Source organism: Variovorax sp. JS1663, assembly GCF_002157355.1.
Classification (GTDB): domain Bacteria; phylum Pseudomonadota; class Gammaproteobacteria; order Burkholderiales; family Burkholderiaceae_C; genus Variovorax.
Window position 1 is genome coordinate 1 of the sequence record NZ_LYMK01000031.1, and the last position, 55501, is coordinate 55501.

Sequence of the window (55501 nt, forward strand, 5' to 3'; positions counted from 1 at the left end):
CCGATCAATAATGCAACCCTTGTCCTGCCTGGAGGAATTTGACTGTCCACAGGTGGGGGAGTTTGAAGTGTCGATCGGGGGCCAGGCTGAGCAATGCGTCAGCGCCCGACAGGCACTTGAGGTCGTGGGCGTCGAGCTGCGCGCGCATGGCCAGGTCCTCGACGCTCGCGAAAGGTTTCTCGGCGCGCGCCGCGACGATGCGCTTCGTCGCTTCCTCGCGCATGCCGTTGATCCGGCCCAGCCCCAGGCGCACCGCGCGCAGCGGCTGCTCGTGGCTGTTGTCCCAGCGGGCCGACGCCGGGCCATGCGCGGGCTCTTCGAGGGTCGAGTCCCATTCGCTGATCGTCACGTCGACTGGTCGCACCACGACGCCGTGCTCTCGCCCATCGCGGACGAGCTGGGCGGGCGCGTAGAAGCCCATCGGTTGCGAGTTCAGGAGCGCCGCGAGCATGGCGTCCGGATGGTGGCGCTTCAGCCAGCTGCTCACGTACACCAAGTGGGCGAAGCTGGCTGCGTGTCCCTCGGGAAAACCGTAGGCCGAAAACCCCTTGATGGACACAAGAACCTGGCTGATGAAGTCAGCCTGGTAGCCGTTCTTCTGCATGCGCTCCGTGAGCCTGCGTTCGTGCACTTCGATCCCGCCGCGCTTGCGCCATGCGCCCATGGCGCGCCGCAGTTGGTCCGCCTCCCCTGCCGTGTAGTCAGCACACACCACGGCCAGCTTCATGGCCTGTTCTTGGTAGAGGCAGATCCCGAGCGTCCGCTCCGTCACTTGTCGAACCGCATCGTTCGGGAAGTCGAACTTCTCCTCGCCGGCGCGCCGACGCAGGTACGGATGCACCATGCCTCCCTGGATCGGGCCTGGCCTCACGATCGCGACCTGGATCACCAAGTCGTAGAAGCACCGGGGCCGCATGCGCGGGAGCATGCTCATCTGCGCGCGGCTCTCGATCTGGAACACGCCCACGGTGTCGGCCTTGCAGATCATCTCGTAGGTGGCCGGGTCCTCGGCGGGCACGTCCTGCATGCGCATGGGCGGGCCGCCCGCCTTCGCGCCGGCGAGGTCGAGCGCGCGGTGGATTGCCGTGAGCATGCCCAGCGCCAGGACGTCGACCTTGATGAGCCCGGTCGAGTCGAGGTCGTCCTTGTCCCACTGGATGATGGAACGGTTGTCCATCGCGGCGTTCTCGACCGGGACCAGCCGGCTGATCTTGTCGCGGCCGATCACGAAGCCGCCCGGGTGCTGGCTCAGATGCCGGGGGAAGCCGCGGATCGTGTCGGCGAGCGTCAGCCAGTGCACGACCGTCGGGTCGGCGGGATTGATCCCGATCTCGACCAGGCACGCCTCGCTGATCCACTTCTCGTCGGTGCCGTAGGCGGTATTGGCCAAGCGGTCGATCTTGCCCGGATCGATCCCCATGGCCTTGCCCACGTCGCGCAGGGCCGACTTCGTGCGGTACGTCGTGGCCACGGCCGTGAGCGCTGCGCGATCGCGGCCGTACTTCTCGTAGATGTACTGCATCGCTTCCTCGCGCCGCTGGTGCTCGAAGTCGACGTCGATGTCAGGCGGCTCTCTGCGCTCCACGGAGATGAACCGCTCGAAGAGCACGCTCATGCGATCAGGATCCACGTTCGTGACCTCGAGGCAGTAGCAGACTGCGCTGTTGGCCGCCGAGCCGCGCCCCTGGCAGAGGATGTCGCGGTCGCGCGCCCAGTGCACGATGTCAGCAACTGTCAGGAAGTAGCTCTCGTATTCGAGCTGGGCAATGATCTTGAGCTCGTGCTCGATCTGCTTGCGCACCTTGTCGGGCAGGCCGTTCGGGTACCGGCGCTGTGCGCCCTCATACGTGAGCTTGCGCAGGTGCGACGCCGGCGTCGCACCCTCGGGCACGACCTCGCGCGGGTATTCGTACTTCAGCTCCTCCAGCGAGAACGTGCACAAGCTTGCCACGCGCACGGTCTCCTCCATCCACTCGGCCGGCACCTGGTGCATCAGCGCCGCGCGGCCGCGCAGGTACGCCTCGGCGTTGGCCCGCAGGGCATATCCGGCGGTGGCCACGGTCTTGCCGACTCGCACCGCCGTGAGCACGTCCTGGACCTTCTTGCGCTTGCTCGTGTGCATGACCGGGCTGGAGCTAGCCAGGATCCGAAGGCCGGTTCTTTCGGCGACCTGCTCGACGATCCAGAGGCGCAGATCGTCGTCCATCAGGAGCGGGCGCGGCGCCACAAGCCAGGCGCGGCCCGGGAACCAGGTCTTCAGCCACATGGCCTGGGCGAAGAGCGACTCGGTGGTGGCGTCCTGCTCGGGCAGCAGGAGCGCCAGGCAGCCGGGCATCCCGGCCAGGTGCGGCGCCTGAATGTTCTTGCCCTCCACGTCCGTCACCAGGGCGCTATAGCGGCCCTTGGCGGCCCGTCGGCGCGCAAGGGTGATGCATTCGCAGAGGTTGCCCCAGCCGAGCTTGTTCTGCGCCAGGAACACGATCCTGGCGTGCGGGTGCCCTCTCTGGGTGGTCAGCAGGATCTCGCTGCCGCAGATGAAGTGCAGGCTGGCCTCCCGGGCCGCCAGGTGCGCGCGCACGACGCCCGAGACCGAGCATTCATCGGTGAGGGCAAGGGCAGAGTAAAGTTTGGCAGCGGCGCGCTCCACCAGTTCCTCGGGCTGCGATGCCCCGACGAGGAAGGTGAAGTTCGAGCGGCAGTGCAGCTCGGCAAATGGGGGCGGTTCGTGCATACACTGGATAAAAAACCAGTATCGCACCGGCCGAATGCCTCGGCTCCTGACCCGGATGAGGGGTCGCCTTTTGAACAGTCCGGTTTTCGGCATTTGGGCCTGTTTTGTGGCGAAAATGCGCCTCGCCTAGCGCTACGAACGCAACGGACTTTACGACGCTAACGAGCAGAGATATCCTCCGGTTGTGTTTGCGGCGGCCTGCTGTCGGCGCACCATGGAGAACGAAGATGCTCACTTGGACAGACGAATTCAACTCCGGGTATGGCAGGAGCACCCTCGATGCCTACGCGGTGATTCGCCGACTGCATCTGGAGCCAAACTTCTCGCTGCTGCCCACCACGCCGCAGGAAGTCGAAGCTGTCATTCGCGACCTTTGGCCACGGTATATCGATCCCTATGATTGGATCGATGACTCCTGCGCGTGGTTTTCCACCGCTTTGGCGGCCGGACTGGAGCGGGCGTTCAAGCGCGAGCAGCGCGCAATCGCAAGAACCCGATGCACTTTTAGTCGCGCCCATACTCGCAAGCCGAAGTGTGGTTTCGGTGGTTTTTTTTCGGCCGAGAAGGTCAATCTGCGCAACGCGCCCTGAGCGCCGAGCTGGGATTTCACATGAACACCTTCACCCTTATCTCATCCGTTGCTTCCGAGAGCCCGCGAGAACTACATGACGATCAGAGTCCGTATGCGCCAGCTTCCCAGACCGCCGCACTGCTGCGGTCGGGCGCGCAATATCGGCGCGATCGCATCGCGGCGGCCGACATGATCTCTACCGACGACGCCTCCGAGCTGACCGGCACCAACCGCGTGACCATCAATGCATGGATCAAGCGCGGCCGCGTCATCGGCGTGGAGCATCTTCGTCGCGGCTACAAGCTGCCGCAGTGGCAGTTCGAGCCGGTGATCTTCCCGCTCATCCAGCCCATCGCAGAATGCCTTGGCACGACCGATGGCTGGCAGCTTCTCGACTTCCTGGAGACGCCGTCACCTTCGCTCGATGGACTCACGCCTCGCTCCGCGATCGAGCAAGGCGTTCCTGGCGAGCGCATCCTGGCACTAGCAACGGCTGAGGCACATTGACCTCGGCACATGAATTTCATTGAACTCAACCCTCCGGTAATAGAACTGCCTGAGACCCAGTCGTGGCATCGAGTCCAGAGAACCAAGGCGATCCGTGGAAGCGTGCGCGTGAACGGGCACATCCTTCCCCCCACGGGCCTGCTCACCGGGCGCTTCGACCTCCCCGACGAGCCCGTTTCGTACGTCGCTGACAGCGAAGACACGGCTTTGTACGAGGCGGTGTTTCGCCGCGAGATCCACAGCTACCCTCTCGAGCGCCTCAGGGAACGTTCACTCGTCACATTCCAGGCGACGGGGAGGCTCAGGGTGGCAGGAGTCCGCGGGCTGGAGGAGCAGCACCCGGTCTTGCAGTCCGCCCGGTACGTGATCACACGGGAGTTCGCTCTCGACTGTCGCGATCGCGGTCTGGACGGGATCCTCTACGCCTCCGCGCAGCACGCAAACCACGGATGCGTCTGCCTTTTCGAGGCGGGCATTCGGAAGCTCAGGCGCTCCAAGGCGACGCCGCTGGTGAAGCCCGGGACCGACCAGCTCCATCGTGCCGTTGTGCGCACTTCGCATGGCTCCCGCGTCCCGATCGATGCGACCACGTAGCGTGTGAGCCCGTCCACAACGCTTCAGATCCACCGCGATGGCCACTGGGGTGCCCGCCGCTACTGTGCAGCCGCTTGGCCCCGCCCGCTGCCGCATCGAGTACCTGCCCGAGTACGTCCACGGCGAGGCCTCACCCTGGCCGGTGGCGTTGGGCATGCCGATCGATGTCGAGCCGGACCGCTTCATTGACGGGCCGATGGGGCCGGAGGCCGACCGCCGGCCGCCTGCCTTCCTGTACGACCTGGTGCCCCAAGGCAAGGGGCGCCAGCATCTGCTCGAGCAGCTGCGCCTTGCCGACGGCGAGGGCCTGGTTCTGCCGCTCGCCATGGCCGGCGCCATCGCTCCCATCGGATGCCTGCGCCTCCAAAGTGCCATGGAGTTCTTCGAGGGCCAGGCACGCAGCAGCGGCGCACCCCGTGGCTTCGACCGGGCGGAGGTCCGCGGCAGGGTCGAATCCGTCCTCGAACACCTGGCGAGCCGGGAGATGCTCGCGGCCGGCACCACAGGCGTTCAGGGCGTCGCGCCCAAGTTCCTGCTCAGCACCGATCAAGACGGGCGCTGGTTTCCGGACCTCGCGTTGCCCGACGAGCGTGCGCGCGAGCACTGGCTGGTCAAGCTGCCGCGCGGTAGCGCCGAGCCCGACCGCGCCGTCCTGCGCAACGAGGCAGCCTACTTGCGCCTGGCAGCCGCCTGCGGTCTGAGGACCCTGTCCGCGCCGGAGCTGCACGGCGACGCGCTGTTCGTTCGGCGCTTCGATCGCCAGGTGATCGACGGCCAGGTCCATCGGCTCCATCAGGAGAGCCTGGCCAGCATCTGCGGCCTGCGCGGCTTCGGCATCCCGGTGAGCCAGCAGACGCTGCTCGCGGGGCTGCGCGCCGCAGTTGCCGATCCGCTGCAGGAAACCATCGAATTCATGAAGCGCGACGTGCTGAACCTGGCAATGCGCAACGCCGACAACCATGCGCGGAACACCGCGGTGCAGCGGCTGCTCGACGGCACCATCCAGCTAACGCCTGTATTCGACTTCGCTCCCATGTACCTCGATAGCGAGGTTGTCACTCGGACCTGCCACTGGCGGAGCGAAGAGGGGAAGAGTCAGGATGACTGGACACAAATCGTCGAGACCCTGGAAGTCGGCGACGATGAGCGTGGGATCATCGCCGCGGCCCTTTGCGACTTTGCTTGCGTCGTTGCGGGCATTCCCGCTATCGCATCCGAATGCGGCATCGAGCCTAATGTGATCGAGGCCTGTCGAGGGCCCATCGACAGGCAGGCTGAGCAGCTCCAGAGGCTGTCCGCCCTCGTGCCGCCAACGTCCATCGGCAGCGATGCGGTGGATGAGAGCCGCACGCCGATCTTCCCGGCTGCTGCGTGGGTCGGAAAGCCCCGCGGCGGCTATACGCCAGATGCCGCACGCTTGATCCCGAACTGATCGGCGAAGCCGACAGCCCAGTCTGCGATCGCCTCCAGCTCAGTCGCGAACCAGTGCGCGCGCCATGCGACTTCGTTCGGATCCATCCATGCGGGAGCCACCGCCCATTGATGCCGGGGATGCCCGACGATGCGATCGAAAGACTCGGCTTCGTAGACGGCCATCGCGCGCGCCGCGTCGCGAATCTGCTGCGGGAGCTCTGCCAGGGAATTTTGATCGATAGAGGTTTTCTTCATAGCCTGATGATCGGACAAGGTCCAGGGCCGTCAGGGGGCCGTTTTCCCAATTTGTGAGGCGAGCATCAGGCCCGAATGCTTGGGTTGGACGTCCGACGAGAAAGGTGAAAGAGCGGAAGTGCAGCTCCGATGCGCGGGCCTCTCGAGAAACACCGCCAGGTCGTGGTGGGCAGGGAGGGCGAAGCTGAGCGATGGGTCTTATAGTTCGGCGCGTGGCAGAAACCTCGATCCTCCCCACAATCCTCCCCTCGATCATCAGCGCGGCGTCCGGCCTGGCAGGCGTGGGCATTGGCGCGTGGATCACCCTCTGGAAGGAGCGCGCGAAGGAGGAGCGCGAGCGTCAAGCCGGAGAGGCTCGCCCGCGAGTGTGTAAGGATCGCCTGGGACCGTGGGATCGGCGATGACGGCCACCCAGCCGGCGAGCGCCACGGTGACCGGATTTACGAACCGACCACCAAAGCGCCGAAGTTCGATCCGTTCAGTTTGGACGTGAACTGGAAGGCGCTCGAATCCGACCTCATGGCGCGAATCCTCGATCTGCACGGCGAACTGGCCCACCTGAAGCATCAGGTGGCGGGGATGGTAGACAACGACCCCTTTCCTTACGACGGCGCCTATTTCCCGCATCGGCGTCTCTGGTCCGCCGAGTTTGCCGAGCGCGTCGTCTGCATCTCTAGGGACGTGCGAGAGTCGCTCGGCATCAAGCTCGTCCATCCGACCAGGTTCGCGGACCTTCAAGACGATTGCGTCGAGGCGCTTGACGCTGCGCGCCAAGAGAAGGAGCGATATGAGGAGCGCCGCGCAGAGCAACACCAAAAGGTCATGGCGGTGCAGGAAGCTATCGAGGCAGAGGAAGCTCGAAAGAAAGCAGCCAAGCAGGCGCCTACCGACGCTTGAACCGCTGCGCCGGCACCGCGCGCCTTGCGCTTCACCTTCCCCCAGTCGGCGCTGCGCGCGCGTCGCGCTGGCACCGCGCTAGGACACGATTCCCTAGCGGGCGCTCGCAGAATAATCTAGCGCCGAACGTACCGAAATACCTAGCATTGGAACTACAATGAACCCTAGCAACGACTAGGCAGATAAGATTGGCCACGAACTCGACCGCTCCCGCGCGGCAGGTGCCGACTCCGGCGCAGCGGCGCTTGGCTGTAGCCCTGCAGACGCTCCATACCCTGCAAGAGGGTGGCACCCATGTTTTCCACACGAGCCAGTTCTCGCGCCTGGGGCGTGAGGCTCTGCTTCAGGCCGGCTATCTTCAACCCGTGATTCAGGGCTGGTACATGTCCGCCAGCCCTGCTGCCAAGGCCGGAGACACGACCCCTTGGATCGCCGCGATGAAGGACTTCATTGCGGCGTACTGCGATGCACGCTTTGGAACCGAGTGGTGCGTGTCTGCCGACTACTCCTTGCGGTTGCACGCCGGAACGACGGTGCTCCCCAAACAGGTGGTGGTGCACGCGCCGCAGGGCAAGAACGGAGTGGTCGCTCTGCCAGACGGGTTCTCCCTGATGGACTACCAGGCAAGGGACTTTCCCTCGGCTGACAGACGTGACATCGCCGGCGGGGTCCGCACCATGACGCTGGAACAGGCGCTTCTAAAGGTACCGGAGAACTTCTTCAGGGCATCGCCACAGGATGCCCAGATCGCTTTGCTTTCCATCACCGATGCATCGGAACTCAGCCGCCTACTTGCCGACGGCAATCACGGCACGATCGCCGCGCGGGTTGCGGGGGCCTTTCTTGCGGTTGGCCGGGATGCGATCGCGAACGACATCGTTGGATTCATGAGAGCCCTGGGCAATCAGGTCACGGTAGTCAACCCCTTTTCCGCGCCTCCGCCGATAGTTCTTGGCGGGCGCATCGAGTCACCACATGTCTCCAGGTTGCGCCTGATGTGGAGCGCGATGCGCGGTGACGTTGCCAGCTCATTCCCAGAAGAGCCGGGCCTGCCAAAGGACGTTCCAGCCTTCATGAAGGCTGTCGAGGACGTCTACGTGACAGATGCATATCACTCCCTCTCCATCGAAGGATACCGGGTCACGCCCGAACTCATTCGGCGCGTGGCAAGCGGGGAATGGAACGATGAGCGTCACGACGAAGATCGTCGGTCACGCGACGCGATGGCAGCTCGCGGATATTGGCTTGCACACAACGAGGTCAACCAGTCCATCCTGCAGATCTTCAAAGGGGCCAATCCTGGCGATGTCTTGAAGCGCGACCACGGCGGCTGGTTCCGCGCGATGTTCTCGCCCAGCGTGACAGCGGGTGTTCTGGCGGCAGCCGACTTGGCAGGGTATCGTGGCCATCAGGTCTACATCCGCAACGCGGCGCACGTTCCACCCTCACGCGAAGCCGTGCGAGACATGATGCCGGTGTTCTTCGAGCTGCTTCGCGACGAACCGCTCGCTTCGGTGCGCGCGGTGTTGGGTCACTTCATGTTTGTGTTCATCCATCCGTATATGGACGGGAATGGCCGAATCGGTCGCTTCATCATGAACTCGATGCTCGCCTCCGGCGGGTTTCCTTGGACGGTCCTGCGACTTGAAGATCGCGATAGGTACATGGACGCCCTGAACTCCGCGAGCCGCGATGGCGACATCAGGCCCTTTGCAACGTTTGTGGCTCAGAGCCTTAGCAACGCGACGGATGCAAATACCGACGGGCAAAAGACGAGAGACGTTTCGCGCGAGGAAAGCGAGGAAGAAGACAACGCGGCACGCCCCCGCGGCTGACAGCACCGGCATCTTGGACCGCCGCCTCGCGTTGCTTGGAACGGTGGGGCCATCGCTCGAACACCATGACGAAAATCGAAGAGGCCATCGCTCAGCACCCCTACATGCTCCACATCGAGCGGATCGTGCGTATCGCTCCGTTGATGACCAATGCCGAGCGCGCCGCGTTGACTGCGTGGGCAGAGGAAGCTGTGGAGAGCGCCGTTCCATTCGATGCGAGCATCTGGCCGGGATGGAGCGCCGTGGCCAGGCGGCTCGCTCATTGAGCTAGATGAACCCGGCGAAGGGTCACGCTAGCGTTCCTCGCGCGGATCAGGCCATGCAGGGTAGGTGGGTGCTTTCGCGCCCGGCAACACCCGTGTGAGGGATGACGCGAGGCGGCAATTCGCGGTTCCGGTTCTAGACTCACGCTATCGTCTTGACCTCCAGCGCGAGCAGTGACCCGAGGGCGCGCGCGTTGCCCGCCCAAGCCCCGATCCCGAAACAGCGCCAGCGAACAGCCCCGCGCGAGTTTGCGCCAGCGCCAGCCCGAGCGCGCGAAGCGGGCCTCGTCGGCCTCATGTCCGGGGGTGGTAGCGCGCCGCAGTCAGGAAAAGAATTGGGTCGGAGATCGGGACGCTGCCAGGCTCGAAGACGAATCCCTCGCGCTCCATGACCTGGCGGGCCATGCGCCCGATCATGCGTTTGAGGTGCCTCGTCGTCTCGTCATCGGCCTGAAGCTCCGGCAGGGCCCTCGCCAGGCGGGCTTGGCAAGGCTCCAGGGCCGGCCGCCCGTTCCTGGCAGCCTCTGCCATCTCCTGGAAGAATCCGTCTTCGTTGACAAGCCGCCAGGCGCACTGCGCCGCTGGATCGGTCGCGTACGCGCGCCGGAACATGGGGCCGGGGTTGAACGGGGGGACGGATGTCATGGAGGGTCCTTTTCATGTGGGTGGACACCCATATAGTCAGCAGCCCCGAAAAAAAACAGCTGCGACCGCAAAAGTTCGACCGCAGAAGTTTCGTCCGAAGAAGCTCCGCCTGCGGAAGTTTCGACGGTGAAGGGTCCCGCCGGCGCAGCGCTCCGGCCCCGCGGCGTTCCGTGCTCAGCTCCGCCATCTAAGGGTTTGTGCGCGCAGCGGCTTCGCGATCGCAGTTTCAGCGGGCGCGCCGGCTTGCGCCTGGCACCCGCTGCCGCCGGGCGGCGCGCCGGGCCTGCCAGGCGCACCCCGCCGCCGGACCAGCAGGCAGCCCCGATTTTGGCTGCGCAGTCAGTGAGCGAGGACCTTCTTGGCCTCGCGCAGGTTGAGCAGGTAGTCCTCTGCGAAGCGACGGGAGCCCCAGGGCGGGCAGCCATCGTTGTAGAAAAACCCGGGTCGGGAGCCGTACGGCTTCCATGCCGTGGTTTGCTGCTCGGTGACGGTCAGATGCAGGTGTGGGTGGTCCTCGTAGACGGCCCACTCGTCGCTTGTTTGGCCCACCAGCTTGTAGTGACGGTTCACGAGGATCCGCTGCTCATCGCCAACCTCCAACGCGGAATACGGAAGCCAGTGGCGCATTTCCCAGTAGACGGGGGATGAGCTGCTGACGAGAAACCGGGGAGCGCGCAGCAAGGTCTCCATGTACGAGATCGCGAAATCGATAGCGTTTGCCGCGGAGATGAACTTTTCGTCGATAACCTCGACCATCTCGCGCGCGAGTTCGTAGCGGCGCTTCTTCACCAGCCACCCGGGCTCGGGAACCTTGCGCAGGGCCTTGCGCATCTCTTCGTCGCTACGTGTGAAGAGGAACGGCCTGCGACCGGATGCTTCTGGCGCGTGGACGCCATGCTTGTGCAGCAGCGACCAGTTGGCCCAACCATTGTTCTTGGCAACGCGGTCTTGGGCCTCGTAGAGGGGGATAGCTGCGGAGCGTTTTAGATCCTTGGCCTGGCGGCGAAGGTATTCGATCTCTACGTCAGAGAAATTCTTGGGCACTGGGGCCTCCAAAGTTTGGCCGCCAATCGGCGATGCGCTCACACATCGAGTCAAGGCGGCAAACACAGGAAGCGCCTCGTCAGTACACGGTGCCGATTCGACTTCGCCTTGTGAGCGGGCTGGCCAACGTGGTATGGCCGGACCAGAATGTATCCAAAGGTTCTGCTGAGCGCAAGCCAGGGTCGTCGGGGCAGGCCTCAAAGCTCCCACTTGGCTCCGCCTGCCGCGACTTGGATTTTCTGAAGCTGCCCAGGTGCGCCCGCAGGGGTAGGGCATAGCCGACGATGTCTGCCGCGGTCAACACGTCAGCGATCGTGAGATAGTCCTGGCTGTACTTCTGCTCAAGTTTCTGGCTCCTGTCGACACAACTACTCCGTTTCCGCTTATGTGCTACTCCGCCCTGATCAAGGCCGACTTCACGCGGTTCATCCGGCAATTCGGCGGCGACCTCAAGCTCGAAGAGTTCGCGAAGCTCTACTTCGAGCGGCGCACCAATCCCAGGATCAAGATCCCCAAGGTGATGGATGCGGCGTTCCTCGCGCCGCATTCCGACGCCGAGCGCGAGATCAAGGCGCTTATCGACGAGTTCAGCACCCAGCAGGCGACCAAGCTCGAGCAGGAACTCTTTAAGCAGCGCAAGCGCCTGGCCGACGCCGAGCGCACCCTGCAGACGAAGGTCACCAAGAAGGCGACCGACGATGTCCGCATCGCTACAAACAAGATCGAGCAGGGCAAGGGCAAGCTCGCGGACCTGGGCCGCGTGGAGCTGAAGGAGCGGGATGCCCGCATCTTCCCGGGCGTCTACGCGCCAGTGATCGTCTGGGAGGACGGCAAGCGCGTGGTCAAGCCGATGCGGTACCAGTGCCGGCCGGCGGGCAAGCCGGTCTTCTACGACACGAAGTACCCTGGCACGTACAACGCTAGGCATGACAACCTAGAAGGCTTCTGGAAGGGCTTGTTCGGGTTCTCGCACGGCATCATGGTCGTGAACGCCTTCTACGAGAACGTGGACCGGGGTGGAACAAACGCAGTGCTGGAGTTCCGGCCGCAGCCGCAGCAGGACATGCTCGTCGCATGCCTGTGGTCGCACTGGACGCCACCGGCGGGCTCGGACGAGCCGGACCTGCTCTCCTTCGCTGCGATCACCGACGAGCCGCCGCCCGAGGTTGCAGCTGCTGGCCACGACCGCTGCATCGTCCCGATCAAGCCGGAGAACGTCGACGCGTGGCTGCGGCCGGACCGGAAGGACCTCGCCACGCAGTACGCGATCCTGGAAGACCGGGCCAAGCCGTACTACGAACATCGGCTGGCGGCTTAACGAACTGGATTCAGGCAACCCATTTATTGGACGGTTTGATGCTTCCAAAACACCTTGAGCGAGCAGACTTCGGGCACCGACTTAACGAAATGGTTTCCCCTTCTCGGCCGATCCAGTCCGTAGAGTTTCTGAGAGGGCGATTAAAAGAACTGAGCCGCATAGAGAAAGCCCTGTATGCACCCGGTCGGCACGTCTTCATTTATGGCGATCGAGGCGTTGGGAAGTCTTCCCTTGCCGCTGCCGCTGGCAATATCCACCAGAGTCCGGATTCCGAATATATAGACGTCTCCTGCGCTCCCGATTCAACCCTCCGGAGCGTGGTGGCAAACATTGCCTATAAGGCCGCGGAGATCAGCAGAGTTCGGAAAACTATGTGCGCGCCGAAGTAGAACTGAGCCACCGTACCGCTTGAATCGTGAGCCAGGGGTGGAAGCCGACGCTGAGATGGTCGGCTGTGGATAAGTGTATGTTCTGCCCTGGTCGTTGACCTCCTCGTGGTGTGATGGATGCGCGTGGCAAGGCGCGAAGGGCGTAGCCCGCAGCGCCTTGCCACGCGCGGCGGCCCTCAATCGGTGATGTCCGTCGGGTCGGTCTTGCCGCTGCCCTTGCGAGCCCGCTCCCTCGCCTTGATCCGCTTCTTCGCCGTGGCGCTGCTGTGCAGGAAGCGATGGCTCTCGTTGCCGGTCTCCACGATGTGGCAGTGATGCGTGAGCCGGTCGAGCAAGGCCGTGGTCATCTTCGCGTCGCCGAACACCGTGGACCACTCGGCGAAGTCCAGGTTGGTGGTGATCACCACGCTGGTGTGCTCGTACAGCTTCGAGAGCAGATGGAACAGCAGCGCTCCTCCGGCCTGGCTGAACGGCAGGTAGCCCAGTTCGTCCAAGATGACCAGGTCCATGCGCAGCAGAGCACTGGCAATCCGCCCCGCCTTGCCCTGGGCCTTCTCCTGCTCCAGTGCATTGACCAGATCGACGGTCGAGTAGAAGCGCACGCGCTTGCCATGACGCGTGATGCCGGAGACACCCAGAGCCGTGGCCAGATGGGTCTTGCCCGTACCCGGCCCGCCGACCAGCACGGCGTTGTGTGCGGCGTCGGTGAACTCCAGTGTCGCCAGTTGTTCGATCAGCTTGCGATCCACCACCGAGGCATCGAAGTCGAAGCCAGCGAGGTCCCGGTGCACAGGGAAGCGCGCCGACGTCATCTGGTACTGCACCGAGCGCATCGCGCGGTCCGTGGTCTCGGCCTGCAGCAGGTGTTCGACCAGCCAGCGTGAGCTATCCAGACCCGAGGCCGGGCCCTGCTCCTGCAGATCGCACCACGCACCGGCCATGCCGTGCAGGCGCAATGCCTTGAGCTCGACCATCACATCACGCATGGTCCACCTCCTGGCTGCGCAGGCTGTCGTAGCGCGCCGTGTTGGCCAGCGGCGGCGTGGCGACCTGCAGCGCCGTCTCGGCGCCGAGGGGAACTGCCGGCGCGTTGAGTCGACCAAGCACGTTGATGACGTGCTCTACGCTGACACGTCCGGACGGCGGACAGCTCTCCATCGCCAACTCCACCGCCACGATCACGGCATCCAGGCCGGCCGTCGGCACGATGGCCAACACCTGTGCCATCACGCGGTCGCCGCCGGCCTGGCGCAGCAGGCCGCGGCGCAACTGCTGCAGCGCCTCGGGCATGTCCGCGAAGGGCGCGCCGTTCCTCAGCGCACCGGGTTTGCGTTGCACCAGCGGGATGTAGTGCTGCCAGTCGTAGCGGGTGCCGCCCGAGTCGCTCAGGCGCTCGTGGCGCGCGACCACCGCGTCATCGGCGACGACCACAACGCTGCCCGGATACAGCCGTGTGCTGACCATCTGTCCGGCCAACTCGCACGGCACCGAGTAACGGTTGCGCGCCACCGAGACCAGGCAGGTACTCGACACTCGCGCCGGCTTCTCCACGTAGCCATCGAAGGGCTCGGGCATGGGCATCAGGTGAGGCCGCTCGTGCTCGAGCATCTCGGCCACGCTGAACTGGCTGTGCTCGGGATGCCGCACCTCGCTCCACAACGCCCGGCAGCGCTCGCCCAACCACGCATTGAGCTCGGCGAAGGAACCGAAGCGCCGCCTGGCCGCCTCGATCCAGATGCGCCGACGACTGTCCTGCACGTTCTTCTCCACGCGCCCCTTCTCCCAGCCCGAGGCCACGTTGCAGAAGTCGGGGTCGTACAGGTAGTGCGCGCACATCACCGAGAAGCGCGCGTTGACGGTGCGGCCCTTGCCCTTGTGAACCTTGTCGACGGCTGTGCGCATGTTGTCGTAGATGCCACGGCGCGCGACGCCGCCCAGTGCTGCGAACGATCTGGTGTGCGCGTCGAACAGCATCTCGTGCCCCTGGCTCGGGTAAGCCACCAGCCAGAACGCGCGGCTCGCGCACAGCTTCAAATGGGCCACCTGGACCCGGTAGTAGATGCCGCCGACGACCAGGCCTTCTTCGCTCCAATCGAATTGGAAGGCCTCGCCGAGTTCGAAGTTCAGCGGGACATAGGCCGTGATGTTGACCGCCTGGCCCTCGCCCTGACGCCACGCTCGAACGAAATCGGTGACGGCCGAGTACCCGCCGGTGTAGCCCGCGGCCTTGATCTCGGCATGCAGCGCACGCGCCGTGCGCCTTTCGTGTTTGGGCCGCCTGGCGTCGGCCGTCAGCGCCTGCTTCAGCGTCCCCTCGAACGCGCTGAGCTTGTTCGGGCGCGGCTCGCGCCGGTACTTCGGCGCCTCGGCAACCGGCGCGCGCAGCCACTTCGACACCGTGTTGCGCGACAGCCCCGTCTTGCGCGCTATCTCGCGCTCCGACAGCTTGTCTCTCGCGTGCAGCCGTCGGATCTTGCCAATCATGTCCATGGTGATCACTCCTCAAACCCCGCTGCTTAAAAATGCAGCAGGGTAGGTTGAACACCTGGCTCACTTTTACTTCGGTACTACCCGAAAAACTGGCTCACTTTCCGGTCGGCGCCAACAGGAAAACTAAGACCACCGCTGGCGCCGGCGTGGAGTGGCGGTTCTTCAAGGCAAATGCAAGCAGAGAGTTCTCGTTCCACGACCTGCACGGCGAGATTCACTCATTGATGGACGCGGTGGAGGTCCTGCGGGAGGTTACCGCCGTTCATTCCGCGCAGCCTGTTGTAGTCCTGGATGAGTTCGATCGCATGCTGGACCCGAAGGAGAGAAATCTGTTCGCAGATCTTGTAAAGCAACTCGGAGACAAAAAGGTCCCGGTCACTTTTTTCTTTACGGGAGTGGGCGAAACCTTGAGCGAGCTTCTTGGGGCACATCCGTCGGCAATCCGTCAATTCGAAACTGTCAATCTGGAGAAGCTTGATTGGACTGCGCGATGGGAGATAGCACGCAAGGCCGCCGACGAATTCGGCGTTCACATTGATGACGCAATCTGTGTTCGGCTTGCTGCTGTGAGTGACGGCTACCCCTACTACGTTCATTTGATCACCGAGAAGCTTCTGTGGAGGCTTTGGGAAGAAGATGAAGTAGTTTCCTCGGTCGAATGGCCTCAATATCACGCGGCCATACGAGATGCCATCGAGAGCATTAACGGCGAGCTGCGACGTCCCTATGAGAAGGCGACGAGGCACCGCGGCGAGGAATATGAGGAGGTTTTGTGGGCGGCCGCGGATTCGGACTATCTTGACCGGCATCTGAAGGACATCTACACGAGTTATGGCTATGTGATGCGCCAATTGGCGCATCGAGCGGAGCATCTGTCTTATGAGGACTTCACCGCTGTCGTTCGGAAGCTGCGCTCGCCTTCATGTGACGAAATCCTTGCAGTCTCGAAGGTGCACAACATTCAAAAGAACGGATGGATCACCTATCGTGAGAACCTCCTGCGCGGCTACGTGCGCATGCAGGCGGAATCTAAAGGCGTCGAGTTGCTTGGCGAGAGGGAGGCCCCTAAGCCGACGATCCATGTGAGTGGCGGCCGAGGCAAGTCCGGCACCTACTTCGGTCCGTCCATCCCCAAGGGCGTACATCTCGGCAAGAGCAGGAGGTAGCGCCGGCCGATGCTGGTGTGGAATAGCCCGTTTGCGCCTTTCAGGGCCGGCACGTAGCCGGCCGGGGCTCATCGTCATCGCACGGCCCGATCTGCTCAGCCTCCAGCACGATGAAGCTCTCGCTCCCGGGGTCCTCGACCAGATTCGAGTAGCGCAGCGCGTCGTAGCCGGCCGCTTGGAGCGCGTCCTTGATGAATGCCCAGCCCGCCATGTCGCTGCGATTGTTCGCCTCGTACGCAGCATCCACCTGCGCTGCACTCAGGACGCCCTTGGAGCGAAGTTCTCGCAGGACCGACGGAAACCCCCAGGTACCCAGATCGACGATCTCCAGGGCGTTCTGGAAGGTGATCTCGTACTCGCGCACTTCGCCCTCCCCGCCGGCGATGTCGTGCAGCCGGGCCGCGGCCGCGGCGGCCGTGCCGAAGTGGGCGCCGAGCATGCAGCTCGTGTCGAAGGAATCGAACTGCTCGGTGGTGCCGTGGAACAGGCGGAGGGTCACGTGTGTATTGTGGTCCGGTGGTGCGCCATCAGCGCGGGCGCGGGGCGTCCGAGGCTTCTTCCCCGGCCACGTCATCGTCAATGCCCGCGTCGGCGCCGTCGAGGCGCGCCCGGACGAGCTCGGCCGCCGGTGAGCGGCTTTGCGAATACCTGAAGACCGCCTCGTGCCGCGCTTGCTCCTGGGCGGCCGTGAGGCTAGCCGTGTCGGACCGATCCACGAAGAACTCATTGCCTACTCGCACCAGGCGCGGTTGAGGCATGGCTCGCTCGGGCTCGAGATGGGGACTTCCGCCGAAATTCATGAGATCGTAGGTCGCACGCAACTTCGTCTCGTCGCGCTCGCGAATGATGCCGCGCGAGAAGATCGTGTTCTGGAATCGCCGACGATCGCGCGCATCGACCTCCGACCACAGCGTGAGCCTGCCTTCGCTGTCGGCAACGGCGAGCTGATCGGTGAGGTACATCTCCAGCGCCTTGAGCCGCTGCTGGCCGTCGATCACGCAGTTGGACAGGGGCAGGAACTCGATGCCGCGAAAGCCGCCGACCTCCGGCCGCAGCTTGAACTCGGTGACGACGTAGGTCCCGAGGTGCACACCGGTCCAGGCGCTGTGGATGAAGCGGCGGGCCTGGTCATCGGACCACTTGAACTCGCGCTGCCATGGCGCGAGCGGCAGGCCATCACGAAGCGGTTCGCCCAGGGATACTCCCGCTGAGACTTGTCCGGGTCGAATTGCTTGAGGTCTTTGATCAGCGCGCTGATCGTCATTGGCGCGATGTGCGGCGTTACGCCCGGCCTGGGCATGGTTCGGGTGGTCATAGTGCGGCTACTCTCGAGGGGTTTCGGCAAGTTCTTCGTGACCGTCCGCCACCGCGAGCTCGATCGCTTGGACGTGCAGCGCATCACGGACCTCGTCCGGCAGCGCGGCAGCATCGCGTGCGCCGCCGCACCGGCGGTATAGCCAGTCCGGCGCCCAGGCGAAGTTGAAGCGGCGGTCGGCATCCTGCCGCTGCCACTCGGGCACGATCACGTAGCCGGCCTGCCCCCAGTGGGCAAAGATCTCCCAGTCGTCCATGATCCCATTGCGAACCACGCTCACAGCGAAATCGATGCCCTCATGGTGGAAGGGGCTCAAGGCTCGTTCGCTGTATGCGATGGGGCCGAAGGCAGCCGCGTAGCTCTCATTGTCCTCGCACGCCCACTGCAGCAGGAGGCCGAGGGCGCCTGTCTTCATCGGGTCGGAAAAAAACTCGTCCTGGAACGGGACGAGGGTCTCCCTGGGGCCGTGCCCGCCCAGCTGCAGCGTCTCCTGCGCTTCGCCGGCGCAAAGGGCCAGCCAGGCGCCGCACCGGGCTGCTGTCATGAGTTGATAGGGTCGCATGATAGGGATTCTCTCGATCTATCGTCTTTTCGCGTGCGATTTTCAGTTTGCAGTTCAACGCCTCTATGATTTGTGGCATGACCCGAGACCATGAGGAGCAGCTCCTCGCGTTCAGCGCCGCCCAGAAGAGGCAGTTCCGTGAAGAGGACTGGCTCGAACTCGCGGCGGCCGGGCCTGTGAGCTCTGAGGAGGTCTCGGCCGCCGCTCTTTTCCTTGCTGGCGGCCGGTGGTACGGCCATGACGATGCCCTCTTTCGCGTCGCAGACCGCCTCTCACCCGGCTCGGTTGGGCACTTCTCCAGACTGGCCAAGGCGGTCGAGTTCAATTGCAGCCGGTTCGATCACATGCTGAAGACCAGGATCGCCCATGAATCACGCCACCGCTGAGCTTGCTGCGGCACTATCGACCATGCTCGATAGGATCGATGCCACGCTTCGGGAAAACGGCTATGCGGGAGAGCCGATCATCATGTACCTGGCGGGTGGCCTGGCTGTGAACTTCTACTGCGGAAGTCGCTTCACTGCGGACGTGGACGCGAGCTTTTCTCGCAGGGTGACGCTGGATCCCAATGACCTGATCGTTGATTTTGCAGACGCCTCGGGTAAGCCAATGCAGCTCTACTTCGACGCGACCTACTCGCCCACGCTCGGCCCAATGCATGAGGACTACGAGGATGACGCGCGAGAGTGGGTTGGCATAGGCAACGAGCGGCGTCTCGTCAAGCTGAAGGTGTTGTCGCCGCTGGACCTTGCCGTCTCGAAGCTGGGCCGGTTCGAAGGCAATGATCGAGGTGACATCCTTGAACTCGCCAGGCATGAGTACTTCACCGCGGACGAGTTTCGCGAGCGTGCTGAGTCAGCTGCCAGCTACTTCGTCGGGAATGTTAGGCGACTGCAGACAAACATCAACCTCGTGTGCGAGGACATCGCTGACCTCGAGCCGCCGCCCGCGGCAGGGCCTGGAATCAGGTAGCCCGGCCCCACCGCCCTCTGCGAGAGGCGGGCGTCAGGTGTCCTCGCCCGTTTTCCGGGTGATGGTCCCGAACTCGAACTGGTGCGCCGGGAACGACGCGCGCCAGGCCGCGACCTCCTCTTCCATATCCATGCGAGACGGCGGCGCAGGCTCCCCGCGCTGCGAAGCCATGATCGCGCGGTAGGCGCTCGCGATCGCGACGGTCAGACCCGGGGCGTGACTCGATGCGCCGCCCGAGGTGCACAGCCTCACGCCTTCGGTGGTGCGGCCATGGTGCGGGGCAACCTGGACGTACCAATCGCCGTTGCCGCCTTGGAAGATCACGAGTGTGCGCAGATCGTTCTCGGGCAGATCCCGGTCATCGGTGAGGTAGACGGCAGCTTCGGTTGTCATCGGGTCGGGAACCTCAGGATGTTCCGGGGGCGATCGGGCTCGTCCTGCCCCGTCTCTTCCTCCTCGGCTTCGTGCGCCGCCGTGTCGGCCTGGCCTGGGGCTGCCAGGCGCTCGGCTCGGCGCTGCGCCAGGAAGGCGAGCAGCGCCTCCTCCGCGCCCACGCGCGCCAGGTTGAAAACGGGCACCCCGCGCTGCGAGGCGAGGCGGATCGCCGTCCCGGTGCCGCCGGTCTTTGAGTTCACGTCAGCGGCGCTTTGCGCGCCGTCGGCGGTCCAGCACAAGGTGAACTCCGACGGATTGTCGAGCGTGTGGCCCAGAATCTGGGGGACATTGCGCGCATGAAGGGCGCGCGGTCCTCGGGTGAGCATAGGCCAGCGAGGATGAAGCTGCGCGGCCATGTCGAAGGCGCGAGGATCCGGCAGGAAGGTGCGCCGGGCCGCGTCTGGCCGGCGGTTCTGGAATCCCGGCCACGGCAGCCAGATCGACTTCGCGCTGCCGGCGCGGTCGCACCCTTCCTCGCAGGCCACGTCGGCGCCATCCGCGCCGCCCGAGCGCAACTCGTAGCCTTCGCGGGCGAGCATGGCCGCAAGATCCCGCATGCGCTGCAGCTGGTCGGGAGGCGTCGAGCGTGAGCCGATGCCGGTGTATGTGGGGGCGGTCATTCTCGAGTAATAGAGGAAGGCGGCTTCGTGCGTCAGACTGCGACAGGGCCTTTGATTGCCGGATGAGGGTCGTACCCGACGACCTCGAAGTCGTCGAGCTGATAGTCGAAGATAGAGGCGGGCCGGCGCTTGATCACGAGCGTGGGCGCCGGGCGCGGCTCGCGTACGAGCTGCAGCGCCACTTGCTCGGCGTGGTTGCTGTAGATGTGGCAGTCCCCGCCGGTCCATATGAAGTCCTGCACGTCGAGTTCGCACTGCTGCGCCACCATGTGCGTGAGCAGCGCATAGCTCGCAATGTTGAACGGGACTCCAAGGAAGCTGTCGGCCGATCTCTGATAGAGCTGGCAGCTGAGCTTGCCCCGCCCCCCGGGCTCTTGCGCCGGCGCCACGTAGAACTGGAATAGCGCGTGGCATGGCATGAGCGCCATCTTCGACAAATCGGCCACATTCCAGGCGCTCACGATGATGCGGCGCGAGTCCGGATTGGTCCTGAGGGTATCAATCACTTCCTTGATCTGGTCGACGTGACCGCCCTCCGGTGTTGGCCAGCTGCGCCACTGCACGCCGTACACAGGCCCAAGTTCCCCGTCCTCGCGCGCCCACTCGTCCCAGATCGTGACGCCGCGTTCCTTGAGCCAGTTGTTGCTGCTGGAACCGCTGAGGAACCAGAGCAACTCCTGGATGATGGAGCGCATGTGCACCTTCTTGGTGGTGACAAGCGGAAAGCCCTTTGTCAGGTCGAACCGCATCTGGTAGGCGAACACGCTCCTGGTGCCGGTACCGGTGCGGTCGCTCTTCTGCACGCCATGCGTATTGACGTGGCGCAGGTAGTCTTCGTACTGAGTCCTGATAACGCTCATGCTGCCTCCGCCGATTGCTCGGCACCTTCGGCTTCCGCGTCAGCGTTCGCGTCGCGCACCGCCGTCGTCGCACTGACCAGACGATGGCCCGCGTCCAGGTTCATCAGGATCACTCCCGAGGCAGCGCGGCCGGTTTCGCGGATTTCCTCCACCGCCACGCGATTGCTGACTCCGTTCGACGAAAGCATGATCAGATCCTGCTCTTCGGTGACCGCCATGGCGGTGACGAGCTTCCCGGTCTTGTTGGTCGCCTTGAAAGCAATCACGCCGCTGCCGGCACGCCCTTGGATCGGGAACTCGTCCACCGGGGTCCGCTTGCCGACGCCATGCTCGCCCACGCACAGCAGATGCAGGCTCTTGGAGCCGCCCGCGGGAACGATGGCCGCGCCGACGATGGATTCACCGTCGTCGAGCTTGATGCCGCGGACGCCCCCCGCAGTGCGGCCCATGACGCGGGCGTCGGATGCCGTGAAACGGATTGCCTTGCCCGAGTCCGAGATCAGCATCACGTCGTCACGATCCTTCACGGCAAAGGCGCCCACCAGCAGGTCCCCGTCGTCGAGGCCGACACCTTTAATTCCTCCCTTGCGGGTTGCGCCGTCGTACTCCTCGATGGACGTGCGCTTGACCTGGCCGTTTCGCGTCACGGTCAGCACGGTGGTCTCAGGGTCCTTCTCCGGCAGCGCCAGGACGGCGTTGATCTCTTCGTCCAGACCCTCGATTACGTTGCGGATGTGGCGTCCCTTCGTGGTCAGCGTGCCCTCGGGAATCCGATAGGCCTTGATGCCGTAGACCTGGCCGCTCTTGGCAAACACCATCAGCGAGTCGTGGCTGTGGCTCTGACGCATGAAGCTGACGCTGTCGTTGTCTCCCACGGCCATGGCCGTCTTGCCGCGCGTGCCGCGGTTCTGGCTGCGCAGCGCGTTCGCTGGCAGACGCTTCACGTAGCCGCCTTGCGTCATGGTGATCAGCACGTCCTCGCGGGGGATCAGGTCCTCGCGAGTGATGTCCGAGATGCCCACGCCGATCTCGGTGCGGCGGTCCGCGCCGTAGCGGTTCGAGATGTCGGACAGCTCCTCGCGGATCACGTTGCGGATGCGCTCCGGGCTCTCGATGATCTCGGTGAGGCCGGCGATCTTGGCCAGGACCTCGGCATGCTCGGTGCGGATGCCTTCCAGTTCCATGCCGGTGAGCTTCTGCAGGCGTAGGTCCAGAATGGCCTGGGCCTGCAGCTCGTCGACGGACAGTAGCGCCATGAGGCCGGTCTTGGCTGCAGCCGGTCCCTCGGCAGCGCGGATCAGGGCGATGACCTGGTCGAGCATGCCCAGTGCGGTCATGTAGCCTTCCAGGATGTGGAGCCGGGCCAGTGCCTGCTTGCGCTCGTAGACGTGGCGCGCGAGCACGACTTCCTCGCGGAAGGCGATCCAGCGCAGGATGAGGTCCTTCAGGCCGAGCAGCTTCGGCCGGCCGCCGTCGAGGACCACGCAGTTGTAGGACATCCCGACCTCAAGGTCGGTCTTCGAGGCCAAGTCCGCGAACACGGCTTCGGTCGATTCGTCCTTGCGCAGGGCGATCCAGATGCGAATCCCGTCCTTGTTCGACTCGTCGCGCATGTCGACGATTCCCTCGACCTTCTTCTCGCGCACCAGGTCGGCGATCTTTCCGACCAGCACGGCCTTGTTCACCTGGTAGGGCAACTCGTCGATGACGATGGCCTTGGTGCCGCGGCCGCGGTCCTCTTCGTGCCAACGCGAGCGGATCTTGATGCGGCCCGAGCCGGTCTCGACCGCCTGGGTGAAGCCGTCCAGGCCGTGCACGATCGCCGCGGTCGGAAAGTCCGGGGCTTGCAGGACAGCGACCACCTCGGCAGTGGCTGCCTCCGGGCGATCCAAAAGCATCAGCGTTGTGGCGCAGACGGCGCGCAGGCTGTGCGGCGGGATGCGGGAGGCCATGCCCACCGCGATCCCTTCGACCCCGTTCACCAGCAGGTTCGGATAGGGCGTCGTCAGAACTGTCGGCTCTGTCTCGGTGCCGTCATAGTTCGGCGCCCACTCGATCGTCTCCTTGTGCAGGTCGTGGAAGAATTCGCCGGTGAGGCGGGTCAGGCGCATTTCGGTGTACCGCATCGCCGCCGGATAGTCCCCGTCCACCGAGCCGAAGTTGCCCTGCCCGTCGATCAGCATCTGCGACATCGAGAACGGCTGAGCCATGCGGACGGCCGCGAAGTAGACCGAGACATCGCCATGCGGGTGGTACTTACCGATCACGTCGCCGACAGTGCGGGCCGCCTTGCGGTAGGCCTTGTTGTGGGTGTTGCCGGCGTCGTGCATGGCGAACAGGATTCGGCGATGGACTGGCTTCAGGCCGTCGCGAACATCGGGCAACGCACGGTCCGTGATGACGCTCATGGCGTAGTCGATGAAGCTCTACTCCATCAAGGGTTGGATGAGCAGGGGTTGAACTTGAGACATGGGAGAACGCTTTGCGGAAATGGTTGGGGTAGGGAGAGGCCTCACCGCCTCTCCCAGGCTCACACGTCGATCTGTGCGTAGGTGGCACGCTCTTCGATGAAGGCACGGCGCGGGGGCACTTCGTTGCCCATGAGCAGCTCGAACACGGCGTCTTCCGCGGCGCCAACCGGCAGGGGCTCGGGGTCCAGGTCCGTGGTCTCGGACGTCGGCGCGTACTGCACCTGCAGCAGCGTGCGGGTTTCCGGATCCATAGTGGTGGACCAAAGTTGCTCGGCGTTCATCTCGCCAAGCCCTTTGAAGCGCTGGACCTCGTAGCCGTCGCGGCCGCCATGCGAGGCGAAGAAGGCCTCGAGAGCAGCGTCGTCGCGAATCCAGTGCGGATCGCCCTTGCCCTTGCGCACGCGGTACAGAGGCGGCTGCGCGAGGTAGACGTGGCCCTGCGCGATCAGCTCCGGCATGTACTTGTGGATGAGCGTGAGCAGCAACGTGACGATGTGCGCGCCGTCCACGTCCGCGTCGGTCATCAGGATCAGCTTGTGATAGCGCAGCTTCGTGATGTCGAAGGCGCTGGCCGCACCGCAGCCGAAGGCCTGCACGATGTTGTCGATCTCTTCGGATTTCAGGCCCTTGGCCACGTCATCCAGGCGCAGAACGTTCAGGGGCTTGCCCTTGAGGGGCAGGATCGCCTGGGTCCTGCGATCGCGGCCCTGCTTGGCGGAGCCGCCGGCGGAATCGCCCTCGACCATGTAGAGCTCGCACAGCGCCGGGTCGGTTTCCTGGCAGTCCGCCAGCTTGCCCGGGAGCGTCCCGATGGCGAGCGGGCTCTTGCGCTCGACCTGGTCGCGGGCCTTATCGGCCGCGGCGCGGGCGCGTGCCGCACGGTCGGCGCGCATGATGGCGGCCTTGGCTTCCTTGGGGTTCTCCTCGAAGAATTTCATGAGGAGTTGGTAGGTCACCGTGGACACGGCCCCATTGCACTCGGTATTGGCCAGCTTATCCTTCGTCTGACCCGAGAAACGCGGCTCACTGAGGCGAACGGAAATCGCCGCAGCAAGACCTTCGCGTACGTCGTCTGCGACGAACGGCTCTTTTGTGAGCTTGTTGTCGTCGGCGTACTTGTTATACGCTCGAAGTAGGGCTGAGCGAAAGCCCGCGTCGTGACTACCGCCATTCGGCGTGGTCACGCCATTGGCGAACGAGACGATGGTGCTCGGACGCTCGGCATGCACGCGGAATGCGACCATCACCTCCACTTCGCCTTCCTTCGTGGCGACCTTCTGGTGCGCGGAGAGGGACTGGAGGACCGGAGCGTTGCGGTTGTCGGTCACGACGTCGAGGATTTCGACGAACGATGCAGCCTTCCACTCGGACGACACGCCCGTGCGCTCGTCGAGGTAGACGATCTGCAGGCCCGGGTTCAGATGAGCGCGAGTCGACAAGGAGTGGGCGATCAGCGCGTGGTCGAACGTCAGCTCGGGCCCGCCCTCCTCCGCCTTGAAGATGGTGAGGTCAGGCCAGAAGCGGATCGTGGTGCCGTGGTTGCTCGAGGCGCCGATTCGCTTGAGCTTCTCGACGGGGGTGCCGCCGTTCTCGAAGGCCTGGAAGAATTGGCCGCCGTCGCGCTCGATGGTCATCTCGAAGCGCGTGGACAGGGCGTTCACGACCGACGCACCGACGCCGTGCAGGCCGCCGCTGGTCTTGTATGCGCTCTCGCCGTCTTCCCCGCCGAACTTGCCGCCGGCGTGCAGGACGGTGACCACCACGGTCGCTGCAGCGACCTTCTCCTCGGGGTGCAGGTCGACGGGGATGCCACGACCGTTGTCCTTCACGGAGACGGAGCCGTCTGCGTGCACGCGCATCTCGATGCGGTCGCAGTGGCCGCCCATGTGTTCGTCGATCGAGTTGTCGAGGATTTCCCACACCATGTGGTGGAAGCCCTTCCTCTGCGTGTCGCCGATGTACATGCCGGGGCGCTTGCGCACTGCCTCCAGCCCTCGCAGTACCTTGATCTGATTGCCGTCATAGGCGGCTGGGGTACTCGACATCTAAACCTTTCGTTGGTGGGCGGCAGCATTGACCACAGCGGTCGCCGAATGCTATGTTACGGTTCACAACATAGTACAGACGCGGTTAAAAAAAGCGCAAGGCAGAACACGAAAAGACTCGACAATGACGAAATCTCTACCCGCAAGGTTGCCCGTGGCCCTGAACGCAACGACGGACTCCCTATCCCGCGCGGCCAGCTTCCTGCGCGCGATCGGTATTCCCTGCGAAGAGGCCCCAGGTACGAGAGGCTTCCTGGAAGGTGTTCGGGTCAGGGACGGCGGCCTGCTCTATGACCCCGCCTGCCTGGTGTCGAACCTTCTGCATGAAGGTGGCCACGTGGCCACAGTTCCGGTCGCGTGGAGGCACCTGCTGAGCGACGACGTGGCGGTCGGTCATCGCGCCATGTTCGCGGACCTCGAGCGTATGGAACTGCTGGACCCTGACGGGCCCTTGGTGCGCGCTGCGCTCCAGTGCTCGGACCCGGAGGCAACCGCATGGGCGTGGGCCGCTGGAAAGCACCTCGGGATCCCCGAGGACGAGATCATTCTGGACAGCGAGTACGGAAACGAGGGTGCCGGCATTCGCCTGGCGCTGTCGCTGCGCAGCTATCCGGGCATCAACGGGCTTGCGCACGCCGGCTTCTGCGCAGTTCGCGCCGGCAGTGCGCCGTTGCCAGTTTTTCCCGCCCTGGCGCACTGGACCCAGCCGGCCGAGGTGCCAGATGAGTGCCTGGAGGCTCTCCGGGAGGAAGCGGATACTCCGAGGGAATGCGTATGTTCCTGATCCGAGTTGCCAGCATGGCCTCCGTCGCGCTCGCTGGCGCCATGTGCGCAATGCATGCGACGAGCGGCGAGGTGAGCCCTCCCACGAGTGAGGAAGCCCAGGCGGCCTACGCGCGCTTCGCAACGGCCTTCGTCGGCCGGCTGTACTCCGCTCGGTCGGCGACGCTCAGCGGCGGCAAGGTCGCAGAGATCAACGAGTTCGCCCACCGCCAACCCTTGCGCGGTTGCGACGAGCGGCGCGAGCCCGACGCGGACCCGTTCGCCCCGGCGGATGCCGCGCCGCCGCCGGTGGTCTTCAACTGCACCTGGGAGAACGGCGAGCGCATCAGCCTCACCCGAGTGGCCAATACCGGCGTTTGGACGGTGAGCAACGACGCCGCGGCTGCCGCCGGCGCGGGGATTATGCTGGTCGGGCCGCTGCGAGATGAGCCACAGGTGGTGGCGATCCTAACGGCGCCGATCAAGCCCCCCGCTTCTGAGGCCCCGGCAGCAGTTCCTGCGGTGGCCGCGACCAGGGCTCCAGCACCGACCGTCTTCACCGGGGCAAACATGCAGGGGATGCCGAATCCATTCGTGCCGCCCCTGCACGCCGAGCCGGTGCGCAGCAGCACGGCGGCGCCGGCGATCGGGCCGATGCCGGCGCCCTATTCCGCGGGAGGTCGATGAGTGACCGTGGGCCGGGGCGGCCTCGCTCTAGGTTTCCTGGCCGCCGCGGATCGCCGACGTCGATCGTTGAATCTGCCTGGCCATCAGTCGCTCCAGGCGCGATGGCGGCTCGCGATGCACGAGCAGTTCGATGATCCAGCCGGCCGACACCAGGACGGCCAGTGCGCCGAGGGTGAAGATCGCTGATTCCATGGTCCGCTCCTGAGTCGACAAGGCGGCAACTTTGCCGCCGCCTGGCAGCCCTGTGAACTCTCCAGATGGACTACGTGGTATTCGCGCACGGTGTGACGTAGTTCCTTTTCCCGGGACGATCGCGTGGTTGGAAACCCGCCCGCCGTGGACAACCTGCTGCCCACACACGTGTGGACAGGTCCTTCGGGCTGCCAGGTCTGTCCACCGCTCCCCGCGCGCTTGCCTTTGGCCTGACGCCCTGCCCACCGGCTTTGCCCGTGGACAGGTTGCCCGGACGGTGGCCCCGTCCGCCCCTTGCGGCCTTCGGCCGGGGGCCCCACCTCGGACCTTTGACTGAAGCCCCGCCGCTTTCGCGGCCAATCCCGGGGCAATCGAAGGGCTGCGCGTCGAGCTGGTGGTCCTTGGTTCCCGCATTTGTTGGGAGCCGGCCCGGCACCTCCCTTCACGCCCGCGGCAACTCTGCAACTACATAGAGAGGCGTATAGCCACTCGCAAGGAACAGATGTACAACAGCGGCGTCCAAGAACCCTGGGCACACAGCCGCTGCATCCCCGGATTGCCCGGGCTGTGGATACCCTCACCAGGTACACGTTCGCCATGAATACGCGTCTGATCAGCTGTGCAATTGTGGTAACCGCATGCGCAGCAACCACGGCATCGTTCGCTGAGCCCGACGTCATTCAGCAGCACAAATCGATTCTGCAGAACGCGATGGGAAAGGGCGACTGCCAGACCGTCAAAGTGATGCTTAAAACGCCTTATGTGGGGCCGGATACCCCTGGAATCCGAACCTGGATCATCAATCCTGGCCTTCAGGTCGACCAGGTTGATCTCGAGCAGACAGCTTGCATAGTGGAAGCGTTTGTCAAGGCCGGCTTTGATGTCTCAACGACGCCAGTTCGCTGGCGCAGCGATCCGCCTCCCCCGGCGCCGGAGAGCTTTGGATCTGAATTGATGCAGGCCATGGTCGCCTTTAACTTGTGTGCCTCGGCCCCTGAGCCCAGGCCCCCAGTGAAAGCCGAGAGGGACTTTGGAGCCGTTTGGCGAGTACGCAAGTGCGAGCCGCTGCCGAGTGGATGGTCAAAGCCGCATCGCCACGTGGGCCTGCAGACCTGGCGCGTTTTATTTGAAGCAGCGCCCGCGAGCAGAAAGGATTGGGCGACATGGTATGAGTCAGCATGCTTGGCACACGCGTACCTGCTGCAAACGGGACGCTATCGCCAGCACTACGAACCTCTGTCACTGCGCCCGATCTTCGATGAATATCACGTTAGCACGACCGCAAATTGCGGCCTGTAGACAGGCGCGGCATGATCGGTGACGCGGGCGTCTGCAGCGCGCGGTACGCCGCGATCAGCTGCATCACCGCCTGGTCCCCGCCCTGGCGCCTGTCCTCCCCCCGGCTCGCCTCGTAGTGCTGCCAGTCGACCGGGAGCAAGGTGTTCGTCTGCGTCGAGCAGGCGTACCGGGTGGGGCTGCCGCCGCCGCAAGCCACGACTTCCAAGGGTGCGCCGCACGTGCGGCAGGCCGGGACCACGGGGGGCTCGTAGCGTCGGGTCAGCTCTTCCAGGAGCTGCTCGTCCACGACGGAATCGCTCATGGGCGAGGGGCCTCGTGGAGGGCGTCCCGCGCAGAATCGGAGTTTTCCGAGCAACTGCCTGCCAAGGCCTTGAAGCTCACGCTCTCGCTGAGATCACCGTAGCGCGGCAGCGGGAAGCGCGGCTCCTCGATCTCGCGCCAGTTCTCGGCGGAACAGAAGGGCTCGTAGCCGCGCGGACCGCCCATGACGGGCGATTCGCGGCCGATCCTGTCGCCGTCCCGGGCATAAAGCACCAGGTCATAGCATCCCCCTGGCTCGTGGCCGGTAGGCGCGTGAACGTCACGGACCTTTGCGACGCGATAGCCGTCACAGACCCATGTGCCCGGCGAGGCCATCCCGGGTGGGGCGGCGCTCTTCAGCGCTGTGGCTGCGCGCTGGGCGGCCCCGAGCCGGTCGACCGCTGCGTGGATGACGTTGCCCTTGCGGTCCCAGAGAGGTTCGTCGGGCAGGACGACACCTTGCGAGACCTTTACCGGCTGGCGGGCGGCCAACTCGCGATTGCGAGCCGTGTCCATGGCGTTGGCGGCAAGGGTCTGCGCCTCGGCCAGGGTGGCCGCGAAGTACCTGATCTCGTAGAGGGCGCTGAGCGGACCTTCGCCGGCGTAGTGGCGGCCCGCGGTTGCCTGCCGGGCCATGGCGCTGCGGATTTTGTCCACGTGCGGTCCCAGCACGGCTTCGACCTGTTCGGCGCTCACCCGGCTCACGAGATCGCCGTTGGCGGCGACGTAGATCGCCGGGGGCGCAGGCGCAGCGGCGGGAAGCGGCCCTCTGGATCTGCTCACGATCGCCTGGATCGCATCGACGAAAGCGTGCATCGGGCCGAAGGTGTCAGCCGTCACGAGCTCGGCCGGCGGAGGCTTCATCCCGAGCAGGTCGAAGATGAGCTTGGCGGCGGCGTCGATGAGCTGGGCCCGCTCGGGCGCAGGCGCCGCGGCGGGTGTGTTGGTGGGCGTGAGCGTGGGTGGTGTGGCGGTGGCAATCGTCATGATTTTTGCTCGTCCTTGGCGAGCGGTTCGAAGCGTTCGTTGAATTCGGCGGGAGGACGCACCCAGAGCGCGCCGTCCTGGCCGCGGTAGAGCACCAGGGTGGCCATGTCGGTGACGGGGGTCGAGCTTTGAAGCCGCGCTTCCCCGATGCGCTCGTAGATTCCGCCGGTCGTCTTGTGTCGGCACCGAACGCCAGGAGCAGGCGCGCGATCGCTCAGGGCGTCGATCTCGGCGACGTGGTCCCAGTAAATGCCCTCCAACCGATCGATCAGCGAGAGCGTCGGGTCGTCCGCGGTGACGTCCAGCAGCTCGCGCAGCTTCGGCTCGTCCCAGTGCTCTCCGTAGTCGCCCGTGTCGCCGATGGGGTGCGATCCGATGACGTCGCCAATGTTCTCGGCGCCGTGCTGCAGCAGGATGGCGAGCGCCTCGGTGCGGCCGGCGCGGCGCAGATCCTTGGAGGCCTCGCGCGCCAGCTGGAGGGCGAGGCGCAGATCGGCGAGCTGCTTTTCGAGGGCGGCCTCGCGGGTGGTGGTGGTCATGTCTGTTCTCCAATCAGGGCGGCACGTTCCTTCTCGACACCTGGGCCGGTGCGCTCGTAGCCCTCGATCCTGATTCGGTGGCGCACGGCGCGACCGTCGGCGGTCCACCCGTTGAAGCTCCATCCGCTCTTGCTCTGGATCATGTTCGCTCGGCAGAGCGCGGCGTGCAGGGCGCGCGCCGGCCCCTCAAAGTCATCGAACGGCAGGCCGTTGAAGGTCCCTGTCGACGGATCTGTTGCGGCGGGGGCGGCTCGCAGCGCAGCCTCGGCCCGGATACGGGCGGGGCCTCTCGGTGCCCCCATGGCGTCGTAGACATCGACCAGGAGGTCTAGCGCCTCCCGCGTGGTGTCCACCGCAGGGGCGGAGGCCAGTCGGGTTTCGTACGACAGGCAGCACCAGCCCGGCGCCAGGCCGTAGCCGGCCAGCACGTGGCTGACGACCCTCATCTGCGTGCGGCCCGTGTAGACCAGCGGCGCGCCGGCGCGCATCTCCTCGCCGGTGTGCTCGGTCTCCAGCAGGTAGAGCGAGTCGCCGACCTTGAAGTCACGGTCATTGAAGCGGATCTCGAACGTCTTGAGGCCGTCCCAGGTGGCCTGGAAGACCTCGGGGTCCGTCTTCAACTCATGGGTGCGTCCGGCGGGCGCGGCTTGAGCGGGAAAGGCCGCGTGTGGGATCGAATTCATCGAGATGTCTCCGGTGCTGTTGCGAGGCGCGGGGCGTCGAGGTCTGCCTCGACCATGGCAGCCACTGCGCGCACGGCTGCGTCGATGGCCTCCTGATCGGTATCGAAGCGGCAGCGCGCCAGGAAGGCGTCGTCGCGCCCGCTGGGCATCGGCTCCCACTCCCACTCGCCAGTTCGGTTCAGGCAATCGCCGTGGAGGCGCACGGCCCACTTCGCAGCCCCCACGAGCTGAACCGCGCGCTCGATCCTGACGTGGTCCCGTGGCGACAGGTCGAGGGCGTAGGCGCTGACCATTGCTCTCGTTGGGCAGGCGCTTGCGGCAGCGTCGGGGTCCTGGTCGAGCCCGGATTCGTCCGACGCCGGTTCCTGCGCAGCGACCTTCGCGCGCTCAGCGAGGGCGCGGACGCTCTCCACGATGTCGTGGATCTCGAACTTGTGCCTCGGGCCCAGCAGGATCGTGACGATATTGCGCATGCCCCATTCCCAGCGGTCCTTGCGGACAACCTTGCCGTCCTCGCGGCGCTCATAGTCCTGCGGGTGCGCGTAGATGCGCGGCTCTGCTTGTTTCTCGGCCTCGGTGAATGAAGTGCCCTTCGTGCTGTCCGCGAGCGTGAGCGGCACGCCGGCCTCGACCCAGCCGAGGATCTCCTGGCACAGGCGCGCCTTGGCGCGTGCCTCTGCGGCCTGCACCTGTAATCCTTGCGGGCCGAGCACGTTCGCCGAACGCACGTTGTCTGCCTGAAGCTCGGCAAGACGGGCCTGGATGGATTGCGCCGACTGCGAGCTGCCCCGTGACGCCAGTCCCTCGGCGCTCGCCGTTCGGGGGCCGGCAGCGGCCTCTGCCGGGCTGGAAGCGATCGGTGCCTGCTCGGGAGGGGCGGCGGCGTCCAGCAGCCCGCGCGCCAACAGGTTCGCCCGAACGTCCGCCCAGACCTGTTCCCTTGAGAGAGAGGCGTTGATCAGGACGAATCGTTTCGAATCGCCGTGTACTCGCTCCAAGTATCCGTTGTTGACGGCATGAAAGAAGTCGACCGGCTGGCTCTCGAACTTGTCCGGCGCGCGCGCACCGGCAAGACGTTGGGCCGCGATCGCGGGATCGAGGTAGAAGAGCAGCGTCAAATCCGGCTGCAGAAGCGCACCGCCGGCGTCCGGACCGGGCGCCCGACCGGCAGCGGCGAGCATGTCACGGCTTTGGACCATGGCTTCGAGCGTGCTCAGGGTCGCCAGGTCAAAGCCCCGGCCGCCGCCCTGGTAGGCGAACGTGCTGTCGGTGAACCGGTCGCAGATCACCACCTTCCCGGCGGCCAGCGCTGGCGCGATCTGGGTCTGGATGTGGTCGCGCCGCGCCGCGAAGCACAGCAGCGCCTCGGTCAGCGGATCCATGGAATCGCTCAGGATCATGGTGCGCAGCTGCTCGGCCAGCGGCGTGCCGCCCGGCTCGCGGGTGACCACCACGCTGCGCCCCGAGTCCTCGAGGAACTTCCGCAGAGCCTCGATGTGGCCGCTCTTGCCCGCGCCGTCGACGCCCTCCAGGGAAAGGAAGAGGCCTCGCTCGCCGCTCATCTCGGCGATCACGGCGCGCACCTCTCGCCCTGCGCCTCCTCCGCCTCCGCCATGGCCAGCGCCGTCTCCCGCTCGATGGTCTTCTTCGTGACCAGGCGCATCAGGGCGGGCGCGCCAGCTGCGCGGTGGATCTTGTGGAACGGGTTGCCGTCATCCCACTGGATGCCCAGGAACGCCAGGCCCACGCACTTCACGTCGGCAGCCAGCGCGTCTGCGTCGGCGGTGTCGGCGGCGCGAAGGAACTCGGCGCAAAGTACCTGAAAGGCCTCATATGAGCCCGCAATCGTGGGCGCGAGGGCTGACGACCCATGGAGGGCAGATTCACGGGTGTGTGGCGTCGGAGCGGCAAAGTTCATGCGGAGGATCGAAAGTTTGAGGCGATACGCGGCAACGCGTTCTATTATCCGTGTCAATCTTCTCCTACGAACCAATGATTGCGCAAGGCAATATAGTGAATACCGTCCAACGCTTCGTTCCAGGCGCGCGCCAGGCAGCAGCCCCGGCCGCTGCAAGCACCCCCGCGATGCTGGTGCTGCAGGCGGAAACGTCCGCCGAAGTGCGCACCGCACTGCTGGTGGCCACCATGCGGGGGATGCCCGTTCGCCGGGTGTCCCTGAAGGAACTCCAGTCCAGCCTCGATGCCCGCGCGAGCCTGGCCGCGTACCTGGGCGAGATCCTGCCGGTGGGCACCGTGGAGTTCGTGCGCGCAGTGATGGGGATTCGGGGTGTCCCGGAGCCGGAGGGCATGGGCTACGGCCCGGTCGGAGACTTCCTGCGCCGCGAAATCCGCGAGGGCGTGCTCTATGAGCTGAAGGCGGCTGAAGGGCCGGTCTTCGTGAAGCCCGTGGCAACCAAGAGCTTTTCCGGCTTCGTCTACGATCCGCGCCCGGGCGCCAAGCACACCGAATACCAGCTCGAGCAGCTCAAGGCGATCGCGTCGCTCAAGACCGCCACCCGCGTTTGGCTGTCCGAGGTGGTCGAGTTCGCCTGCGAGTGGCGCTACTACGTGGACGCAACGGGCCACATCCTGGCCAAGGCACGCTACGACGCTGACGGCGACGACGACGCGCCCGAGCCCACCACCGAGGTCGTGCAAAGCGCGATCGACAGCACGGTGACCTACCTTGAAGCCCGGGGCAACGCCCATCCCTTTGCGATCGACGTGGGCGTGCTCACGAACGGGCGCACCGCCGTCGTGGAGCTATCGGACGCGTGGGCTCTTGGCCTCTACGCCCACGCCCGCACGCCGGCCGGCACGGACTGGAAGGCCGATGACTACGTCGACTTCCTGCTGCAGCGCTGGCGCTCGATCGTCGCGTACGGGCAGCTGCGCGCGGCCCGGGAGGCTGCCGATCGTCTGGCCAGGGCCGAGAAGGTCGAGCCCCCGCCGCCGAAGGTTCCTGCGCCTCGTGGCCGCCCCCGGAAGGTCCCGCTCCCGGCAATCACGCAAGTAGCAGCAGCAGGGGTCTGAAAAATCTCACCGGAGTCAGGTTTTCTGCGGTATATCATGAGAAGTACGCTCAGTGCACGCGCTCCTCGTCCCGGCAACCCCCGTCGACCCTCTCTCCCACCGGAACCCGGCTCCCGCAAGGCCTCGGTTCCGCGCCGCGCCGGCACAAGTTCCCCAAGGCACCTGATCCCCGCCGGCTCGATCCTGCTGGGGTCGATCCCCTTCGAGCACATCCCTCGCGCAGCATGCCCCCTGTCGATCTGTCCGGCCTGAGCGATGCCGACTTGGTCGCCGAGCTGGAGCGGCGGCGGTTTCAGCGCGAGCGGCCGCCCAGGCTGCGCCACGTCTACACGTGCACCAGGTGCTCGAACGTGTCCCGAGCCGGCACCTCGCCCGTCACGATCTACGCGCGCTCGGCTCGGCCTGGTGCCGAAGCTGCAACGCGAGAACAACCGTCTCGACCGGGCCCTGGGAGAACCTTGTTCGGTAGGGAAATGCTCGATCGGAGGTGTTCCATCGGAACAGCGCCCCATCTGTGTCGAGCCCCATCCGAACCTTCTCGATCGGGACATGGATCCAATCGCCTGGCTAAAGCGGGCTGCACCATCAGCACCCGCCCCAACCGGAAAAGGCCCGCTGCGCAAGGTGTCCGCCAAGTGTGGCTTTGGTCTGGAACGGTCACGACCGGTGCCATCTCCGTAGGGACGCATGGGCGAAACGGGCGCGTTCGCCGCGCAAGGTGTCCGCCAAGTGTGGCGCTCTGCCGGAACCGCCCGCCTCGCACCGCTCCCCTCCCTCCGGCTGCGTGGAGATCGCTCGGCCTGGTTCGATTCCCCATCGAGCCGGATTCGGTCAGGACATGGTGGCGTGCGGGAAGGTCCCGCGGGGGGCTTGTTCGTGCGGGGATCTGCACCGGTGGGGGCATATGGGGCGGCAGGACGCATACTCATGATATACCGCGCGCGGCGCGTGCTCTGGGGTGGGGGTCGGGGGGCGCGGCGGCGGCGCCGTTCTGCGCTGAGAACCCCGGGAATAGAGATGGGCGAAGGGGCTGCACCTAAAAACCCGCGACACCAAAGCACATTCTTTCTCCGCGCAGGATTTCGAAAGTTCGTCGGAAACAGGAAGGGCGCCGGCTGGACCAGGGGACCAGGCGCACAGGCACGGTGAGCACCCCCTGGCGGTGGCGGTATCATCCGCTTCTGTCGGCTCGGCTGGCCGCCATGGCGGATCCGCTCGGGGCGTTGGCAATCGGGCTCGAAAAGGGCCGCAGTCGGCGCGCCAACGAGCACCGCCTCGCAACCTATGCCGGCCCGACCAGCGCCGCGAAGGACACGCGTCAAGCGCGGCCGGGTCGTCAAGCGCCACCTCGGCGAGATCGATTTCACCGAACTGAACAGGTAGATCGAAACCCTGCTGGGAAGGGTAGATCCTCTGGGAGGACGTTGAGGCAGGCCAAGCGCCCAAGCATCGGATATGAACTAAGCCTCCCGCGATCCGCGCAATCCGCCGCCCGCGGACAAGTGTGAAGCTGCACGAGGCGCCGTCGCGAAGATTGAAACCGATGGCACTTTCCACCGCGTGTTCGTTCAAAGCAGTAGTCGTGCGCTGACGGCAAGCGGTTTTAAAGATTCTCGTCGGCCTTCGGAACGAGCCGCTAAATGATTCTGCAAGCCGCTTTCGCCTCAGTCTTGCTTCTGCTCAGCGCCGGGACGTTCGCATCGTGCGTGGCTGACGACCATCCGAAAGGACCTATCGAAGGTGGTGTGGTGATTGAAACCGAGGACGCGGATTACGAACTTGTCGCCAGCCCGGACAGCCTCCGTCTCTACATTCGCGGGCATGGGACACGGATTGACCTTTTAGAACTCGATGCGAAGATTGCGCTGGGCACAGGCAAGTCGAAGCAAGTGGTGGCCCTTCACCCCGTTTTCGACAGGCTGGAAGCGACGGGCACTTTCCAGATCAGCGCCCGCACCAAGGCCGTCGTCACAAGGCCCTCCAAGCCAGCGACCACGGTGCGGTTCACGCTGAAGTGAGGGGCCCGGGTTGATTCGAACCCGAAGTTTGTAAGGGGATCAGGCATGAACGTGTCGACCACCATCGCTGCACCGACCGGACGCGGTGACGATCCCGGCATGATCCCATCGACCAGCTTGCCCCGTCCGGGCGCTGTCGCCACGACAGGATTGTGGTTTTTCATGGGCGTCGCGACGATGCTCTTCGCACGTGAGCCTGGCGTACGTTTTTCGCCCGGACGGGGTCGAGGGCTACCCGCTCGCGCTGCCGTGGCTGCTTTGGCTCAGTACGGGACTACTTGCGATCGGCAGCATCGCGCTACAGCGAGCCGGAGGCGCGGCGCGCCTGGCTCCCCAATCCAAGGCGCTCGGATTGTGGCTCCTGGGGGGCGCAAGCACGTTTGCTTTCCTCGGCGTCCAATTGTGGGCGAGGTCAGAAATGCAGGCTGCCCGCGTCCTGCTGGCCGGCAATCCTGCCTACTTCTACTTGCTGACGGCGATGCACAGCCTTCACGTTGCAGGTGGCATCGTCGCCGTGGTGCTGACCATGCGAACAGGCTGGTCGGATACCGATCAGGTCCGCGTCGCCTGGCGAATCAGCCTGTGCGCTCGCTATTGGCATTTCCTTAGTCGTCTGGGTGGCGCTGTTCGCCATGATGGCCCTCCTGACACCCGAGGCGGTCCGCATCATCTGCGGCACGCTCAAGCCTTGATGCGAGCACGGGTTGTCCGCCTACCTCAAGCTTTGCCGTTGGACGCTGCTCTTGCTCGTGGCGATGGCATCTGCGTGCTCGCCGGCGCCGCAGCCGTTCAACTCCGTCGAGCTCCGGCGCCGAATACGCCAGCAAGCTGGAACTTCCAGATGCTGATGGCCGTTTGCGCACTCTGTCGGACTTCAAGGGCAAGGTGACGGTCGTGTTCTTCGGCTCCACAATGCCGGGGCGGATGCAGCCTGTCTCACCGTTGACGGCAGCTTGTCCGGGTCGTCGACCGTACCTTTCGGGCGACCAGCGACATCGCCGTGGTTCAATCGGCCGTGCAGCCGTCCTCCTCGCAATCGCATCGATGAACGAAGAAACTCCGCCCTCCGCGCGTCCGGAGCTCGTCCGGACGCCGCAAGTCACGGTTGCGCCCGTGAGCCGTGCGCGGTGGATGGCGCTGTTCTCAGCTTGGCTGATCGCGTTGGTGTCGACGCTGGGAGCGTTGTTTCTGGGCGAAGTCATGGGGCGTACACCCTGCGTGCTGTGCTGGTATCAGCGAATCGCCATGTTCCCGTTGGTCGTCATATTGGCAATGGGTCTGTTGCCGGTGGATCTGCGCAGCGTTCGCTACGCAATGCCACTGGCAATGGGCGGATGGACCGTCGCGCTCCACCATTGCCTGCTGTACTGGGGCGTGGTGCCGAAAGGGCTGGTTCCCTGCGGCCAGGGTGCCTCTTGCACAGATGCGCAACTGGCCTTGGCCGGCTTCTTGTCGATTCCACTGCTGTCGCTCATGGCGTTCACATTCATCGTGGCGCTGTTGGTTGTTGCCCGGAAGGAGGTACAGAAATGAAAAGAAGTCTGTTGGTGGTTGCTGCGGGAATGCTGGCCGTGGCTTTGTTTGTCCTCGGCGCCTTCTTCTATGCCGGCAAGAAAGACGAGCGGGCTGTCAACCTCGCTCAGATCAATCGCGATGCATTGGTCCGGCCTCATTCGCCCATCTACGGCAATCCGAACGCCAAGGTAACCATCGTCGAGTTCCTCGATCCGGCCTGCGAGACTTGCCGTGCGTTCTACCCCTTCGTGAAAGGCATGATTAACGCAAGTTTTGGGCAGGTGAATCTGGCGGTTCGATATGCGCCCTTGCACCATGGTTCTGATGAAGCCGTCAAGATCCTCGAGGCCGCCCGGATGCAGAACTTGTATTGGCCGGTGATTGAGGCGATGTTCGCCGCTCAACCGATCTGGGCTTCCCACGAAGCCCCTCGGCCGGCGTTGATCTGGGAAAACATCAAGGGCACAGGCCTCGACATCGCGAAGGCAAAAGCGGATCTGGACGATCCACGCATCGCCAAGATCCTGCTGCAGGACGTCGCCGATGTCGAGACGCTCCGCCTGACTAAGACACCCGGTTTCTTCGTCAATGGAAAGCCGCTTGTCGACTTCGGCTCGAGCCAGCTCAAGGCGCTGGTCGATCAAGAGGTGCGAGCTGCGTATGGCAAGTAGATGCCTTCGTCACAAGGTAGCGGATACGAATTTCCACCGGCTTGCCGATCCTCGGTCATTTCCGTTTAGATCCAAGAAAATTTGAAGGTCCGGCGGCACGGGCATGGGCCGGAATGCGCTTGCGCGCGCAGGCCCCGGGTTTCCCAGGGGAGGCGCCCGGTAAGGTGGCCCAGAGGTGCACCAAAACCAGCCGAAACACCTGGCCCATCACCTCGCGGAAGTTGCGCTGTGCCATGCCGACCCACAGCATCCAGGCGTGCACTTGCCAATGGCGCTTGAAATTGCGTTGCCCCAGGCTATCTTAGGAAACCGTACACCGCGTTGACAGAGTACTTGGCACCAGCTGAAACCTCAACTGACGATGGTTGCGAAAGGTGGGGGCGAAGGTGCCATAGAACGGGAAGCCGACCACGCCGGTCAGCAGCACGGCGCCCACGGCGAAGCCCGCGTCTGAAACATGGTTTGGTTCCCCGGACTTCGACGAACCCCGATGTACCACAGCAGGCCGGCCGGCAGGACTCCGCGTATCGCAAGATCCACGATGCAGAGCGCCCGCAACACGTTCCAAATGCGCCGACAAGCACGAGGCCCAGTGACAGTGCGACCACCCCCATGAAGAGTGAGGTAGTCTCCTGGGCCGCGAGGAAGGTCTAGAACGACCAGTTGTCGATCGCAACGATCCAGCTCGCCGCGGCGATCGCGATTCCCAAGTGGCGGAAATCCCCCGATTGCGCAAAGAACTCGCTGCGACGCCTTGCGCAATCGGGGTTGCAGTCACTTCTCGCCGGATGGAATGGTGCCTGCGCGCATGGCCTCAACTGTTTCCCTGTAGACCTCATCGCGGGACCTGCCCGGACCGGTCTTGGCTGCCGGCCAAGGAGCGCCTACGCTCGCAAATCTCCAGAACGGGTGCTTGCGTGCAGCGTTGGTTTCGGCCACGACTTGCGCCCGCGTCCTGTTGCTGCTCATGTGATCGGGATGGTAGGTCACGCCTGCTTCCGTCGGTGCGGGATGGTACTCACTGGCGGCAGACGCTGCCAGCGGTGCGGAGACGGCGGAGCCGATAACGATCGTCAGTGCGATGAAGCTGCGCTTTTGCATGATGGTGCTCCTAGGATGTGGGCCCGGATCACGGCGATCCAGACCCTACCGGCCAGTTAGACCCGGCCGGCGCGCATCCCACTCTATGACGCGAATCCACCAAACGACATACAAGCCGATTACAAGGTTGTAATGCGCCGTTGATGCTGCGCGCGATACGATCCTCTGATGCGCATGCTTGTGATCGAAGACGAGCTCAAATTGGGCGACTATTTCCGCAACGGGCTTTCGGAAAGCGGCTTCACGGTCGACATGGCGCGCACGGGCATCGAAGGCAGGGAATTGGCGATCAGTGGCGACTACGACGCCCCGGTGCTGGACGTGATGCTGCCGGGCATCGATGGTTTTGCCGGTCTTGCGGTTTTACGAAGAGCACTATTGCGTCGCGGACAACTCCAGGATGTTACGCACTATGCGCTGAGAGGTCTGGCCCTCGATCTCGTAGCGCGCGAGGCGACGCGCAACGGCCAGCGCCTGGAACTCACCGCAAAGGAACTCGCCTTGCTGGCATTGCTGATTCGGCGCCAAGGCCAAGTGCTTCCACGCACAGTATTGACCGAGCAGGTGTGGGACATAAACTTCGACAGCGAAACCAATGTTGTGGATGTGGCCGTCCGGCGCCTGCGCAGCAAGATCGACGACGGTTTCGACGAGAAGCTCTTGCATACGGTGCGTGGCATGGGCTATGTGCTGGGGAGCCGCCGGACGATCGCATCATGAAGGCGCCATCAATTCAGGCGTCCTTGTCGCGGTGGATGACCGTGCAGATTTTTGTCGGGCTGAGTATCGTCTGCGCCCTGATCTATGCAGTAACGGCTTGGAGTTTCAGGATCAAGCAGGCTGAGGAGTTCGAGCAGCATACCGAGGTCATCAAGCACTTGCTCGCCGAGGTGGGCGTCGCGCAGGATTGGGAAGGATTGCGTCACAAACTGGACGATTTCTTTATCTCCCATGCGGACATCAGCGTCGTGCTGCGCCAAACGGGCAACACCATCTATGCCTCCGAGCCATCGCGGTCCAGTGCGCGCTGGATCTGGAAGCCAGTTTCACTGGAGAATCCTCGGGAGAGTGGTGACCCCATTCAACTTCAGCTGGGCGTGGACGCGCAGGGGGACTTTAAACTGCTCGGGCGCCTCGCTTGGACCTTGCTGGGCGCGGCGGTGGTCGGGACTCTGCTGGTTTCGCTGACCGGCTCGCTGTTGGTTGGACGGGGGTTGCGGCCCCTGAAGAAGCTCGCCCAGCAGACGGCAGCAACCGGACCCGAACATCCTGGCCGCCGCATCGATCCCGCGGGCTATGCCGTCGAGATCGTGCCGTGGGTATCCCAGTTCAATGCGTTGCTCGAACGTGTCGAACAGGCGTACCAGCAACTGGAATCGTTCAATGCCGATGTGGCGCATGAGTTGCGCACGCCGCTGGCCAACCTGATCGGCACCGCCGAGGTCGAACTGGCTCGCCCGCGGACGGCGGTGGAGTTGAAGGAAGCACTGATTTCGAACCTCGAGGAAGCGCAGCGCTTGTCTGCCATTGTCACGGACATGCTTTTTCTGTCCAAGGCGGACCGAGGTGCCGTGGCCCGCCGCTTGGACCTCGTCCGCCTCGCCGACGAGGTCCGCTCTGTTGCCGAGTTTCATGAGGCTGCATTGGAAGCTGCCCAGTTGAAGGTGCGCATCTCCGGCGACGCCATGGCTCGAATCGATGTGCCACTCGTGCGGCGGGCCATTTCCAACTTGCTCGACAATGCGATTCATTTTGCCGCGCCGAATTCCGCCATCGCCGTCAACATCCAAGAGGAAGCGGGCGGCGTCTGGGTGAAAGTGGCCAACCGGGGCGAGACGATTCCTGCCGAGGCCCTCCCGCACCTCTTCGAAAGGTTCTTTCGCGTAGAACGCGCACGGACGGGATCGACTGAAAATCACGGCTTGGGCTTGGCCATCGTTGCCGCCATCGCACGCATGCACGGCGGCGAAACGCAAGCTTCGTCGCGCTCGGGCGCGACCGAGATCGGCTTCTCGCTGCTGCCGGTCAAGGATTGAAGGCGACCCATGAACTGCTGCATTCAGCCCCCGCGCCATCGTGCCGCTGCGTACACAATGAAGTCTCTTTCGAATCCGGCGAATTTCACGATGACGCTTTACACCCAGCATCAATCATGAGCGATCAGGTCAACGCAGCAGCAGTTACGTCAGGTACTGCGGCAGGCCGGCACAAGCTGAAGCTTGCGTGGGCGCTCGCGCTTACGGCCACATTCATGGCGATCGAGGTCATAGGCGGCCTGTGGACAGGAAGCCTTGCGCTGCTGGCGGATGCTGCGCATATGCTGACGGACGCCGGCGGCTTGGCGCTGGCGCTGATCGCCATTCGTTTTTCCGAACGTCCAGCAACGCCACAGAAAACCTACGGCTATGTGCGCATGGAAGTGCTTTCCGCGCTGACCAATGCAGTCGTTCTGTTGTTGCTCACGATCTACATCTTCTACGAAGCTTACCAACGGTTCCTAAGTCCGCCGGAAATTCTGGGCGGACCCATGTTTGCAGTGGCTATAGTGGGCCTCGCAGTCAACTTGATCAGCATGCGGTTGCTCTCTGCGGGTTCATCGGAAAGCCTTAATGTCAAAGGCGCTTATTTCGAGGTGCTAGGCGACATGCTGGGCTCTTTGGGGGTGATCGTTGCTGCCGGTGTCGTCATGCTGACCGGTTCGACGTTAGCCGATCCGATCATCGGTGCAGGGATCGGGCTTTTCATCGTTCCGCGGACGTGGATTCTCTTAAAGCAGGCAATCAACATCCTCATGGAAGGAACACCGCCCGAAGTGAATGTTGCGCTGTTAGAGCAAAAGCTGCGCACGGTTCGCGGTGTGATGGCTGTGCAGGATCTGCACGTCTGGACCATCACATCCGGCATCGACGCCATGAGTTGTCACTTGGTCGTGGCCGAAATGTCTGAAGCCCGGTCGACACTCGTCGCCGCCCGCGAGCTGATGAAATCCAATTTTGGCTTGTCCCACACGACGATCCAGATCGACGACGACAGCTTGCATGCAATCGAAGGTGACAGAAAGCTCTAGAGATGGTGTTCAAAACTCTGCCCAGACGAGTACAGTGACGTCACGCGTAAGCAAGACATTATCGGTATGAAGCAACAAGACCTCGGCCTGAATCTGCACACGGCGCACGCGCAAGGTGGTGTTCCTCGACGAGATGGAATTGGTAGTGCCGTGGACCGAATTGGTGGCGTTGATTGCCTCGCACGCACCGAAGAATTCCACTGGCCGACCGCCTTTGCTGTTGAAACGATGCTGCGCATTCACTTCTTGCAGCGATGGTTCGGCTTGAGCGACCTGGCGATGGAAGAAGCACTGTTTGAGGTTTCGCTGTACCGCGATTTCGTCGGGCTGGGCAGCACCGAGCGCATTCCCGACCGCGTGAGTATTCTTCGATTTCGCCACCTGCTCGAACATAGCGCCGAATCACCAACTTGGGCGAGATATCAGCATGACAAGTTCCCTTTGGGGCGTGTGGGGCGACGTGACAAACCACCTCGTACGTATGGCCTTGGCCTTCCTTTTCACGTTGCCCATCGCCTGGAACCGTGAACACGGCTCGAACAGTGCCGGTCTGCGCACGTTTCCGATCGTCGCCATAGCAAGCTGTGGCTTTGTCGTGCTCGCCATTGAAGTCCTTGGCGAACGCTCGGTTGGGCAGGCTCGCATCCTGGAGGGCGTGATCACTGGCATTGGCTTTATTGGCGGCGGTGCAATCCTGAAGGCCGGCACGACGACACATGGCACTGCCACTGCGGCGAGCATCCTGAATACAGGCGTTGTGGGCGCTGCCGTGGGATTCGGATACTACGACATCGGGTTCGTGCTTGCCCTCGCCAACTTTCTGGTACTTTTCGCACTTGGCAAGCTCAAGCCAGACGACAAAGAGAAATCGGCGTCCCAAGATGCGCAGCAGTAGGCGCCAGCGGCCGGGCCGGGCCGGGTGGCCGGCAAAGAGGTTATTGCGTCTGTTCCGTCGTTCGTCTGACGACCCACACTTCGAGCGCCTCGCTCCCATCAGGACGCTCACTGTGACGAACAACTGCGGCAGGGTCGAAGCCCTGGCAATGCGCCGAGTGCCCGCGTGCGGATGATATGGGAGAGGCTCTGAAGGGTGAGCTTGCGTTGCGGGCAGGAGAATCGGCGCGCCGACGGCAGGTTCCGTTTTACTGCAATGCTGCGCGCTCCCTCATGAGCGCGCTCAGCGCCTTCCGGGCGCGCTGCACTTCGTTTTCGAGCATCTGCTGGCGTTGCCAGTATGGACCGACCAGTCGGCGCCCTTGGCGGTCGCCTTCTTGAACTGCCCGGCCTTGCTCCTGTCGTGTCTGCGCGTCCCGTAGCTGGCCCGAAACGCGGGCAATATCCCTGTCCAATTGCTGCCCACGGGCTGAGCGTGCATCGGCGTCCCGCAGAAGCTGCTCTCGCACGGCGGCCAGATCGCGCTGCGCCGCTTGGGTTGCCCGCGCGTCGGACGGATGCGACTCGACGGAGAGTTTTTCCGTGCGCTTGGCACCTGGCTGCGGCAAATCGGCGTAGACGACCTCGCCATTGGGCAGCACCGACTTGTACAGCGTTTGTGGGTCCGCCGCGGCCATGAATGCTGCCGTCAGGCCAAGGATTGCTGCCGCAGCCCGCCGCAGGGCCACAGCCCATGGGTGGAGCTTGGCCACGCGGGTATCAATGATGCCCACCGCCATGATGGCCTCCATGGTGCATCGGAGCATGCCCGCCCGAATGGCCGCGGTTCGCCACACCGTAGTAGTGCTGGCCTCCGTGGTATCCAAGGTACGAATAGCCTAGGTAGGAGGTGCCGTAGTACGCGGGGACAGGGTAGCGGCCGGACAGGATGCGAGCCCTGAGGGCTTGGTCACCGCCGTCGCTGCGGCCCTGTACATAGCGCAGGACGCCGTCGCTGACACCCGCGGCGCGCTGCTGCACGAGGTCCTCGGGCGCCAGCACGAATGCAGTGCCCCGCTGCTGGATCTGGGCAATGATCGCTGCATCACTCTCTCCGCGCGCACTCATCGCCACCACCTCGTCGATTCGCAGGGGCGGCGATGCAGTCAAGCCGGGCTGGGCGACGGCACACCCGGTGATTGCCAATGTCACAAGGAGCGCGAACGCCAATGAAACCAATCTCATTGCATCTCCTGGTCAATCTGTGGTCAGGTTGGAGTCAGTACTTTGGGGAACGTTCAGCCATCTCGCTTCTCCAACCGACAGCGTTGCAAGGCGCTTGAGAGCTTTAGACCATGGGCAATAGAATCGAAGCGGGCGTAATATGAGTTGAACTCATGGAGCAGATTCATGGGACTTTTGGACAGAATTTTTGGTGGGTATGGCGGTGGGCATCATGGAGGCGGTCACGCGTGCATGGTGCCGCTGGGGATGAGCGTGGGCGCACGCTGCTGACATCGACGCCACTAAACGCGCCAGCACGAGCAATCTTCCTGACCGCAGCGCAGTCCTTGTTCGGTGTGGCATTGCTCTTCCGGCTGCGTTTCAGCTTGGTTTCGGCGATCGCACTCGCAGCGCTGTTCACGGTTCAACTGGTGGTGGCCTTCGGCTTTAGGGACAATCCCGCGCGCCGATTCGCTGACCATGCTCGCCTGGGTCCACCTGGCACTGGCGGCGGTGATCTTCGTGACGGGCGCGCCGAGCATCGGCGCAGCCGCTCCTGCCGACTCGGGGGCGGCGGCTGCCGCACCGAAGAAATGAGAGGCGCAGCCGCCACGCAACGGGCGCCGAAAGTGGGCGCCGTCGTGAAGCAGGAGGCCTTTTGAAAATCTCCCGCCGGCACCAGCTAATTTTCCTGTGCGCGTACATGGCTCCAGGGTTCGCAGGCCGCAGTTATGCCCAGCAGCCCTCGGCCACCGACTTCATCGCCGGGGAAATCGTCAAGATCGATGCCGAGCGTGGCGAGGTGACGCTACGCCACGAGCCAATCGCGCATCTGCACCTGCCCGCAAGGACGACGATCTTTCACTACGTGGATGCCAGAGTGATCCTTCGGGCCAAAGCGGGCGACAAGGTCCGCTTCCGGGCTGACCGCTTCGAGGGCACACTGCGAGTGACCGCAATCCTGCTGCCCGGCATGGGAATTCCTGGGCCGGCGCAAAGCGCGGTGCCTGCAAGGCAGATTTTCAGAAAGTGAACCATCATGAGCGAGCCCGTCAAACTCCGTCTGGACCTCCCGCTGGTGCTGCCGGATGTCGATGATGCGAATGACCGCTGCGTCACCCGGCTGCTCGATGCGCTGTCGGGCCGGCCCGGGCTCACGGAGGCGCATGTCGTGGTACTTGACAGCGGGTCGCCACAGCTGTGCATTCACTACGACCCCGCCGCCCTTTCGCTCACGCGAGTGCGCGAACTGGTGCACTCGGTCGGCGCCGACCTCACGTCCCGTTTCGCTCATCTGGTGCTGCGCACCGCTGCACCCCTACATGCACGCGGTGCGCGGGGGGCCGCCGACAGCCTGCGCAGCATCGCCGGCGTCCTGGAAGCCGATGTCGCCGTCTCTGGCGCGGTGCGCATCGAGTATGACCGATCGGTCGTGTCGGAGGACATCCTGCTGGCCAGAGCAGCCGCCCTCGGGGTCGGCGGTGCGCGGTGGTCGGCGCCGGCTTCCCAGTTTAGAGCGCGGGAACGCAAGCAAGCAGACGGCGCCTATTCAGAGCGCGGTGCGCAAGCTCGTCCGCTACCGCTACGCGCCTCTGAAGCCGACGGCCCTGCTCCAGCCCTTCGCACCGCAGCGAGCGACCCGGACCACGGCCACGCCGGCCACGACCATGCGCATGGCCCTGCGAAATCCAAGGCTGACAAGGATGATGCTGGCCACGATCACGATCACGATCACGATCACGATCACGATCACGATCACGATCACGATCACGGTGAAAGCAATGGCGACCATTCCGGCCATGACCACGCCCACGGAGGGCCTCTTGGGGAGAGGTCGGAGCTGATCTTTGCGGTATTGGCGGGTGCCCTGCTGTTGGCCGGGTGGTTGATCGAGCGTGCTAGCGCGGGGCCGGGCTGGCTTCCCACAGCGTGCTATGTCACGGCCTACTTCTTCGGCGGCTCTTTTACCGTCAAGGAGGCTTTTGAGAACCTGCGTGCCCGCCGCTTCGAGATTGACACGCTGATGCTGGTGGCCGCGCTGGGCGCCGCCGCGCTCGGCAAAGTCCAACGCCCGCTCGCGACGGTGGTCATCGGCGGCATTCTGTCCTCGACCGCTCTGACGCTGCTGGTGCTACCTGTCCTCTACCGCCTGATGCACAGGCGCGACGAGGAGGAAGAGGTGTTCGTCCAGCCGCCACAACCTGTGGTGGCGGCTGCAGTCCCAAATCGGTGACGCCAAAACCGTGATGCCCTCGCACGGCCTCATTTCGAGGGCACCCCATTCACTCGGAAAATCCATGAAAGCCTATGTTCTTCCTCTCGTTGCTGCCCTTGCGTTTCCCTGTGTTGCCCTTGCGGCAGGCGATCACGCAGACGAAACCAAGCCCCTGCACGGGGGCATCGTGACGGTCGTCAAGGATGTCAGCTACGAACTCGTCGTGACCAAGGATCGCCTGGCGATCCACGTCAGCAACCACGGCAAGCCGGTCGACGTGGCCGGCGCCACGGGCAAGGTGACGGTGCTCAGCGGCACCAAGAAGGAGGAGGCCATGCTGGCGCCTGCAAAGGACGCGCTGGAAGCCAAGGGGCCGTTCACGACGGGTCCCGGCACGAAGGTCGCGGCGCAGGTGACGCTGAAGGGGCAGGCGACGCAATCGGTGCGCTTCACCATGAAGTAAGTCAGTGCGCCGAAAGACCAAGGCACCCGTCGAGGCGCTGGTCTTCAATGGATTGAAGGCAGATGACAGCGATGTAATCTTTGCGTTCTTCTTTTGGTGGGCTGGCTTCTTAAAGTTGACTCACGGCGCAGATGACTGCGGCGAAACAGACCAACCATCTCACCAAAGGATGCTGAAAAATGCGAGTGACTGCCTTCCGACTTTCCCTGACTTCGCTTCTTCTGGCCGCTGCCGCGGCTCCGGCGCTGGCCGGAAACTATGCCGAGGGAGATCCGCGGCCTGCTGCCAGAACGTCCGAGGTCCCGAGCGCGGCAGTGGCCGCCGAAACCCGCACTTGGATGGCGGCGGCGCCCACGGTGGGCTATCCGGACGGCAACCCGAAAGCGGTGCCCCAGGTGTCCCAGAACACGCGTGCGGCCGTCCGGTCGGAAGCCGTGGCTTGGGTGCGCTCGGGCATGTCGCAGATCGCGTACGGCAATGCGCCGTCCGACAGCCGCGGCCCGAGCTACACGCGTGCGGCGCAGGCCTTCGAAGCCATGCGTCAAGGTGATGCGACAGCGAACGCGCAGTACCTGGTGCCGCCCAGAAGCGCAAGCGCGATTGCGCGCTGATCGAAGCCACTCGGACCAGCCCGGGCCCTGCCCGGGTCTACTGCCTGCGAAGCATCGGCTCGGCTGCCCTCAGGAGGTCCGAGCTGGGTCCGTCAGCTCACAGTTTTGGCGTGAACACACATTAAGAGTAAAGTCTTGAGCGAAGCACAGGCCGAACCGGGCCTTTCTACTGGCAAACGCGGGGGGATGCCCCCCATCTTGGCAAGCGCCGGCGTCGCGGCTTGGCTCGTTTTGATTGACAACGTCTCCTTCTGGAGGACGTTCATTGGAGCGCAAGACGGGGCCTTGTTGTCCAAGATCGCGTTGGCGCTAAGCGTTGCGTTAGTCTTGATTGCGGTACTAACCACGGCTTGCCGCCTGATTGCGACGCCTCGTGCGGGTGTCGCCGTCTTCGCGCTTCTGCTCATCGTTTCCGCAGGCGTGGCGCACTACCTCGACCGGTGGGGCGTGCTGTTCGACAAGGGGCTGATTCGCAACATCGTCGAGACGGATGTGCGCGAAGCACGGGAGCTCCTGTCATGGCCGGCGTTCATCGATGTGGCTTTGCGCGGTCTGCTGCCCGCAGCCCTGCTCTGGTGGGTTGGCATTCGGCGCAGCAGTGCGCCAAACGCCTTGCTGCAGACCGGGGGCGTTGCACTGTGTGCTGCCACGCTAGGCGCCAGCGTGATCTTTCTCTTCTATGGCGACCTGGCGACGACGTTTCGCAACCACCGCGAACTGCGCTTTCAGCTCGTACCGACCAACTACTTTAACGCGGTCTATGGTTTCTTGAAGGGCACCGACACCAAGCCTCGGTCATTGGCAGCTGTCGGATCGGACGCTCGCAGGACACGCATCGATGCCCCCCGTCCCCGCGTGCTGGTCCTGGTGGTAGACGAGACGGCCAGGGCCAGCAACTTCTCGCTTGGCGGTTACCAACGGGAGACCAACTTGGCGCTCAAGGGGAAGGAGATCGTCTACTTCTCCAACGTGTCTTCGTGCGGCACCGACACCGCCACCTCCCTGCCCTGCATGTTCTCGGACCTGGGCATGTCGAGGTTTTCACTCGATGCTGGACATGCTCGGGAGAACCTGCTCGACGTCCTGGTCAGAGCGGGTGTGACGGTGACCTGGCTCGACAACAACTCCGGCTGCAAGGGCGTTTGCGCACGAGTGCGCACTGAACAGATGCCGACGAGCGGCGATCCAAAGTTGTGCATGGACGGATCTTGCCAGGACGAGATCTTGGTGCCGGCGCTAGACCAATTGCTGGCCAACGTCCGCGACGACAGCACCATCGTCCTGCACAAGATGGGAAGCCACGGGCCATCCTATTTTCGTCGCTACCCGGCCCCGGGACGCTTTCAGCCGACCTGCGACACCAACCGCGTGCAGACCTGCACACGTGAGCAGTTGGTAAACACCTACGACAACTCAATCGACTACACGAGCCGTGTTGTAGCAATGGTGCTGGATGCCGCCCGCGCCCGCGCGGCGGAGTTGGACATTGCCGTGCTCTACGTCTCCGACCATGGTGAAAGTCTCGGAGAGAACAACATCTACTTGCATGGTCTGCCGCGCCTACTGGCGCCGCCCGAACAGACCGCCATTCCGATGATGGCGTGGCTGTCCGCAGGGGCAAGCAGATCACTCCCGCTGCGGCCGCAATGCCTGGCGGCCGTCTCCGGGAAGGCCTTCTCGCACGACAACCTGTTTCACACCGTCCTCGGCTATCACGCGATCGACACATCTGCCTACCGGCCTGATCTGGATATCTTCTCAATCGCGCGGTCCATACCAGGGTGCGAGGGAAACCAAGACCGCTGAGATCAGGTATTGGTCGAGTCGTGAGCAACGGTGAATCCGATGCGGGTCACACCTCGGGCGCTGCTGGCGAAGGTGCTTCCTCCGTGCATCCTGGCGATGGCCGCGACGATCGAGAGGCCCAGACCATGATGGCTCGAAGAACCGGCGCGGGATTGGTCCGCCCGGTAGAAGCGCTCGAAGAGGCGGGGCATCGCTTCCTCGGAAATGGACGGGCCGAAGTTGACGACGCTGATCTCCACGAGCCCGGCCGCGCGCTGGATCTCTACAAGAACCAGCGTCTTGGGCCTAGCGTAGCGGACGGCGTTGCTCACAAGATTGGACAGGGCGCGTCGGATCAGGCCCGCGTCCATGTGCACCTCGGCATCGCCCTTCACCTTCAGCGTGAGCTGTGCTTCCTCCAGCGCGGCCTCGTGGAATTCGGCGACTGCTTCGACTTCCCGCGCGAGACTCCCTGCTTCGTTTCGGCGCGCCTTGGCTCCGCGATCTGCTTTCGACAGGAACAGCATGTCCGTCACAACACTGGACAGTCGGCGGGCTTCCTCGAGATGCGAGCTGAGCACCTCCTGGAGCACGGCCTGGGAACGTGCCTGGCCGAGCTCGACCTCGACCTGCGCGATCATGTTCGACAGCGGTGTGCGCAGTTCGTGGGCGACATCGGCATTGAAGGCTTCGAGTTGCGCATAGGCGTCTTCCGCGCGCTGAAGCAAGGCGTTGAACTGTACGATCCAGGGTTGGAGCTCGCTCGCATAACCAGATGCTTCGATGCGCAGGCCCGGATGATGCGGCCCTGCGGCGGCCGTCTGGGCCGCCAGCCGATTCAATGGCCTCAGCCCCCGACGCACGAGCAGCGCACCTGTGAACGACACGAGGACCGTGCCGAGGCCTGCAGCGCCCACCAGCGTCCAGGCCAGCCGTTTCAGCAGAACTTGGTCCCCTCCGACATTCAGTGCCAACTTGGCTTCGACGGGCTGATCTCCGAGCGCAATGCCATCGAGCGTCACGACCCGGCTGGTCCAGTTCCTGGGATCGACCAGTCGCTGCGACGAGTAGATCCGCCGGGATCCTGCCCAAAGCTCGACCGCAGCTTCGGGGTGCGTCAGGAAATAGTCATTGAGCTTGTGTTGCAGCGCCCCCAAGTCGAGTGGTTCGCGGGTCTCGCGCACGACATGACGGACGAGCTCGATATGCCGGTCGAACTCCTCTGCGTGCTTGAGTTCGAAACTCCAGCGCGTCACGCCGTAGACGCTGGCGCACGCCACGCTCAGGCCCACCAACGATTGGACTGCGAACCACCGTGTCAGGGATGCCTGGATCGACCTGGAAGTCACGCGAGATCGCCGTCCCGACGCTCCAGCACGTAGCCCATGCCACGCACCGTGTGCAGCAGTTTCACATCGAAGGGATCGTCGATCTTGCTGCGCAACCGACGAATTGCCACTTCCACGACATTGGTCTCGCTGTCGAAGTTCATGCCCCAGACCTGGTCGGCAAGCACGGCACGGGAGAGCACCTGCCCCTGGCGGCGCAGCAGCAGGGACAGCAGGGCGAACTCCTTGGCGGTCAGGTCCAATCGTTTGCCGCCGCGGTTGGCCTTGCGGGTTGTCAGATCCAACTGCAGATCGTCCAACGTGTGGCGCGCGGCTTCCTGGAGCGGCCCGCGTCGAAGCAGAGCGCGAACGCGGGCGAGCAGTTCGGTAAAGGCGAAGGGCTTGGCCAGGTAGTCGTCCGCGCCACTTTCCAGGCCTTTCACGCGGTCTTCAACATCATCGCGAGCGGTCAACATCAACACTGGCATGGCCGACGACTTGCGCACCGCCTCAAGAACCTTAAAGCCGTCGATGCCGGGAAGCATGACATCGAGAACCAAGGCGTCGTAGTTCCCGGTCAAAGCCATGTTCTTGCCCTCGATCCCGTCACGGGAAAGTTCGACGCTGAACCCACTTTCCGCCAGCCCCTTGCGGAGGTATTCCCCGAGCTTTTGCTCGTCCTCGACAACCAGTATGTGCATGCTGTAATGCTAAATCCGTGGGGCGGCTGACTGATTACATTTCGGTTATCTGGCCCGCGTCGCTCCGGTTCAGCGCACCGATTCAGGCGCTGTCTTCGCCTTCAGAAGTCGGAGCCCATTCCCAACCACCAACAGGGTGGCACCCATGTCCGCAAAAACCGCCATCCACATCGTTGCCGTGCCAAACAGCGCGAGAACGATGAACACAGCCTTGATGCCGAGCGCGAGCGAGATGTTCTGAATGAGTACCGTGTGGGTGATGCGAGACAACCGGATCGTCTCGGGGATTCGCCGTACGTCGTCGTTCATGATGACCACGTCGGCCGCTTCCATCGCGGTGTCCGTGCCCGCCCCGCCCATCGCAAAGCCGATCTCGGCCTGCGCGAGCGCTGGCGCATCGTTAATGCCGTCGCCGGTCATCCCCGTCGCGCCGAAGCGCTTACGAAGCGTCTTGATCTCGTTGAGCTTGTCTTCCGGCAACAAATTGCCATGCGCCTCATCGATGCCGGCCTGCCCGGCGACCGTCTTTGCAGTGGCCGTGTTGTCGCCCGTGAGCATGATGGGCGTTACGCCCAGCGCCTTCAGCTCCGAAACGGCCTGCCTTGACGACTCCTTGATGGTGTCGGCTACGGCAAAGATGGCGAGCACACCCGCATCATTGGCGAGCAGCGTGACGGTGCGTCCCTGTGCTTCGTGTTCGGCGAGCTTCGACTCGATGTCTGACGAGCACTGTTTGCGATCCTCAATGAGCCGGTGATTCCCAAGCACATAGGTTTGGCCATCCACCCTGCCCTGCGTCCCGCGGCCCGCCAGGGCCGAGAACTCCTGCACGTCCTGGGTCTGCAGGTTCAGGCCTTGCGCAATTGCCTTCGACACGGGATGGTCCGATCGCGCCGCCAGGCTCATGCCGATCCGCCCGACCCCGTCCTTGTCGGCGCTACCGTCCAACGTCACCCATTCGACCAGCTTTGGCTTGCCCTCGGTGATCGTGCCTGTTTTGTCGAGCGCGATGGCTTTCAGGTTGCGCGCATCTTCCAGATAGGTACCTCCCTTGATCAGGATGCCACGCCTGGCGGCTGCGGCCAACGCGCTGACGACGGTGACGGGCGTCGAGATCACCAGGGCACACGGGCAGGCAACCACGAGGAGCACCAGGGCCTTGTAAACCGCCTCAAGCCACGTGAGACCCATCAGCCAAGGGGTCAACAGCGCGACAGCGATCGCGAACACGAACACCGAGGGTGTGTAGATGGCAGCGAAGCGATCGACGAAGCGCTGCGTGGGCGCGCGCGTGCCCTGCGCCTCCTCGACGGCGTGGATGATGCGCGCCAGCGTGGTGTTGGCCGCCGCCGCGGTGACACGAAACTGCAACTCGCCGGTCTCGTTGATCGTGCCCGCGAAGAGCATGTCGCCCACAGTGCGATCCACCGGAAGGCTTTCACCGGTGACCGGCGCCTGATTCACGGCGCTGCGCCCCTCGATGACCACACCGTCCAACGGGACGCGGTCACCTGGCTTGATTCGCACGATCGCATCCAATTCGACCTGCTTCGAGGGGATGGCCCTCCAACTCCTGTCCGGCTGCAATACTTCGGCTTCTTCCGGCGCCAGGGCGATCAGGCCCTTGATGGCATTGCGCGCGCGGTCGGCAGCGCGTGCTTCGATCAGCTCGGCGATCGCGTAAAGCGCCATGACCATGGCTGCTTCCGGCCACTGTCCGATGATGAACGCACCGGTCACCGCCACACTCATGAGGGCGTTGATGTTGAGCTTGCCGCGGCGAAGCGCCATGAACCCCTTGGTGTAGGTCTCGACGCCGGAAAGCCAGATGGCGACCGCCGCCACCACCAAGCCGATGTACTTCATAGCAGGCGCGTCGCCCGTCAGGAAATGGGCGCCCTCGGCGACGATCGCGAGAGCCAAGGCGGCGCCCAGCCGCCAGGCGCCCGTTCCATGCCCGTGCTCCGCATGGTCGTGCCCTGCATGGTCGTGGCCCGCGTGGTCCCCCCCGGCACCCGCCTCCGCCGTGACGGGCGTCGGCTCGTAGCCGGCCTTCTTGATCGCAGCCACCGCCAAGGGCAGGACTGCTTCAGGCGCATGGATCGCAAGCGTGCGGGCCCCAAGCTGGAAGTTAACGCTCGTGATGCCGGCCACCTTGTCGAGCGCGCGCCGGATGTCGCTCTCCTCGACGGCACAGTCCATGGTGGGGATTCGGAACACGCGGGCACCTGCGGGAAGAGGCGCCTTGAACTGGACATCCCCTGGAGCGCAGCAGCTGACGCCCACGGTGGACGCGACCTTGGCATTCTCTGAGCAACAAGTGCCGGTATCAGACGCCGCTGCCGGTGCCGGTGCCGCGCAGGACCCACCCCCGCAGCTGGAGCCCGATTCGACACCGGCTTCTCGGGCCTGATGAGCAATGTGGTCTTCTTTCATCCCCCAATTTGAAACCTTGTAGTGGGTATAAAGTCAAGGGCGAAGGGAATGACCATGAAAATCGGCGAATTGGCCAAAGCGTCCTCCACTCCGGCTGAGACCATCCGCTTCTATGAGCGAGAAGGCCTGTTGCACGAAGGCGGTCGCACCGAAGGGAACTTCCGCATCTACGACCAGAGCCATGTCGAGCGGCTGATTTTCGTGCGTCACTGTCGCTCGCTCGATATGGCGCTCGACGAGATCCGGCAACTCCTGCGCTTCAAGGAATCCTCGCTGCAGAACTGCGCCGGAGTCAACGAACTCCTGGACGATCACATCGGCCATGTTGCAAAACGCATAGGCGAGCTTCTCGCGCTCGAGCAGCAACTGAAGCTATTGCGCCAGCGGTGCGGTCAGGCAACAGAAGTGCAGGCTTGCGGCATCATCGAGAGTCTTTCGGAAGAGCCACCAGCCCCGCAGCCAAGCCCGCGCGGCCGCCGGCACGTGCAAGGGACGCACTAGTGCAGTGCGCTCGAAATAGAGGAACTTAATCTATGCGGCACACTCCGACGTCGATGGAGGTCGCAGCCATGCGCATTGCCCCGAAGATCGAACTGAATGCGGTTGTCGAACGAGAGTTGACGGCATTGGCGCGGCGAGGCCGCGTCGAGGCTCGTGTGCAGCAACGGGCCAGGATCGTGCTGTTGGCCGCTGAGGGTTGGCAGAACAAGGACATCGCCGTCGAGGTCGATCTCGATCGGCGCCAGGTGGCCTTGTGGCGCCAGCGCTTCCTGGAAGGCGGGGTGGAGGCCCTGATGCACGATGCGCCGCGCCCCGGGCGTACCCCCAGCGTGACCACCGCCGAGTTTGAGTCGACCATCGTGGACAAGACGCTTCACGAAAAGCCCATCGCCGCGACGCACTGGAGCACGCGCACGCTGGCCGCGCAGCTCGGTGTGGGACCCACGACGATTCGCCGCGTCTGGCAGCGCAACGGCCTCAAGCCGCATCGGCAGAAGACGTTCAAGCTCTCGCGCGACCCGCGCTTCGAGGACAAGCTGCTGGATGTCGTGGGGCTGTACCTCAATCCTCCCGAGCGCGCCCTGGTGCTCAGCTGCGACGAAAAAAGCCAGATTCAGGCGCTCAACCGTACCCAGCCGGGCTTGCCGATGAAGAAAGGCCGCGCCGGCACCGTCACGCACGACTACAAGCGCCATGGCACGACCACGCTGTTCGCTGCCTTGAACACCCTGGACGGCACCGTGATCTCCATGTGCCAGTCGCAACACCGGCACGCGGAGTGGCTGCACTTCCTGCGGCTGATCCAGCGAAAGACGCCTAAGCACCTGCAGTTGCACCTGATCGTGGACAACTACGGCACCCACACGCACCCGGAGGTTCAAGCCTGGCTGACCAAGCACCCGCGCTTCGTCGTCCACTTCACGCCCACAAGCGCGTCGTGGCTGAACATGGTCGAGCGCTTCTTCCGCGACATCTCGCAGAACCGCATCCGGCGCGACAGCTTCACCAGCGTGCCTGAGCTGGAATTGGCGATCGATCTCTATGTCGAACACCACAACGCGAACCCCAAACCCTTCATCTGGACCAAGAGCGCGACCGACATCCTGGCCAAG

General features: G+C 64.1%; 59 protein-coding genes and 1 pseudogene (1 of these 60 cut by a window edge). 30 read left to right on the forward strand and 30 right to left on the reverse strand.

The features are described from left to right. Nucleotides 1-4: 4 nt before the first annotated feature. Nucleotides 5-2758, reverse strand: a complete 2754-nt coding sequence (locus A8M77_RS23190) for an error-prone DNA polymerase (RefSeq protein ID WP_238136934.1) — start codon at nt 2756-2758, stop codon at nt 5-7. A 200-nt stretch (nt 2759-2958) separates the two neighbouring features. On the opposite strand from A8M77_RS23190, the gene A8M77_RS23195 reads away from it, so the two are divergent. The 4 genes from A8M77_RS23195 (at nt 2959) to A8M77_RS23210 (ending at nt 5835) form a co-directional block, all read left to right on the forward strand. Further along, complete coding sequence (locus A8M77_RS23195) at nt 2959-3321, forward strand: hypothetical protein (protein ID WP_086923878.1); 363 nt, start codon at nt 2959-2961, stop codon at nt 3319-3321. Nucleotides 3322-3341: 20 nt separating this feature from the next. Beyond that, nucleotides 3342-3809, forward strand: coding sequence for a hypothetical protein (locus tag A8M77_RS23200; protein ID WP_086923879.1), 468 nt, complete (start codon nt 3342-3344; stop codon nt 3807-3809). Between the two features lie 9 nt (nt 3810-3818). Then, complete coding sequence (locus tag A8M77_RS23205) at nt 3819-4403, forward strand: RES family NAD+ phosphorylase (protein WP_086923880.1); 585 nt, start codon at nt 3819-3821, stop codon at nt 4401-4403. 154 nt (nt 4404-4557) lie between these two features. Then, nucleotides 4558-5835: a type II toxin-antitoxin system HipA family toxin gene (locus A8M77_RS23210; RefSeq protein WP_158100975.1), complete on the forward strand. Its 1278-nt coding sequence runs from the start codon at nt 4558-4560 to the stop codon at nt 5833-5835. On the opposite strand, the gene A8M77_RS35425 is transcribed toward A8M77_RS23210, so the two are convergent. Beyond that, nucleotides 5799-6071: a hypothetical protein gene (locus A8M77_RS35425; protein WP_143694725.1), complete on the reverse strand. Its 273-nt coding sequence runs from the start codon at nt 6069-6071 to the stop codon at nt 5799-5801. The two genes, A8M77_RS23210 and A8M77_RS35425, sit on opposite strands and share 37 nt — an antisense overlap. 489 nt (nt 6072-6560) lie before the next feature. Here A8M77_RS35425 and A8M77_RS23215 point away from each other — a divergent pair, with 489 nt between their 5' ends. From A8M77_RS23215 to A8M77_RS23225, 3 genes are all read left to right on the forward strand, one after another. After that, nucleotides 6561-6968 (forward strand): hypothetical protein, encoded by a 408-nt coding sequence (locus A8M77_RS23215; RefSeq protein WP_143694726.1) that lies wholly within the window; start codon nt 6561-6563, stop codon nt 6966-6968. A gap of 245 nt (nt 6969-7213) precedes the next feature. Then, a complete protein-coding gene (locus A8M77_RS23220) occupies nt 7214-8803 on the forward strand; it encodes a Fic family protein (protein WP_238136935.1) in 1590 nt (529 codons plus the stop codon). A 65-nt stretch (nt 8804-8868) separates the two neighbouring features. After that, nucleotides 8869-9069, forward strand: coding sequence for a hypothetical protein (locus tag A8M77_RS23225; RefSeq protein ID WP_086923883.1), 201 nt, complete (start codon nt 8869-8871; stop codon nt 9067-9069). Between the two features lie 291 nt (nt 9070-9360). On the opposite strand, the gene A8M77_RS23230 is transcribed toward A8M77_RS23225, so the two are convergent. Together A8M77_RS23230 and A8M77_RS23235 are read right to left on the reverse strand one after the other, a co-directional pair. After that, nucleotides 9361-9711: a hypothetical protein gene (locus A8M77_RS23230; protein ID WP_086923884.1), complete on the reverse strand. Its 351-nt coding sequence runs from the start codon at nt 9709-9711 to the stop codon at nt 9361-9363. Between the two features lie 339 nt (nt 9712-10050). Continuing rightward, nucleotides 10051-10755: a hypothetical protein gene (locus tag A8M77_RS23235; RefSeq protein ID WP_086923885.1), complete on the reverse strand. Its 705-nt coding sequence runs from the start codon at nt 10753-10755 to the stop codon at nt 10051-10053. Nucleotides 10756-11140: 385 nt separating this feature from the next. Here A8M77_RS23235 and A8M77_RS23240 point away from each other — a divergent pair, with 385 nt between their 5' ends. Then, complete coding sequence (locus tag A8M77_RS23240; protein WP_086923886.1) at nt 11141-12073, forward strand: SOS response-associated peptidase family protein; 933 nt, start codon at nt 11141-11143, stop codon at nt 12071-12073. Nucleotides 12074-12638: 565 nt separating this feature from the next. Here the strand turns inward: A8M77_RS23240 and istB are convergent. Both istB and istA read right to left on the reverse strand, forming a co-directional pair. Beyond that, nucleotides 12639-13448 (reverse strand): IS21-like element helper ATPase IstB, encoded by an 810-nt coding sequence (gene istB, locus A8M77_RS23250; protein WP_086923888.1) that lies wholly within the window; start codon nt 13446-13448, stop codon nt 12639-12641. Next, nucleotides 13441-14952, reverse strand: coding sequence for an IS21 family transposase (gene istA, locus A8M77_RS23255; protein WP_086923889.1), 1512 nt, complete (start codon nt 14950-14952; stop codon nt 13441-13443). Before istA ends, istB begins: the two co-directional genes overlap by 8 nt. A gap of 47 nt (nt 14953-14999) precedes the next feature. Between istA and A8M77_RS23260 the strand changes: the two genes are divergently transcribed. Beyond that, the gene (locus A8M77_RS23260) at nt 15000-16118 is read left to right on the forward strand and encodes an ATP-binding protein (RefSeq protein WP_143694727.1); all 1119 of its coding nucleotides are present in this window, start codon (nt 15000-15002) and stop codon (nt 16116-16118) included. A gap of 40 nt (nt 16119-16158) precedes the next feature. On the opposite strand, the gene A8M77_RS23265 is transcribed toward A8M77_RS23260, so the two are convergent. The 3 genes from A8M77_RS23265 to A8M77_RS23275 all read right to left on the reverse strand — a co-directional run bounded on the left by A8M77_RS23265 (nt 16159) and on the right by A8M77_RS23275 (nt 17977). Then, nucleotides 16159-16617 carry a hypothetical protein gene (locus A8M77_RS23265; protein ID WP_086923891.1) on the reverse strand — a complete coding sequence of 153 codons (459 nt, stop codon included), beginning with the start codon at nt 16615-16617 and terminating at the stop codon, nt 16159-16161. Between the two features lie 28 nt (nt 16618-16645). Further along, entirely contained in the window at nt 16646-17347 is a 702-nt protein-coding gene (locus A8M77_RS23270) for a GmrSD restriction endonuclease domain-containing protein (RefSeq protein WP_086923892.1), read from the reverse strand. 93 nt (nt 17348-17440) lie between these two features. After that, nucleotides 17441-17977, reverse strand: a complete 537-nt coding sequence (locus A8M77_RS23275; RefSeq protein ID WP_086923893.1) for a hypothetical protein — start codon at nt 17975-17977, stop codon at nt 17441-17443. 95 nt (nt 17978-18072) lie between these two features. On the opposite strand from A8M77_RS23275, the gene A8M77_RS23280 reads away from it, so the two are divergent. Together A8M77_RS23280 and A8M77_RS23285 are read left to right on the forward strand one after the other, a co-directional pair. Next, entirely contained in the window at nt 18073-18381 is a 309-nt protein-coding gene (locus A8M77_RS23280) for a hypothetical protein (RefSeq protein ID WP_086923894.1), read from the forward strand. Next, complete coding sequence (locus tag A8M77_RS23285) at nt 18362-18967, forward strand: DUF6036 family nucleotidyltransferase (protein ID WP_086923895.1); 606 nt, start codon at nt 18362-18364, stop codon at nt 18965-18967. Before A8M77_RS23280 ends, A8M77_RS23285 begins: the two co-directional genes overlap by 20 nt. Before the next feature lie 33 nt (nt 18968-19000). Here the strand turns inward: A8M77_RS23285 and A8M77_RS23290 are convergent, their stop codons facing one another. The 5 genes from A8M77_RS23290 to A8M77_RS23310 form a co-directional block, all read right to left on the reverse strand. Then, on the reverse strand, nt 19001-19360 hold the full coding sequence (locus tag A8M77_RS23290; RefSeq protein ID WP_086923896.1) for a hypothetical protein: 360 nt from the start codon (nt 19358-19360) through the stop codon (nt 19001-19003). Beyond that, the gene (locus A8M77_RS23295) at nt 19357-19941 is read right to left on the reverse strand and encodes a hypothetical protein (protein WP_192871665.1); all 585 of its coding nucleotides are present in this window, start codon (nt 19939-19941) and stop codon (nt 19357-19359) included. The genes A8M77_RS23290 and A8M77_RS23295 overlap by 4 nt, the downstream gene beginning before the upstream one ends. Nucleotides 19942-20054: 113 nt before the next feature. Then, nucleotides 20055-20882 carry a thymidylate synthase gene (locus A8M77_RS23300; protein ID WP_086923897.1) on the reverse strand — a complete coding sequence of 276 codons (828 nt, stop codon included), beginning with the start codon at nt 20880-20882 and terminating at the stop codon, nt 20055-20057. Further along, complete coding sequence (gene gyrA, locus A8M77_RS23305; protein WP_272947451.1) at nt 20879-23302, reverse strand: DNA gyrase subunit A; 2424 nt, start codon at nt 23300-23302, stop codon at nt 20879-20881. Before gyrA ends, A8M77_RS23300 begins: the two co-directional genes overlap by 4 nt. Before the next feature lie 110 nt (nt 23303-23412). Further along, nucleotides 23413-25398, reverse strand: coding sequence for a DNA gyrase/topoisomerase IV subunit B (locus A8M77_RS23310; RefSeq protein WP_086923899.1), 1986 nt, complete (start codon nt 25396-25398; stop codon nt 23413-23415). A gap of 154 nt (nt 25399-25552) precedes the next feature. On the opposite strand from A8M77_RS23310, the gene A8M77_RS23315 reads away from it, so the two are divergent. Beyond that, the gene (locus tag A8M77_RS23315) at nt 25553-26182 is read left to right on the forward strand and encodes a hypothetical protein (RefSeq protein WP_192871666.1); all 630 of its coding nucleotides are present in this window, start codon (nt 25553-25555) and stop codon (nt 26180-26182) included. Next, nucleotides 26173-26847 carry a hypothetical protein gene (locus tag A8M77_RS23320; RefSeq protein ID WP_086923900.1) on the forward strand — a complete coding sequence of 225 codons (675 nt, stop codon included), beginning with the start codon at nt 26173-26175 and terminating at the stop codon, nt 26845-26847. The genes A8M77_RS23315 and A8M77_RS23320 overlap by 10 nt, the downstream gene beginning before the upstream one ends. Before the next feature lie 27 nt (nt 26848-26874). On the opposite strand, the gene A8M77_RS36165 is transcribed toward A8M77_RS23320, so the two are convergent. Continuing rightward, nucleotides 26875-27039: a hypothetical protein gene (locus tag A8M77_RS36165; RefSeq protein WP_158100976.1), complete on the reverse strand. Its 165-nt coding sequence runs from the start codon at nt 27037-27039 to the stop codon at nt 26875-26877. A 597-nt stretch (nt 27040-27636) separates the two neighbouring features. Between A8M77_RS36165 and A8M77_RS35435 the strand changes: the two genes are divergently transcribed. Then, nucleotides 27637-28338, forward strand: coding sequence for a hypothetical protein (locus A8M77_RS35435; protein ID WP_143694728.1), 702 nt, complete (start codon nt 27637-27639; stop codon nt 28336-28338). Here the strand turns inward: A8M77_RS35435 and A8M77_RS23325 are convergent. Genes A8M77_RS23325 through A8M77_RS23350 form a run of 6 tightly spaced genes read right to left on the reverse strand, consistent with a single transcriptional unit; the run spans nt 28310 to nt 32765 of the window. Further along, the gene (locus A8M77_RS23325) at nt 28310-28639 is read right to left on the reverse strand and encodes a hypothetical protein (RefSeq protein WP_086923901.1); all 330 of its coding nucleotides are present in this window, start codon (nt 28637-28639) and stop codon (nt 28310-28312) included. The two genes, A8M77_RS35435 and A8M77_RS23325, sit on opposite strands and share 29 nt — an antisense overlap. Further along, nucleotides 28636-29625: a hypothetical protein gene (locus A8M77_RS23330; protein ID WP_086923902.1), complete on the reverse strand. Its 990-nt coding sequence runs from the start codon at nt 29623-29625 to the stop codon at nt 28636-28638. The genes A8M77_RS23325 and A8M77_RS23330 overlap by 4 nt, the downstream gene beginning before the upstream one ends. After that, nucleotides 29622-30164: a hypothetical protein gene (locus tag A8M77_RS36955; RefSeq protein WP_086923903.1), complete on the reverse strand. Its 543-nt coding sequence runs from the start codon at nt 30162-30164 to the stop codon at nt 29622-29624. Before A8M77_RS36955 ends, A8M77_RS23330 begins: the two co-directional genes overlap by 4 nt. After that, a complete protein-coding gene (locus A8M77_RS23340; RefSeq protein WP_086923904.1) occupies nt 30161-30847 on the reverse strand; it encodes a DUF3850 domain-containing protein in 687 nt (228 codons plus the stop codon). The genes A8M77_RS36955 and A8M77_RS23340 overlap by 4 nt, the downstream gene beginning before the upstream one ends. Next, on the reverse strand, nt 30844-32421 hold the full coding sequence (tmk, locus tag A8M77_RS37385) for a dTMP kinase (RefSeq protein ID WP_337590028.1): 1578 nt from the start codon (nt 32419-32421) through the stop codon (nt 30844-30846). The genes A8M77_RS23340 and tmk overlap by 4 nt, the downstream gene beginning before the upstream one ends. Further along, the gene (locus A8M77_RS23350; protein WP_143694729.1) at nt 32418-32765 is read right to left on the reverse strand and encodes a hypothetical protein; all 348 of its coding nucleotides are present in this window, start codon (nt 32763-32765) and stop codon (nt 32418-32420) included. Before A8M77_RS23350 ends, tmk begins: the two co-directional genes overlap by 4 nt. 95 nt (nt 32766-32860) lie before the next feature. On the opposite strand from A8M77_RS23350, the gene A8M77_RS23355 reads away from it, so the two are divergent. Both A8M77_RS23355 and A8M77_RS23360 read left to right on the forward strand, forming a co-directional pair. Further along, the gene (locus tag A8M77_RS23355) at nt 32861-33880 is read left to right on the forward strand and encodes an ATP-grasp domain-containing protein (RefSeq protein WP_158100977.1); all 1020 of its coding nucleotides are present in this window, start codon (nt 32861-32863) and stop codon (nt 33878-33880) included. Between the two features lie 1640 nt (nt 33881-35520). Further along, the gene (locus A8M77_RS23360) at nt 35521-35898 is read left to right on the forward strand and encodes a hypothetical protein (RefSeq protein WP_086923907.1); all 378 of its coding nucleotides are present in this window, start codon (nt 35521-35523) and stop codon (nt 35896-35898) included. Between the two features lie 412 nt (nt 35899-36310). On the opposite strand, the gene A8M77_RS36170 is transcribed toward A8M77_RS23360, so the two are convergent. Next, on the reverse strand, nt 36311-36532 hold the full coding sequence (locus A8M77_RS36170) for a hypothetical protein (protein ID WP_158100978.1): 222 nt from the start codon (nt 36530-36532) through the stop codon (nt 36311-36313). Nucleotides 36533-36942: 410 nt separating this feature from the next. On the opposite strand from A8M77_RS36170, the gene A8M77_RS23370 reads away from it, so the two are divergent. Together A8M77_RS23370 and A8M77_RS23375 are read left to right on the forward strand one after the other, a co-directional pair. Continuing rightward, complete coding sequence (locus A8M77_RS23370) at nt 36943-37431, forward strand: disulfide bond formation protein B (protein ID WP_086923908.1); 489 nt, start codon at nt 36943-36945, stop codon at nt 37429-37431. Then, nucleotides 37428-38084, forward strand: coding sequence for a DsbA family protein (locus A8M77_RS23375; protein WP_086923909.1), 657 nt, complete (start codon nt 37428-37430; stop codon nt 38082-38084). Before A8M77_RS23370 ends, A8M77_RS23375 begins: the two co-directional genes overlap by 4 nt. A 55-nt stretch (nt 38085-38139) precedes the next feature. Here the strand turns inward: A8M77_RS23375 and A8M77_RS37470 are convergent, their stop codons facing one another. Genes A8M77_RS37470 through A8M77_RS23385 form a run of 3 tightly spaced genes read right to left on the reverse strand, consistent with a single transcriptional unit; the run spans nt 38140 to nt 39185 of the window. Further along, nucleotides 38140-38379, reverse strand: a complete 240-nt coding sequence (locus A8M77_RS37470) for a DUF3703 domain-containing protein (protein WP_443272290.1) — start codon at nt 38377-38379, stop codon at nt 38140-38142. A gap of 6 nt (nt 38380-38385) precedes the next feature. Continuing rightward, nucleotides 38386-38862, reverse strand: coding sequence for a phosphoethanolamine transferase domain-containing protein (locus A8M77_RS37475; RefSeq protein WP_443272255.1), 477 nt, complete (start codon nt 38860-38862; stop codon nt 38386-38388). Further along, nucleotides 38859-39185, reverse strand: a complete 327-nt coding sequence (locus A8M77_RS23385; protein ID WP_086923911.1) for a DUF4148 domain-containing protein — start codon at nt 39183-39185, stop codon at nt 38859-38861. Before A8M77_RS23385 ends, A8M77_RS37475 begins: the two co-directional genes overlap by 4 nt. Before the next feature lie 168 nt (nt 39186-39353). On the opposite strand from A8M77_RS23385, the gene A8M77_RS23390 reads away from it, so the two are divergent. From A8M77_RS23390 to A8M77_RS23410, 5 genes and pseudogenes are all read left to right on the forward strand, one after another. Then, complete coding sequence (locus A8M77_RS23390) at nt 39354-39905, forward strand: winged helix-turn-helix domain-containing protein (RefSeq protein ID WP_086923912.1); 552 nt, start codon at nt 39354-39356, stop codon at nt 39903-39905. Between the two features lie 35 nt (nt 39906-39940). Beyond that, a complete protein-coding gene (locus A8M77_RS23395; RefSeq protein ID WP_238136936.1) occupies nt 39941-41221 on the forward strand; it encodes a heavy metal sensor histidine kinase in 1281 nt (426 codons plus the stop codon). A 116-nt stretch (nt 41222-41337) separates the two neighbouring features. Next, nucleotides 41338-42252 carry a cation diffusion facilitator family transporter gene (locus A8M77_RS23400; protein ID WP_086923914.1) on the forward strand — a complete coding sequence of 305 codons (915 nt, stop codon included), beginning with the start codon at nt 41338-41340 and terminating at the stop codon, nt 42250-42252. A gap of 66 nt (nt 42253-42318) precedes the next feature. Next, nucleotides 42319-42642 (forward strand): annotated as a pseudogene (locus A8M77_RS23405) (transposase); the annotation flags it as partial. A gap of 91 nt (nt 42643-42733) precedes the next feature. Further along, complete coding sequence (locus tag A8M77_RS23410; RefSeq protein ID WP_202820651.1) at nt 42734-43147, forward strand: MgtC/SapB family protein; 414 nt, start codon at nt 42734-42736, stop codon at nt 43145-43147. Between the two features lie 247 nt (nt 43148-43394). On the opposite strand, the gene A8M77_RS23415 is transcribed toward A8M77_RS23410, so the two are convergent. Further along, nucleotides 43395-43925, reverse strand: coding sequence for a DUF4124 domain-containing protein (locus A8M77_RS23415; protein WP_158100981.1), 531 nt, complete (start codon nt 43923-43925; stop codon nt 43395-43397). Continuing rightward, nucleotides 43906-44370, reverse strand: coding sequence for a hypothetical protein (locus A8M77_RS36180; RefSeq protein WP_086923917.1), 465 nt, complete (start codon nt 44368-44370; stop codon nt 43906-43908). Before A8M77_RS36180 ends, A8M77_RS23415 begins: the two co-directional genes overlap by 20 nt. 637 nt (nt 44371-45007) lie before the next feature. On the opposite strand from A8M77_RS36180, the gene A8M77_RS23425 reads away from it, so the two are divergent. From A8M77_RS23425 to A8M77_RS23445, 5 genes are all read left to right on the forward strand, one after another. Continuing rightward, entirely contained in the window at nt 45008-45382 is a 375-nt protein-coding gene (locus A8M77_RS23425; RefSeq protein WP_238136937.1) for a copper-binding protein, read from the forward strand. Nucleotides 45383-45388: 6 nt separating this feature from the next. Further along, nucleotides 45389-46582 carry an efflux RND transporter permease subunit gene (locus A8M77_RS37480; RefSeq protein ID WP_143694732.1) on the forward strand — a complete coding sequence of 398 codons (1194 nt, stop codon included), beginning with the start codon at nt 45389-45391 and terminating at the stop codon, nt 46580-46582. Nucleotides 46583-46751: 169 nt separating this feature from the next. Then, complete coding sequence (locus A8M77_RS23435; protein WP_238136938.1) at nt 46752-47027, forward strand: hypothetical protein; 276 nt, start codon at nt 46752-46754, stop codon at nt 47025-47027. Between the two features lie 179 nt (nt 47028-47206). Continuing rightward, nucleotides 47207-47638, forward strand: a complete 432-nt coding sequence (locus tag A8M77_RS35460) for a hypothetical protein (protein WP_143694733.1) — start codon at nt 47207-47209, stop codon at nt 47636-47638. 135 nt (nt 47639-47773) lie between these two features. Further along, nucleotides 47774-49444: a phosphoethanolamine transferase gene (locus A8M77_RS23445; RefSeq protein ID WP_143694734.1), complete on the forward strand. Its 1671-nt coding sequence runs from the start codon at nt 47774-47776 to the stop codon at nt 49442-49444. A gap of 2 nt (nt 49445-49446) precedes the next feature. On the opposite strand, the gene A8M77_RS23450 is transcribed toward A8M77_RS23445, so the two are convergent. From A8M77_RS23450 to A8M77_RS23460, 3 genes are all read right to left on the reverse strand, one after another. After that, complete coding sequence (locus A8M77_RS23450; protein WP_238136942.1) at nt 49447-50715, reverse strand: heavy metal sensor histidine kinase; 1269 nt, start codon at nt 50713-50715, stop codon at nt 49447-49449. Between the two features lie 53 nt (nt 50716-50768). Continuing rightward, the gene (locus tag A8M77_RS23455) at nt 50769-51452 is read right to left on the reverse strand and encodes a heavy metal response regulator transcription factor (RefSeq protein ID WP_086923922.1); all 684 of its coding nucleotides are present in this window, start codon (nt 51450-51452) and stop codon (nt 50769-50771) included. Between the two features lie 69 nt (nt 51453-51521). Beyond that, nucleotides 51522-53888 (reverse strand): heavy metal translocating P-type ATPase, encoded by a 2367-nt coding sequence (locus A8M77_RS23460; protein ID WP_086923923.1) that lies wholly within the window; start codon nt 53886-53888, stop codon nt 51522-51524. 54 nt (nt 53889-53942) lie between these two features. On the opposite strand from A8M77_RS23460, the gene cadR reads away from it, so the two are divergent. Both cadR and A8M77_RS23470 read left to right on the forward strand, forming a co-directional pair. Then, the gene (gene cadR, locus A8M77_RS23465; RefSeq protein ID WP_086923952.1) at nt 53943-54389 is read left to right on the forward strand and encodes a Cd(II)/Pb(II)-responsive transcriptional regulator; all 447 of its coding nucleotides are present in this window, start codon (nt 53943-53945) and stop codon (nt 54387-54389) included. A 68-nt stretch (nt 54390-54457) separates the two neighbouring features. Next, nucleotides 54458-55501 carry the 5' portion of an IS630 family transposase gene (locus A8M77_RS23470; protein ID WP_086923953.1) on the forward strand. 42 nt of this gene lie beyond the right edge of the window, so only the first 1044 of its 1086 coding nucleotides appear in the window; its start codon is at nt 54458-54460; its stop codon lies beyond the right edge, outside the window.

Coding starts and splice junctions, on each gene's coding strand:
- A8M77_RS23240 (WP_086923886.1), top strand. CDS start 11,141: ATGTGCTACTCCGCCCTGATCAAGGCCGACTTCACGCGGTTCATCCGG.
- A8M77_RS23370 (WP_086923908.1), top strand. CDS start 36,943: ATGAACGAAGAAACTCCGCCCTCCGCGCGTCCGGAGCTCGTCCGGACG.
- A8M77_RS35460 (WP_143694733.1), top strand. CDS start 47,207: ATGCGAGTGACTGCCTTCCGACTTTCCCTGACTTCGCTTCTTCTGGCC.
- A8M77_RS23300 (WP_086923897.1), bottom strand. CDS start 20,882: ATGAGCGTTATCAGGACTCAGTACGAAGACTACCTGCGCCACGTCAAT.
- A8M77_RS23210 (WP_158100975.1), top strand. CDS start 4,558: ATGCCGATCGATGTCGAGCCGGACCGCTTCATTGACGGGCCGATGGGG.
- A8M77_RS23460 (WP_086923923.1), bottom strand. CDS start 53,888: ATGAAAGAAGACCACATTGCTCATCAGGCCCGAGAAGCCGGTGTCGAA.
- A8M77_RS23200 (WP_086923879.1), top strand. CDS start 3,342: ATGAACACCTTCACCCTTATCTCATCCGTTGCTTCCGAGAGCCCGCGA.
- A8M77_RS23195 (WP_086923878.1), top strand. CDS start 2,959: ATGCTCACTTGGACAGACGAATTCAACTCCGGGTATGGCAGGAGCACC.
- A8M77_RS36180 (WP_086923917.1), bottom strand. CDS start 44,370: ATGAGATTGGTTTCATTGGCGTTCGCGCTCCTTGTGACATTGGCAATC.
- A8M77_RS23330 (WP_086923902.1), bottom strand. CDS start 29,625: ATGACGATTGCCACCGCCACACCACCCACGCTCACGCCCACCAACACA.
- cadR (WP_086923952.1), top strand. CDS start 53,943: ATGAAAATCGGCGAATTGGCCAAAGCGTCCTCCACTCCGGCTGAGACC.
- istB (WP_086923888.1), bottom strand. CDS start 13,448: ATGCGTGATGTGATGGTCGAGCTCAAGGCATTGCGCCTGCACGGCATG.
- A8M77_RS23205 (WP_086923880.1), top strand. CDS start 3,819: ATGAATTTCATTGAACTCAACCCTCCGGTAATAGAACTGCCTGAGACC.
- A8M77_RS36955 (WP_086923903.1), bottom strand. CDS start 30,164: ATGACCACCACCACCCGCGAGGCCGCCCTCGAAAAGCAGCTCGCCGAT.
- A8M77_RS23340 (WP_086923904.1), bottom strand. CDS start 30,847: ATGAATTCGATCCCACACGCGGCCTTTCCCGCTCAAGCCGCGCCCGCC.
- A8M77_RS23350 (WP_143694729.1), bottom strand. CDS start 32,765: ATGAACTTTGCCGCTCCGACGCCACACACCCGTGAATCTGCCCTCCAT.
- A8M77_RS23230 (WP_086923884.1), bottom strand. CDS start 9,711: ATGACATCCGTCCCCCCGTTCAACCCCGGCCCCATGTTCCGGCGCGCG.
- A8M77_RS23360 (WP_086923907.1), top strand. CDS start 35,521: ATGATTCTGCAAGCCGCTTTCGCCTCAGTCTTGCTTCTGCTCAGCGCC.
- A8M77_RS23225 (WP_086923883.1), top strand. CDS start 8,869: ATGACGAAAATCGAAGAGGCCATCGCTCAGCACCCCTACATGCTCCAC.
- A8M77_RS35435 (WP_143694728.1), top strand. CDS start 27,637: ATGAATACGCGTCTGATCAGCTGTGCAATTGTGGTAACCGCATGCGCA.
- A8M77_RS36165 (WP_158100976.1), bottom strand. CDS start 27,039: ATGGAATCAGCGATCTTCACCCTCGGCGCACTGGCCGTCCTGGTGTCG.
- A8M77_RS35425 (WP_143694725.1), bottom strand. CDS start 6,071: ATGAAGAAAACCTCTATCGATCAAAATTCCCTGGCAGAGCTCCCGCAG.
- A8M77_RS23290 (WP_086923896.1), bottom strand. CDS start 19,360: ATGACAACCGAAGCTGCCGTCTACCTCACCGATGACCGGGATCTGCCC.
- A8M77_RS23320 (WP_086923900.1), top strand. CDS start 26,173: ATGTTCCTGATCCGAGTTGCCAGCATGGCCTCCGTCGCGCTCGCTGGC.
- A8M77_RS23285 (WP_086923895.1), top strand. CDS start 18,362: ATGAATCACGCCACCGCTGAGCTTGCTGCGGCACTATCGACCATGCTC.
- A8M77_RS23280 (WP_086923894.1), top strand. CDS start 18,073: ATGACCCGAGACCATGAGGAGCAGCTCCTCGCGTTCAGCGCCGCCCAG.
- A8M77_RS23310 (WP_086923899.1), bottom strand. CDS start 25,398: ATGTCGAGTACCCCAGCCGCCTATGACGGCAATCAGATCAAGGTACTG.
- istA (WP_086923889.1), bottom strand. CDS start 14,952: ATGGACATGATTGGCAAGATCCGACGGCTGCACGCGAGAGACAAGCTG.
- A8M77_RS23385 (WP_086923911.1), bottom strand. CDS start 39,185: ATGCAAAAGCGCAGCTTCATCGCACTGACGATCGTTATCGGCTCCGCC.
- A8M77_RS23295 (WP_192871665.1), bottom strand. CDS start 19,941: ATGCTCGCCCGCGAAGGCTACGAGTTGCGCTCGGGCGGCGCGGATGGC.
- A8M77_RS37480 (WP_143694732.1), top strand. CDS start 45,389: ATGAGCGAGCCCGTCAAACTCCGTCTGGACCTCCCGCTGGTGCTGCCG.
- A8M77_RS23400 (WP_086923914.1), top strand. CDS start 41,338: ATGAGCGATCAGGTCAACGCAGCAGCAGTTACGTCAGGTACTGCGGCA.
- A8M77_RS23455 (WP_086923922.1), bottom strand. CDS start 51,452: ATGCACATACTGGTTGTCGAGGACGAGCAAAAGCTCGGGGAATACCTC.
- A8M77_RS23390 (WP_086923912.1), top strand. CDS start 39,354: ATGCGCATGCTTGTGATCGAAGACGAGCTCAAATTGGGCGACTATTTC.
- A8M77_RS36170 (WP_158100978.1), bottom strand. CDS start 36,532: ATGGCGAACAGCGCCACCCAGACGACTAAGGAAATGCCAATAGCGAGC.
- A8M77_RS23325 (WP_086923901.1), bottom strand. CDS start 28,639: ATGAGCGATTCCGTCGTGGACGAGCAGCTCCTGGAAGAGCTGACCCGA.
- A8M77_RS23415 (WP_158100981.1), bottom strand. CDS start 43,925: ATGGCGGTGGGCATCATTGATACCCGCGTGGCCAAGCTCCACCCATGG.
- A8M77_RS23410 (WP_202820651.1), top strand. CDS start 42,734: ATGGCCTTGGCCTTCCTTTTCACGTTGCCCATCGCCTGGAACCGTGAA.
- A8M77_RS23395 (WP_238136936.1), top strand. CDS start 39,941: ATGACCGTGCAGATTTTTGTCGGGCTGAGTATCGTCTGCGCCCTGATC.
- A8M77_RS23375 (WP_086923909.1), top strand. CDS start 37,428: ATGAAAAGAAGTCTGTTGGTGGTTGCTGCGGGAATGCTGGCCGTGGCT.
- A8M77_RS23275 (WP_086923893.1), bottom strand. CDS start 17,977: ATGACAGCAGCCCGGTGCGGCGCCTGGCTGGCCCTTTGCGCCGGCGAA.